At 59.3% G+C, this 57,458-nt stretch carries 51 protein-coding genes, 5 tRNA genes and 2 pseudogenes (1 of these 58 only partly in view); 27 read left to right on the top strand and 31 right to left on the bottom strand.

Annotation, left to right across the window (positions count from 1 at the left end):
• The 5 genes from E1958_RS02170 to E1958_RS02190 form a co-directional block, all read right to left on the bottom strand.
• A protein-coding gene (locus tag E1958_RS02170) for a DNA methyltransferase (protein ID WP_133510409.1) crosses the window boundary here: on the bottom strand, nt 1-291 show its start. Its footprint begins 885 nt before the window's first position; only the first 291 of its 1,176 coding nucleotides appear in the window; it begins with the start codon at nt 289-291; its stop codon lies beyond the left edge, outside the window.
• The gene (locus E1958_RS02175) at nt 285-605 is read right to left on the bottom strand and encodes a type II toxin-antitoxin system RelE/ParE family toxin (protein ID WP_133510410.1); all 321 of its coding nucleotides are present in this window, start codon (nt 603-605) and stop codon (nt 285-287) included. Before E1958_RS02175 ends, E1958_RS02170 begins: the two co-directional genes overlap by 7 nt.
• 3 nt (nt 606-608) lie before the next feature.
• Complete coding sequence (locus E1958_RS02180) at nt 609-878, bottom strand: type II toxin-antitoxin system Phd/YefM family antitoxin (protein ID WP_133510411.1); 270 nt, start codon at nt 876-878, stop codon at nt 609-611.
• Nucleotides 879-1,049: 171 nt separating this feature from the next.
• Complete coding sequence (locus E1958_RS02185) at nt 1,050-1,841, bottom strand: ABC transporter permease (RefSeq protein WP_133510412.1); 792 nt, start codon at nt 1,839-1,841, stop codon at nt 1,050-1,052.
• Entirely contained in the window at nt 1,832-2,464 is a 633-nt protein-coding gene (locus tag E1958_RS02190) for an ABC transporter ATP-binding protein (RefSeq protein WP_133510413.1), read from the bottom strand. Before E1958_RS02190 ends, E1958_RS02185 begins: the two co-directional genes overlap by 10 nt.
• Nucleotides 2,465-2,884: 420 nt before the next feature.
• Here E1958_RS02190 and E1958_RS21845 point away from each other — a divergent pair, with 420 nt between their 5' ends.
• Complete coding sequence (locus E1958_RS21845; RefSeq protein WP_369334475.1) at nt 2,885-3,076, top strand: histidine phosphatase family protein; 192 nt, start codon at nt 2,885-2,887, stop codon at nt 3,074-3,076.
• Nucleotides 3,069-3,830, top strand: coding sequence for an SIR2 family NAD-dependent protein deacylase (locus E1958_RS02200; protein ID WP_243725219.1), 762 nt, complete (start codon nt 3,069-3,071; stop codon nt 3,828-3,830). The genes E1958_RS21845 and E1958_RS02200 overlap by 8 nt, the downstream gene beginning before the upstream one ends.
• Before the next feature lie 443 nt (nt 3,831-4,273).
• On the opposite strand, the gene E1958_RS02205 is transcribed toward E1958_RS02200, so the two are convergent.
• The gene (locus E1958_RS02205) at nt 4,274-4,798 is read right to left on the bottom strand and encodes a ferritin (RefSeq protein ID WP_133510415.1); all 525 of its coding nucleotides are present in this window, start codon (nt 4,796-4,798) and stop codon (nt 4,274-4,276) included.
• 258 nt (nt 4,799-5,056) lie between these two features.
• Between E1958_RS02205 and E1958_RS02210 the strand changes: the two genes are divergently transcribed.
• Nucleotides 5,057-6,175 (top strand): PA0069 family radical SAM protein, encoded by a 1,119-nt coding sequence (locus tag E1958_RS02210; RefSeq protein ID WP_133510416.1) that lies wholly within the window; start codon nt 5,057-5,059, stop codon nt 6,173-6,175.
• Nucleotides 6,176-6,376: 201 nt separating this feature from the next.
• Here the strand turns inward: E1958_RS02210 and E1958_RS02215 are convergent, their stop codons facing one another.
• Complete coding sequence (locus E1958_RS02215) at nt 6,377-7,327, bottom strand: Nudix family hydrolase (RefSeq protein WP_133510417.1); 951 nt, start codon at nt 7,325-7,327, stop codon at nt 6,377-6,379.
• 224 nt (nt 7,328-7,551) lie between these two features.
• Entirely contained in the window at nt 7,552-8,763 is a 1,212-nt protein-coding gene (argJ, locus tag E1958_RS02220) for a bifunctional glutamate N-acetyltransferase/amino-acid acetyltransferase ArgJ (protein WP_133510418.1), read from the bottom strand.
• A gap of 619 nt (nt 8,764-9,382) precedes the next feature.
• Between argJ and E1958_RS02225 the strand changes: the two genes are divergently transcribed.
• Complete coding sequence (locus tag E1958_RS02225; RefSeq protein WP_133510419.1) at nt 9,383-9,748, top strand: hypothetical protein; 366 nt, start codon at nt 9,383-9,385, stop codon at nt 9,746-9,748.
• A gap of 72 nt (nt 9,749-9,820) precedes the next feature.
• Here E1958_RS02225 and E1958_RS02230 read toward each other — a convergent pair whose 3' ends face one another.
• Nucleotides 9,821-13,117: an efflux RND transporter permease subunit gene (locus tag E1958_RS02230; RefSeq protein WP_133510420.1), complete on the bottom strand. Its 3,297-nt coding sequence runs from the start codon at nt 13,115-13,117 to the stop codon at nt 9,821-9,823.
• Between the two features lie 115 nt (nt 13,118-13,232).
• Nucleotides 13,233-13,309, bottom strand: a tRNA-Met gene (locus tag E1958_RS02235).
• Between the two features lie 283 nt (nt 13,310-13,592).
• Here E1958_RS02235 and E1958_RS02240 point away from each other — a divergent pair.
• Nucleotides 13,593-14,114: an HPP family protein gene (locus E1958_RS02240; RefSeq protein WP_133510421.1), complete on the top strand. Its 522-nt coding sequence runs from the start codon at nt 13,593-13,595 to the stop codon at nt 14,112-14,114.
• A 196-nt stretch (nt 14,115-14,310) separates the two neighbouring features.
• Here E1958_RS02240 and E1958_RS02245 read toward each other — a convergent pair.
• The 3 genes and pseudogenes from E1958_RS02245 to E1958_RS02260 form a co-directional block, all read right to left on the bottom strand.
• Nucleotides 14,311-14,387: transfer RNA gene (locus E1958_RS02245), tRNA-Pro, on the bottom strand.
• A 165-nt stretch (nt 14,388-14,552) separates the two neighbouring features.
• Nucleotides 14,553-15,428 (bottom strand): annotated as a pseudogene (locus E1958_RS21850) (glycosyltransferase); the annotation flags it as partial.
• A 77-nt stretch (nt 15,429-15,505) separates the two neighbouring features.
• Entirely contained in the window at nt 15,506-16,546 is a 1,041-nt protein-coding gene (locus E1958_RS02260) for a glycosyltransferase family 9 protein (protein WP_133510422.1), read from the bottom strand.
• A gap of 172 nt (nt 16,547-16,718) precedes the next feature.
• Here E1958_RS02260 and E1958_RS02265 point away from each other — a divergent pair, with 172 nt between their 5' ends.
• Nucleotides 16,719-18,047 (top strand): capsular polysaccharide export protein, LipB/KpsS family, encoded by a 1,329-nt coding sequence (locus tag E1958_RS02265; RefSeq protein WP_133510423.1) that lies wholly within the window; start codon nt 16,719-16,721, stop codon nt 18,045-18,047.
• A gap of 184 nt (nt 18,048-18,231) precedes the next feature.
• Here E1958_RS02265 and E1958_RS21755 read toward each other — a convergent pair.
• The 5 genes and pseudogenes from E1958_RS21755 to E1958_RS02290 all read right to left on the bottom strand — a co-directional run.
• Nucleotides 18,232-19,302: pseudogene (locus E1958_RS21755) on the bottom strand (O-antigen ligase family protein); the annotation flags it as partial.
• 242 nt (nt 19,303-19,544) lie between these two features.
• Complete coding sequence (locus E1958_RS02275) at nt 19,545-20,669, bottom strand: glycosyltransferase (RefSeq protein WP_133510519.1); 1,125 nt, start codon at nt 20,667-20,669, stop codon at nt 19,545-19,547.
• Entirely contained in the window at nt 20,666-22,498 is a 1,833-nt protein-coding gene (gene asnB, locus E1958_RS02280) for an asparagine synthase (glutamine-hydrolyzing) (RefSeq protein WP_133510425.1), read from the bottom strand. The genes E1958_RS02275 and asnB overlap by 4 nt, the downstream gene beginning before the upstream one ends.
• A gap of 562 nt (nt 22,499-23,060) precedes the next feature.
• Nucleotides 23,061-23,136, bottom strand: a tRNA-Glu gene (locus E1958_RS02285).
• A 55-nt stretch (nt 23,137-23,191) separates the two neighbouring features.
• Nucleotides 23,192-23,267 (bottom strand) — tRNA-Ala (locus E1958_RS02290).
• A gap of 308 nt (nt 23,268-23,575) precedes the next feature.
• Between E1958_RS02290 and htpX the strand changes: the two genes are divergently transcribed.
• Together htpX and pabB are read left to right on the top strand one after the other, a co-directional pair.
• Entirely contained in the window at nt 23,576-24,463 is an 888-nt protein-coding gene (gene htpX / locus E1958_RS02295; protein ID WP_133510426.1) for a protease HtpX, read from the top strand.
• A gap of 51 nt (nt 24,464-24,514) precedes the next feature.
• Complete coding sequence (gene pabB / locus E1958_RS02300) at nt 24,515-25,909, top strand: aminodeoxychorismate synthase component I (RefSeq protein ID WP_133510427.1); 1,395 nt, start codon at nt 24,515-24,517, stop codon at nt 25,907-25,909.
• Nucleotides 25,910-26,228: 319 nt separating this feature from the next.
• On the opposite strand, the gene E1958_RS02305 is transcribed toward pabB, so the two are convergent.
• From E1958_RS02305 to soxX, 9 genes are all read right to left on the bottom strand, one after another.
• A complete protein-coding gene (locus E1958_RS02305; RefSeq protein WP_133510428.1) occupies nt 26,229-26,582 on the bottom strand; it encodes a DUF5615 family PIN-like protein in 354 nt (117 codons plus the stop codon).
• A complete protein-coding gene (locus E1958_RS02310; RefSeq protein WP_089727552.1) occupies nt 26,579-26,812 on the bottom strand; it encodes a DUF433 domain-containing protein in 234 nt (77 codons plus the stop codon). Before E1958_RS02310 ends, E1958_RS02305 begins: the two co-directional genes overlap by 4 nt.
• A gap of 251 nt (nt 26,813-27,063) precedes the next feature.
• On the bottom strand, nt 27,064-27,273 hold the full coding sequence (locus tag E1958_RS02315; protein ID WP_089727550.1) for a hypothetical protein: 210 nt from the start codon (nt 27,271-27,273) through the stop codon (nt 27,064-27,066).
• Between the two features lie 88 nt (nt 27,274-27,361).
• Entirely contained in the window at nt 27,362-27,763 is a 402-nt protein-coding gene (locus E1958_RS02320) for a PIN domain-containing protein (protein ID WP_089727548.1), read from the bottom strand.
• Nucleotides 27,751-28,032 carry a type II toxin-antitoxin system Phd/YefM family antitoxin gene (locus tag E1958_RS02325; protein ID WP_165741603.1) on the bottom strand — a complete coding sequence of 94 codons (282 nt, stop codon included), beginning with the start codon at nt 28,030-28,032 and terminating at the stop codon, nt 27,751-27,753. Before E1958_RS02325 ends, E1958_RS02320 begins: the two co-directional genes overlap by 13 nt.
• A 427-nt stretch (nt 28,033-28,459) precedes the next feature.
• Nucleotides 28,460-28,544 (bottom strand) — tRNA-Leu (locus E1958_RS02330).
• Nucleotides 28,545-28,596: 52 nt separating this feature from the next.
• A complete protein-coding gene (locus E1958_RS02335) occupies nt 28,597-28,929 on the bottom strand; it encodes a SoxXA-binding protein (RefSeq protein ID WP_133510429.1) in 333 nt (110 codons plus the stop codon).
• 92 nt (nt 28,930-29,021) lie between these two features.
• Complete coding sequence (gene soxA / locus E1958_RS02340; RefSeq protein WP_243448417.1) at nt 29,022-29,849, bottom strand: sulfur oxidation c-type cytochrome SoxA; 828 nt, start codon at nt 29,847-29,849, stop codon at nt 29,022-29,024.
• A 58-nt stretch (nt 29,850-29,907) separates the two neighbouring features.
• Nucleotides 29,908-30,285: a sulfur oxidation c-type cytochrome SoxX gene (gene soxX / locus E1958_RS02345; RefSeq protein ID WP_133510431.1), complete on the bottom strand. Its 378-nt coding sequence runs from the start codon at nt 30,283-30,285 to the stop codon at nt 29,908-29,910.
• A gap of 523 nt (nt 30,286-30,808) precedes the next feature.
• On the opposite strand from soxX, the gene soxB reads away from it, so the two are divergent.
• Entirely contained in the window at nt 30,809-32,590 is a 1,782-nt protein-coding gene (soxB, locus tag E1958_RS02350; protein WP_133510432.1) for a thiosulfohydrolase SoxB, read from the top strand.
• A 57-nt stretch (nt 32,591-32,647) separates the two neighbouring features.
• Here soxB and E1958_RS02355 read toward each other — a convergent pair whose 3' ends face one another.
• Genes E1958_RS02355 through E1958_RS02365 form a run of 3 tightly spaced genes read right to left on the bottom strand, consistent with a single transcriptional unit; the run spans nt 32,648 to nt 33,871 of the window.
• Nucleotides 32,648-33,208 (bottom strand): DUF1353 domain-containing protein, encoded by a 561-nt coding sequence (locus tag E1958_RS02355; RefSeq protein WP_089727536.1) that lies wholly within the window; start codon nt 33,206-33,208, stop codon nt 32,648-32,650.
• Between the two features lie 55 nt (nt 33,209-33,263).
• Nucleotides 33,264-33,626, bottom strand: coding sequence for a putative toxin-antitoxin system toxin component, PIN family (locus E1958_RS02360; protein ID WP_089727535.1), 363 nt, complete (start codon nt 33,624-33,626; stop codon nt 33,264-33,266).
• Between the two features lie 2 nt (nt 33,627-33,628).
• Nucleotides 33,629-33,871: a type II toxin-antitoxin system Phd/YefM family antitoxin gene (locus tag E1958_RS02365; RefSeq protein WP_243448415.1), complete on the bottom strand. Its 243-nt coding sequence runs from the start codon at nt 33,869-33,871 to the stop codon at nt 33,629-33,631.
• A gap of 54 nt (nt 33,872-33,925) precedes the next feature.
• Between E1958_RS02365 and E1958_RS02370 the strand changes: the two genes are divergently transcribed.
• The 9 genes from E1958_RS02370 to E1958_RS02410 all read left to right on the top strand — a co-directional run bounded on the left by E1958_RS02370 (nt 33,926) and on the right by E1958_RS02410 (nt 44,475).
• Nucleotides 33,926-34,219, top strand: coding sequence for a DUF3800 domain-containing protein (locus E1958_RS02370; RefSeq protein WP_089727533.1), 294 nt, complete (start codon nt 33,926-33,928; stop codon nt 34,217-34,219).
• Between the two features lie 277 nt (nt 34,220-34,496).
• Nucleotides 34,497-35,531 carry a tRNA (5-methylaminomethyl-2-thiouridylate)-methyltransferase gene (locus E1958_RS02375; protein WP_207787753.1) on the top strand — a complete coding sequence of 345 codons (1,035 nt, stop codon included), beginning with the start codon at nt 34,497-34,499 and terminating at the stop codon, nt 35,529-35,531.
• Complete coding sequence (locus E1958_RS02380) at nt 35,519-35,764, top strand: sulfurtransferase TusA family protein (RefSeq protein ID WP_243725220.1); 246 nt, start codon at nt 35,519-35,521, stop codon at nt 35,762-35,764. The genes E1958_RS02375 and E1958_RS02380 overlap by 13 nt, the downstream gene beginning before the upstream one ends.
• Before the next feature lie 22 nt (nt 35,765-35,786).
• Entirely contained in the window at nt 35,787-36,935 is a 1,149-nt protein-coding gene (locus E1958_RS02385) for a cation diffusion facilitator family transporter (protein WP_243448416.1), read from the top strand.
• A 621-nt stretch (nt 36,936-37,556) separates the two neighbouring features.
• Entirely contained in the window at nt 37,557-39,983 is a 2,427-nt protein-coding gene (locus E1958_RS02390) for a pentapeptide repeat-containing protein (RefSeq protein WP_133510435.1), read from the top strand.
• 737 nt (nt 39,984-40,720) lie between these two features.
• A complete protein-coding gene (glnA, locus tag E1958_RS02395) occupies nt 40,721-42,127 on the top strand; it encodes a glutamate--ammonia ligase (protein ID WP_133510436.1) in 1,407 nt (468 codons plus the stop codon).
• Nucleotides 42,128-42,201: 74 nt separating this feature from the next.
• A complete protein-coding gene (locus E1958_RS02400; RefSeq protein WP_208108563.1) occupies nt 42,202-42,900 on the top strand; it encodes a hypothetical protein in 699 nt (232 codons plus the stop codon).
• 3 nt (nt 42,901-42,903) lie between these two features.
• Entirely contained in the window at nt 42,904-43,917 is a 1,014-nt protein-coding gene (locus E1958_RS02405; protein ID WP_133510438.1) for a hypothetical protein, read from the top strand.
• Between the two features lie 12 nt (nt 43,918-43,929).
• Nucleotides 43,930-44,475: a hypothetical protein gene (locus E1958_RS02410; protein ID WP_133510439.1), complete on the top strand. Its 546-nt coding sequence runs from the start codon at nt 43,930-43,932 to the stop codon at nt 44,473-44,475.
• A gap of 113 nt (nt 44,476-44,588) precedes the next feature.
• On the opposite strand, the gene E1958_RS02415 is transcribed toward E1958_RS02410, so the two are convergent.
• Complete coding sequence (locus E1958_RS02415) at nt 44,589-45,152, bottom strand: RNA 2'-phosphotransferase (RefSeq protein WP_133510440.1); 564 nt, start codon at nt 45,150-45,152, stop codon at nt 44,589-44,591.
• A gap of 20 nt (nt 45,153-45,172) precedes the next feature.
• On the opposite strand from E1958_RS02415, the gene glnL reads away from it, so the two are divergent.
• The 9 genes from glnL to E1958_RS02460 all read left to right on the top strand — a co-directional run bounded on the left by glnL (nt 45,173) and on the right by E1958_RS02460 (nt 53,083).
• Nucleotides 45,173-46,255 carry a nitrogen regulation protein NR(II) gene (gene glnL / locus E1958_RS02420; RefSeq protein WP_133510441.1) on the top strand — a complete coding sequence of 361 codons (1,083 nt, stop codon included), beginning with the start codon at nt 45,173-45,175 and terminating at the stop codon, nt 46,253-46,255.
• On the top strand, nt 46,248-47,684 hold the full coding sequence (gene ntrC, locus E1958_RS02425; RefSeq protein ID WP_133510442.1) for a nitrogen regulation protein NR(I): 1,437 nt from the start codon (nt 46,248-46,250) through the stop codon (nt 47,682-47,684). The genes glnL and ntrC overlap by 8 nt, the downstream gene beginning before the upstream one ends.
• 166 nt (nt 47,685-47,850) lie before the next feature.
• Entirely contained in the window at nt 47,851-48,279 is a 429-nt protein-coding gene (locus E1958_RS02430) for a rhodanese-like domain-containing protein (RefSeq protein ID WP_089723793.1), read from the top strand.
• A 58-nt stretch (nt 48,280-48,337) separates the two neighbouring features.
• Nucleotides 48,338-48,814, top strand: a complete 477-nt coding sequence (gene secB, locus E1958_RS02435) for a protein-export chaperone SecB (RefSeq protein WP_133510443.1) — start codon at nt 48,338-48,340, stop codon at nt 48,812-48,814.
• Nucleotides 48,811-49,821 (top strand): NAD(P)H-dependent glycerol-3-phosphate dehydrogenase, encoded by a 1,011-nt coding sequence (locus tag E1958_RS02440; RefSeq protein ID WP_133510444.1) that lies wholly within the window; start codon nt 48,811-48,813, stop codon nt 49,819-49,821. Before secB ends, E1958_RS02440 begins: the two co-directional genes overlap by 4 nt.
• Nucleotides 49,822-50,054: 233 nt before the next feature.
• Nucleotides 50,055-51,074, top strand: coding sequence for a dihydroorotate dehydrogenase (locus E1958_RS02445; protein WP_133510445.1), 1,020 nt, complete (start codon nt 50,055-50,057; stop codon nt 51,072-51,074).
• A 147-nt stretch (nt 51,075-51,221) separates the two neighbouring features.
• The gene (locus tag E1958_RS02450) at nt 51,222-52,259 is read left to right on the top strand and encodes a type IV pilus twitching motility protein PilT (protein ID WP_133510446.1); all 1,038 of its coding nucleotides are present in this window, start codon (nt 51,222-51,224) and stop codon (nt 52,257-52,259) included.
• Between the two features lie 214 nt (nt 52,260-52,473).
• Nucleotides 52,474-52,662 (top strand): type II toxin-antitoxin system HicA family toxin, encoded by a 189-nt coding sequence (locus E1958_RS02455; protein ID WP_133510447.1) that lies wholly within the window; start codon nt 52,474-52,476, stop codon nt 52,660-52,662.
• A gap of 16 nt (nt 52,663-52,678) precedes the next feature.
• Entirely contained in the window at nt 52,679-53,083 is a 405-nt protein-coding gene (locus tag E1958_RS02460) for a type II toxin-antitoxin system HicB family antitoxin (RefSeq protein WP_133510448.1), read from the top strand.
• Nucleotides 53,084-57,458: the final 4,375 nt, after the last annotated feature.

Below are 57,458 nucleotides of genomic sequence, written 5' to 3' on the forward strand. Positions count from 1 at the left end.
GGCAATCACGCGCCTATCGAGTAAAACGGCTTCCAGTGGAATGGTTCCACTTCCTGCAAAAGGATCGATAATGATGTCACCGGGTCTGCTGTAACGCTGGATAAGGTCCCTTGCAATAGAGCTTTTCAGCTTACCGATATAGGGTGAAAGTTGATGGAAGGTGGACTCGGTGTGGGTACAGGCATTTACCCAATGCGGAGGCCGCCGCGTCGCATTGGTCAACAGATCCAAATAATTTTCAGGCGGTTTGATTTTTTCACCTGACATTCGATGTCCAGCGATCTCTAGCATTCATTCTCGGCCTCCCCAGACACCAGACGAAGCACCCGCTCACTACGCCAAACGCGGACGATCCGTATCTGATTCGCTTCCCGCCGATAGACGATACGAAACGGGGGGTGGATCAGCTCCCTCAGTGATTTCTGTCTGAATTCCGGGACAATCCGGCCTATGCCGGGAGGATCGGGGAGCACTTCTATCCGTTCGAAAATCTCCGCGATGAGTCGACTTCCCGTGTCGGGTACGCCTCGTTCGAGATACCAACGCTTGATGTCTGCGAGGTCCGCGAGCGCGGATTCCGCGCAGCGGATGCCGATGGCGGACATCGGCTACTTGAGTCCGAACCGTGCCTTCGCCTCGGCCAGAGAGACCTCCCGACCGGCCTCGAGATCGGCCAGCCCTGCCACAACGGCGCGCATAAAGGCACGTTCCTCCTCGGCCTGCTCGTAGTCGGAGACGGACTGCACTACCGCAACCCCACGTCCCCGGCTCGTCAGGAGTACCGGCCGGTGAGCCTCTGCCGCGTGTTTGACAACCTGGCCCGGATGGACCTTCAGGTCCGTGAGCGACACGATATCTTCGGAAAATTTTATTGCCATGGTCTTAAGTCTTCGGCATTTCGTTCGGTGGTCCGATTTTAGCACCGATGAAGAGCACCTTTATCCGGTGCGACGGTTCCAACCTTAGGGTTATCGGTATCACGGCGAGCTTTGCCGAGGCCGGCGTCGATGGGATCTTGTCCTGAAGAATTCCGCGATCCGCGACCCATTTCATCGCAATCGGTCCAGCCGCAGGCGTTGGCGTTCGTCGAACAGCCGCCGGGAGCCGATCCAGACCGCCGCGACGCTCCCCAGTCCCGTACCGGCACAGATCAGGAACATGATGAGTAGCTGGTACTTGGCCGCCTCCATGGGTGGACTGCCGGCAAGGATCTGACCGGTCATCATCCCCGGTAGGCTGACGATGCCGGCGGAAGCCATGGCGTTGATGATGGGGATGAGGCCGGAGCGCAGGGCGTCGCGGCGGATGTCGGCGATGGCGGTGTCCCAATCCGCGCCGAGCAGCAGTCGGGCCTCGATGCGGCCGCGGCCCTCCCAGGCGTGGCGGGTGAGGTTATCCAGGGCGATCGCGATGCCGCTCATGGTGTTACCGAGTAACATGCCGAGCAGGGGAATCAGGTACTGGGGCTGATACCAGGGCTCGACTCGGATAACGAGCAGCAGGGCGAGCAGGGTGACGCTGAAGGAGGAGAGGAACATGGACAGGGTGCCGATGCCCATCCCCCAAGGACCACGGTAGCGTCGTTGCTGGCGCGCCATCACCTCCCAGCCGGCCACCGTCAGCATGAACAGGGTCAGGGCACCGATCCAGGGCAGGCTGCGCAGCTCGAACAGGACGCTGAGCACCAACCCCAAGAGGACGAGCTGCACCGCGCTGCGGGCGGCGGCGATGAGTATCCGCTGCCCCACCCCTAAGCGCAGGCGCCAGGACATGAGGGCCAGCAGTAGAACCAGACCCGCGGCCAAGGTGAGATCCCAGGGGCTGAGCTCGATCAGATCCATGGCTCCGGCTCCAGCCGTGCGTTGCGGATGACCAGGCCCCGTCCGGCCAGGCGCCGGCGCTGCTCCGGGTCATGGCTGACCCAGAGCACCGCCGCGGCTCGATCCCGCCGATAGTCCCGGACCATGGCCTCTACCCGGTCCCGGTTCAGGGGATCCAGGTTGGCAGTGGCCTCATCCAGCAGCAGGGCCTCGGGTCGGTTGGCGATCAGGCGGGCCAGGGCTAGGCGCTGGCGCTCGCCGGTGGAGAGTCGGGAGACGGACCAGCCCAGCACTTCGGTGCCGAAGTCGAGCCGATTCAAGATACCGATAATCTCGGGGTTGTTTTCTCCGGTCCCGGCACCGGGATTGCGAAAGTGATCGCCGACCCGGTCTCCCCACCAATGGGATTCGGCCGGGAGCAGCCCGACCCGGCGACGCCACTCGGGGGTGGAGATGGCCGCACGGGGGACACCGTCGATCAAGACCTCGCCCGCGTGCGGATCTAGGTCGGCGATGGCGCGCAGAAGCAGGCTCTTCCCCGAGCCGGAAGGACCGGAGAGGAAGATCAGTTCGCCGGCCGCGACCTCCAGATCGACCGGCTCCAGGCCCTTGGGTCGCAGGCCTACAAGGCGCAGAGCGGCCACTATAATCGAGCGCCGTGCCGAAGACGCCACGTTAGTCCCCTTCTTACCCGGGGAGGACCGACGCGAGAGAGGTTCTGCATGACGGTAATCTTGTCCCGACGGCGTAATCGTTCAGCCCCCACCGCGTCATTCCGGCAGGGATTGCCTGCCTGTGCGTCCTGCACGCAGACAGGCCGGAATCCCAAGTACCATGGATTAGGCGCCATGGATGGCAAAAGTAGTCGGGGTCTGAACGGTTACCCGATGGCAGTGATGCATCGCTGTCGCGAGGAGTTAGCCCACAATCTCACGGGGATGGTTGATCGCAGCGCATTTTAGTGGTTGCATAGAAAAGCCTGATAAGGCGCTACACAAGGACTGCCAAACCCGCCACTTCAGTCTGAATTTTACAGCCGGTAAAGTCGAAATTATGGAAAACAACTGAAACAGCAGGGTATGCAACTGGATGAAGTTATCAGTAGTCCGGTTAAACGCTGTATACAAACAGCTGAAAGAATCGTCGAGGGGTTACAATCCGGAATTAGAGCAATAAATGAATCTGAAATAATCGATTACTTGGATGGATATGTGGTGGAAGTCGAATCAATCGAACGGGATATGACCTGTGCCTGAAGAAGTGCTACAAACGCAAACTGAGATGATCCGTGGATTCCTCCGTGAGACGGATGCCATTGCCGTCCTGACCGGTGCCGGGGTGTCGGCGGAGAGCGGTATCCCGACCTTCCGGGATGCGCAGACGGGTCTGTGGGCCAGGTACGATCCTATGGAGCTTGCCACGCCGCAGGCCTTTGCTCGGGATCCGGCCTTGGTGAGCCGATGGTACGATGAACGGCGCCGCAAGAGCGCCGACTGTGAGCCGAACCCTGGCCATCTGGCCCTGACGCGGCTACAGGAGGAGTTCGAGGCGGCGGGGAAGCATTTTACCCTCATTACTCAGAATGTAGACCGGCTCCATCAGCGGGCCGGCTCCCGGGGCTTGCTGGAGCTACACGGGACCTTCTGGGTCTGGCGCTGCACGTCCTGCGGCGAGGAGCGGGAGGAGTGGGAGGTTCCCTTCCCGGAGCATCCGCCCCGTTGCCAGTGCGGGGGCACGCGCCGGCCCAGCGTTGTCTGGTTTGGCGAGACCCTGCCGGAATCGGTCCTCGCCGCGGCCTGGCAGGCGGCAGAACACTGCGGGCTGTTCCTGTCCCTGGGCACCAGCAGCCTGGTCGAGCCGGCGGCAAGCCTGGGCCGGGTCGCGGCCGCCGCAGGAGCCAAAACGGTCGAGATCAACCCCCAGGAGACGCCGCTCTCGCCCTGGGTGGATGTCTCCGTCAGGGGAACGACTGGCAAGCTGCTGCCGACGATTCTGTCTGCCCGGGAGTAGGCAGTAAGGTCAGGTACAAGCCCGACATCTTCCACCAGGCGCTGCCCTGCTTCCGGGTATCGGCCATTGTCCTTTCGCAACCGCAGGGTGGGCTGCGCCCACAAGAATGAATTGGTTCGGCAGAGAGAGGTTAGCCCCTTACAAGCCCGAAGCGCGGTCTCGCCAGCTAAAACCATTGCTAACGTCGACCAGCGTCAGTATGCAGAAAAAACTACGAATCACGCGAATCCACACGAATCAATTTTCGCGTCGATTCGCATGATTCGCGGTTTTTCCACGTGGTTCGAGCATTCACAGTTTTTTTGCGCCCTTTGTGCCTTTGTGGCTCATCTTCTTCGGACAATGCTTACAGGCCTTTCCCTGCCGATATTTCCTGCAACACTTACCGGCCTTCTTACCCATTTCGGTATCACGCCTTTCAGCTGCATGGAAGGCGTTCGCGCCTATTGTGGCTGGGTGGCCAAGGTTTGTGACATCTGCTTCGCGATCCCCGCGAGCTCGTTGTCGATCATGAATAACCCCTCGCCACGTTCGCCCACCAGCTTGACCCGACCGATGATATTGCTCACCGTGGCCTCTTCCTCGATCTGCTCGGTGACGAACCACTGCAGAAAGATGCCCGTGGCGTGGTCCTTCTCCGCGAGGGCGGCTTCCACCAGATCGCTGAAGGATGCAGTCACCGCTTGCTCATGGACGAGGGTCTTCTCGAACATGTCGAGCACGCCCGCGTAGTCGGTCGGCGGCTTATCCACCGCCTCGAGCTCGACCCTGGCCCCCTGGTCATGGAGGTAACGGTAGATCTTCATGGCGTGGGCCATCTCCTCGTCGTACTTGGCCATGAACCAGGCGGCAGTGCCTTTGAGGTTTTCGCTCTCGCTGTGGGCAGACATGCTCATGTAGAAGTAGGCCGAGTAGAACTCCTTGTTGATCTGCCCGTTGAGTCTTTGCGCCATGGCATTCGAGATCATCTAAAGTCTCCGTGTCTGTCGAGGTGTCGTTATCTTAGAAGCTGTCTGATTAAAAGCAATCCTGAATGATTTGGAGCTGGTTGGGGGATCGGACGTGTTGCGCTACGATGCCCACAGGCGCGCTGATCTCCGGTGGCGCCGATGCCGGCATCTTAACGCAACCTACCCCAGGGTCGCCCAACCTGCTGCCTGCCCGCGCGGATCTCACTTTTTGCCGGCGGGAATAGTGCCATCGCAGAGGGTTCGGGGGAAAGCGACATGAGCCACCATCGTCTTACACCACAACGGGGCCGCGGCGCCGTTTCCAACCCGGACAACCGCTACGCGGATCATCGCCGCGAGGCGGTCGACGACGGTTGGTATCAAGAGGCATCGGAACCTTTGCGCACCGAGCTTAGGGTGGATACCAGCCGTACCATCATCAGCCGGAATCGATCTCCGGACGTTCCCTTCGAGCGTTCCATCAACCCTTACCGCGGCTGCGAACACGGCTGCATTTACTGCTACGCGCGGCCGACGCACGCCTGGCTCGGGCTGTCGCCGGGGCTGGATTTCGAGCGCCGGCTCTTCTACAAGCCCGACGCCGCCGAACAGCTGGAGCGGGAGCTGGCAAGGCCCGGCTATCGACCCGCGACCATCGTGCTCGGTGCCGTCACGGACCCGTACCAGCCGATCGAGCGCCGGCTCCTGATTACCCGGCAGGTGCTGGAGGTATTCCACGCCTGCCGCCATCCGGTGGCGGTGACCACTAAGTCCGCCCTGGTGCTGCGAGACCTGGATCTCCTCGGCGCAATGGCCGCGGACCGGTGCGCCGCGGTACAGATCTCCATCGCCACGCTGGATGCCGGTCTCGCCCGGCGCCTCGAGCCGCGCGCGGCAGCACCGCAGCGCAGACTGGAGACGATTCGCACGTTGGCGCAGGCCGGAATATCCACCGGCGTACTGGTCTCTCCCCTGATCCCCGGCCTTACGGACCAGGACCTGGAACGGGTGCTGGAAGCGGCAGCCCAAGCGGGGGCGTCTCGCGCCGACAGTCTGCTGATCCGCCTGCCCTTGGAGCTCAAAGACCTGTTCACGGACTGGTTGCGGGTCCATTTCCCCGAACGTGCCGGGAAGGTGTTGAGCCTGATCCGCCAGTGTCGCGGGGGCAAGCTCAACGACGCCCAATTCGGCACTCGCTTTACCGGCACGGGACCGATTGCCGAGCTGCTGCGGCAGCGCTTCGAGCTGGCCGCCGGACGCCTTGGTCTGTTGCGGCAGGATGCGAGCTGGGAGCTGGACCCCAAACACTTCCGGGCGCCCGGACCGGCGGGTGCCCAAGGCTCCTTGTTCGATCCCGAAAGTGGTTGCCCTCCCCTCACTGCCAGCCGCAAATAGGACAGGATGAACAGGACTTTTTGCTGTGGGTGTCGGGGGTCATAAGGACCCAAAAACCAAAGAGAAATCTTGTCAATCCTGAAAATCCTGTTAATCCTGTACCATTGGTGGTCCGCACGAGAAGCGTGCCCCACCTCCCGATTGGTTCATACCGTCCTGCCGCGATCAGGTCCTCCAGGTTGAGATGTATTCGAGCGAATTTCATCCTCGATGCCCCCAGAACCCGCGGATTGCCGCAATGCCTTGGGCACCGTGGACGAAGGCCACATCCAGATCGCCGGGCCCCAGGCCGCCGAGGGCATAGACGGGCAACCCGGCGCCCTCGACGAGCGCGGCGAAGCGCGTCCAGCCCAAGGGTCGGGCGTCCGGGTGGCTCCGGGTCGCCCGGACCGGCGAGAGCAGGGCATAGTCCAGGCCCAGGTGTGCGGCGTGGGCCAGGTCTTGGGCGGTGTGGCAGGATGCCCCTACCAGGCGCCGGTCGTCCAGAGGCCTGCGCGCGAGAGCGGCCAGGCGCCACCCGGTCAGGTGCAGCCCATGGCAGGGGAGATCACGGACCAGGTAGGGGTCCCGGTTGAGCAGCAAACGAGCGCCATGCCGCACGCAGAGTCGGAATGCGCCCTGGGCCAGGCCGGCATAGTCGTCATCACTCAGATCATGGGCCCGTAGCTGCACCAGGCGGATGCCTCGCGCCAGTGTGCGATCCAGGCGATCCATGAAACGATCGGGATCGCGTGGGTCCTCACCAGTGATCAGATAGCGATCGGGCAGACGTAGTGCCAAGATGATGGGTCTGTCCGCCGCCGGAAATGCGGTGGGATCCATGGCATCGGGATGGACCCAGGCGATTGGCTGGCCCTCTCGGCCGCAGGGATCGCCCGCATAGCCGCTCACACGATGGACGTCGAGCGAGACGCGGCGGTCACCGTAGTTGTGATGGACTCGAATCAGGGGGCGGGACGTCAAGACCCGGATCCCAAGCTCCTCCTTCAGCTCACGGGCCAAGGCCGCTGCCGGTGTCTCGCCGGGCTCTAGCTTGCCTCCAGGAAACTCCCATCGCCCCCCTTGATGGACCCGTTCCGGGCGTTTGGCGATCAGGACTCGCCCCTGGGGATCATGCAAGGCCGCCGCAGCGACGTGTATGCGCTCGTTCAAGCTGTCGCCTCACATCACCGGTACAAGCGGTAGAGCGATGAGGAACGAAGGAAAGCGTCCTTTGCTGTCCGGGTGCATGTGATAGTTAGGTGCTACCCGGAAGGATTTTTCCTGGTAGACCTTTTGCCAATGCGCTCGTCTGTCAAACATGATGGCCATGTTTCCTTCTGAAACCCAAGGTGTCAGTGGTTCACCCCCGGTGTTGGTGCTCGGTAGTACGGAGCTCAGGTCCGATACTCGGCATTGATGCGCACATAGTCGTAGGAGAGGTCGCAGGTAAGCACCTCGGTTGCGGCCTCGCCGCGGCCAAGGGCTACCCTGATCTCGATTTCTTCCTCTTTCATGATTGCCTGTCCCGCGGCTTCGGTGTAATCCGGGTCCCGCCCGCCCCGGCTTACGATGCACAGATCGCCGAGCCAGATGCGCACGGCCGCGATGTCGAGCCGGTCCACATCCGCGCGCCCGACGGCGGCCAGGATGCGTCCCCAGTTGGGGTCGGCAGCGAACAGGGCCGTCTTGACTAGCGGGGAATGGGCGATGGTATCGGCCACGCGGCGTGCCTCGGCAGCATTCCGGGCCGCTTCCACCCGTATCCTTACCAGCTTGGTAGCGCCCTCGCCATCGCGCACGATGGCGGTAGCCAGCTCCCGGCAGACCGCCTCCACCGCGTCACGAAAGGCCGCAAAATCCGGCGATCCCGGATCGTCCAACGGCTCGTTGCCCAGGGTGCCCGCGGCCCCCAGCACGCAGGCATCGTTGGTGGAGGTATCCCCGTCCACGGTGATGGCGTTGAAGGAAGTCTCCACCGCGTCGCGCAGGCAGTCCTGCAACAGGGCCTGATCCACCGCCAGGTCGGTGGCGAGGAAGGCGAGCATGGTAGCCATATCCGGGCGGATCATGCCCGCGCCCTTGGCCATACCCGAGACCACCGCGGTGCGCCCAGCCACGGTAAAGTGACGAGTAGCCAGCTTGGGTACGGTGTCGGTGGTCATGATGGCCTGCGCCGCATCGGGCCAGGCAGTCTCGCACATCCGGTCCAGCGCCGTGGGTAGCGCCGCCTCCAGCTTCGCCAGGGGCATGTTTTCGCCGATGACGCCGGTGGAGAAGGGCAACACCTCTTCGGTGTGGCAGCCGGTCAAAGCGGCGAGCGCGGCGCAGCTGGCTACGGCGTCCGCAAGCCCCTGTTCCCCGGTACCCGCGTTGGCATTACCCGAGTTGATGAGCAGATAACGGGGCGACGCGACCGCCAGGTGGCGCTTCGCCACCAGGACAGGGGCGGCACAGAAGGCATTGCGCGTGAAGACCGCCGCGCAGTGCGTACCTGCGGGCAGCGCCATGAGTGCCAGATCGTCCCGACCTCGATAGCGGATCCCCGCCGCTGCGGTGGACAAGAGCACGCCGGGGACGGGTCGATAGGAGCTTGGGTGGTTGGTCATCCGGGATCCCCACTTAAGTTGAAATAGATCGAAAATCCATGTGCCGCCAGCTGTCCGGGTGAAATATGCAGGTTAAGGACAGCAAAAGAAAGCAAGGGTATACTCGGTCGCGTATTCATTGCATCTGCCCACACCATGAATCTTGCCGCAGAAGACATCCGGTTCATCAAAGAGCACCTCGGGGAGTGGCTCGTCGAGCAGTCGTTAAACGCCCGTAAGATCGATCGCAGCTTGCCAGAAAGACCAGCGTGAGCTGGAGAGTGGATCGCAGGCTATGCTGTTCGAGGTAGCTTCGATGTCGTCATTTCGACGTCGCGCTTTGCGTATCATCATGGCGTGAATTGCTTTGGATCGCTACCACAGACCTTGCCGGTCCTTATTCGAATGGATAAACCCGGCTTCGAGTTGCTGTATGGAGAAGAGCTCACCGACAGATATGCGTTGAGGCCACGATTGACAAGCGTTTCGATGTCGTCGACAGACGCTTCGAGGCGCTGACCAGGCGTATCGACCGCTTCATGATCTGGTCATATGCTATTACCTTGACCGTGGGTGGTCTCGTCGTGACTATACTAAAACTATGACCTTGAGCCGAAAGGCCGAGGAGTAGAGAGATCGCATGTCTACCGCAGCTGCCGATACCACGAACCTTGCCACCGAAGACATCCAGTTCATCAAGGAGCACCTCGGGGAGTGGCTCGCCGAGCAGTCGTTGGGCAAGCCGCCGGCGGTCTATGAGATCGAGCTGCGCGAGCGGATGGTGCGGGTGGAGGAAGAGCTCAAGCACCAGCGTGAGCTGATCAAGACCATCCTGGAGCAGATGGATAAACGCTTCGATGCCGTTGACAAGCGCTTTGAAATCTTGCAGAACGAGATGAACAGGCGCTTCGAGGCACTGACCAGGCGTATCGACCGTTTCATGATCTGGTCATATGCCGTTACCTTGACCGTAGGCGGTCTCGTGGTGACCATCCTGAAGCTATGATCTTGAGCCGAAAACTCGAACACTACTCCCGAAATCAGCAGCAAGCCGACGCCTGGAAACTCGCCGTCGTCCCTACCCAAACTCCCGCCGCCGCCACACCAGATAGATGGCCGGGATTACGAACAGGGACAGGAGGGGAGCGGTAATCATGCCGCCCACCATGGGGGCGGCGATGCGACGCATGACCTCGGAGCCGGTGCCGTGGCCGATCATGATGGGGAGCAACCCGGCGATGATGACGGCCACCGTCATGGCCTTGGGGCGCACGCGCATGACCGCCCCTTCCATGATGGCCGCCTTGAGGTCGGCAGCGCCGTTCAATCCGCCCGCTTCCCGGAATCCCTTGAGGGCATTGTCCAGGTAGATCAGCATCACGACGCCGAACTCCGCCGCCACGCCGGCCAGGGCGATGAAGCCGACCGCTACCGCGACCGACAGGTTGTAGTCCAAGAGATATATGAACCAGAAGCCGCCGACCAGGGCGAAGGGCAACGAGAGCATGACCAACAGGGCCTCGCCGGTGCGGCGGAAGGTGAGATAGAGCAGGCTGAAGATGATGATCAGGGTGAAGGGAACTACTTGGGTGAGCCGCTCCTGGGCCCGCAGCATGTACTCGTACTGGCCGGACCAGGTGATGGAGTAACCGGGGGGAAGTCGCACCTGATCACGGACCGCGGCCCGGGCCCGGCGGACATAGGTGCCCACATCCACACCCCGGATGTCGACGAAGGTCCAGCCGTTCAGGCGCGCGTTCTCGCTCTTGAGCATGGGCGCCCCGTCGACGACCTTTATCCGGGCGATCTGTCCCAGGGGTATTTGGGCGCCGGTCGGTGTCACCAGGGGCAGTTCCCGCAGCTTGACCAGGTCGTTGCGCCGTTCCCTGGGGAAGCGGAGGTTGACCGGATAACGCTCCCGCCCCTCGATCGTCTGGGTAATATTGATTCCCCCCACGGCGGCGGCGACGACCTGGTTGATGTCCTCGATATTGAGCCCGACCCGGGCCGCCCGGATGCGGTCGGGGCGGATCTCCAGATAACGCCCGCCCGTGACCCGTTCCGAGAAGGCGGATGCGGTCCCGGGCACCCTGAGCACCACCCGCTCGATCTCCTTGCCGATCCGTTCGATTTCCTTAAGGTCCGGCCCTGCAACCTTGATGCCCACAGGGGTCTTGATCCCGGTAGCCAACATATCGATGCGGGTCTTGATCGGCATCACCCAGGCGTTGGTGACGCCGGGGAAATCGACGGTCCGATCCAGTTCGGCGATCAACTTGTCAATCGTCATCCCTGGCCGCCACTCGGACTCAGGTCTAAGCTGGATCAGGGTCTCGATCATGGTCAGGGGTGCCGGATCCGTGGCCGTGTCGGCCCGGCCGATCTTGCCGAAGACCCGCTCCACCTCCGGCAAGGTCGCGATCAACCGGTCGGTCTGCTGCAAGAGTTCCTGGGCCTTGCCGATGGAGAGGCCCGGCAGAGTGGTGGGCATGTACATAAGATCGCCCTCGTAGAGCTCGGGCATGAACTCCGAACCCAGGCCCGAGCCCAGGTCCTGCAACCGGGGAATGCCGCGGGTCACTTCCCGCCAGCGCCGCACCAGCCCCGTCTGCCAACCTTCGATGGCCGTGATAGCGCGCCGGTGGGGACCCTCCGGCGCTACCCGTCCCACGGCCTGGAAGGGCCACTTCAGCGGCTCCAGGTAGCCACCGATACCATAGATCGGAATCAGCAGGCTGCACAGGATCAACCCGGACAGCAGGATGGTGGCCCAGGGTGCCGCCAGCACGCCCCGGAGCAATGGTCGGTAGATCCGGATCAGCAGCCGGTTGAGGGGATTGGTCTCCTCCTTGGGGATACGGCCACGGATGAAGTAGCCCATGAGCACCGGCACCAGGGTCACCGCCAGCCCGGCGGCGGCGGCCATGGCATAGGTCTTGGTGTAGGCCAAGGGCGCGAACAGCCGCCCCTCCTGGGCCTCGAGCGCGAATACCGGCAGGAAGCTCAGGGTGATGATGAGCAGGGAGAAAAAGAGGGCCGGTCCCACCTCGGAGGCCGCCGTGGCGATCGCGCCCCAGTGTTCACTCCCCGCCGGTGCCTGCCCGTGGGACCGGCGAAAGCGTTCCAGGTGCTTGTGGGCGTTCTCGATCATGACGATGGCCGCATCCACCATGGCCCCGATAGCGATGGCGATACCGCCCAGGGACATAATATTGGCGTTGATGCCCTGATAGCGCATGACGATGAAGGCCGCCAGCACCCCCAGGGGAAGGGTGACGATGGCCACGAAGGCGGAGCGCAGATGGAACAGAAAGAGCAGGCACACCAGGGCCACTACCGCGAACTCCTCGAGCAGCTTCTCCTTGAGATTGTCCACGGCACTCAGGATCAGCTGGGAGCGATCGTAGGTCTCCAGGATCTCCACCCCCGCCGGTAGGCCCGCCCTGAGTTCATCGAGCTTGCGCTTGACCGCAAGAATGGTGCTCAGGGCGTTCTCCCCGTACCGCATGACGACAATGCCGCCAGTGATCTCGCCCTCGCCGTCCAGATCCGCCACCACCCGCCGCATCTCGGGACCGATTTGGACCGTCGCCAGATCCCGCAGCAGGATGGGCGTACCTCGGGCATCGACCTCGATGGGGATGGTCTTTATATCCTCCAGGCCGCGGAGATAACCGCGGGTGCGGATCATGTACTCGGCCTCCGCCAGCTCCACCACCGAGCCGCCGACCTCCCGGTTGGCGGCGCGGACGGCGGCGGTCAACCGTGCGAGCGGGATCCCATAGGCGCGCAGCTTCTCCGGGTCCGCGACGATCTGATACTGACGCACCATGCCACCGACGGTCGCGACCTCCGCCACGCCGGGGACGGTCTGGAGCTCCAATTTGAGAAACCAGTCCTGCAAGCTCCGCAGCTGGGCCAGGTCGTGGCGGCCGGTGGAATCGACCAGGGCATAGCTATAGACCCAGCCCACGCCGGTGGCGTCGGGTCCGAGCCGCGGTTGAACCCCGGCGGGCAGATCCTGCGCCGCCTGGTTTAGATACTCCAGGACTCGGGAACGCGCCCAGTACAGATCCGTGCCGTCCTCGAAAATGACGTACACATAGGAGTCCCCGAAGAAGGAGTAGCCGCGCACCGTCCGCGCCCCCGGCACCGCCAACATGGTGGTCGTGATGGGGTAGGTGATCTGCTCCTCCACCACCCGCGGGGACTGTCCCGGGAAGCCCGTGCGGATGATGACCTGCACATCCGACAGATCCGGGATGGCATCCAGGGGCGCCTGCCGGACGGAAACCAGGCCCCAACCGGTCAGCAGCAGGGTGCCCAGTAGGACCAGGAAGCGGTTCTTGATCGACCAGCGGATGACCTGTTCCATCGATTCAGGACGCGGTCATGGGCAGCGGTCTAGCTGTCAGGTCCCGCAAAATTCCCATATGTAGGACCCTAGAACGCAAAACGGCTTAGCCATTAGGAGCTAAGCCGTAAAAATCTGGTAGCGGGGGGAGGATTTGAACCTCCGACCTTCGGGTTATGAGCCCGACGAGCTGCCTGACTGCTCCACCCCGCAATAGTATAGAGTATTTTATGATTCGATGACTTCGGATGCAACCCTGGGTTTACTCTGGATTTTCCCCCCAGTTTTCCCCCTAGCGAACGGCGGAGTACCATTGGCGTTTCTATGCAATGACACAACCTCAGGACCGATGCATACGCCGCCTTCAGTAAAGTCGAGTGAATCCGGTACGGGAAGCACGACCGCTGGCCTGCCTGATGCGTCGCTGCCGGCACCATCGAGAACCATATCGAAACCCGCCCGGTCCACCGCAGGGCTGGGGCAGTATCTGCGCAAGATGCGAGCTACTCTGCGGGGTGGCCCGCCACGGGTGTCGGTAGCCGAGATTCTCTGGTCCTGGCTCGGGGCCTTCCTGGGCATCGGCACGGTAGGGCTGCTCGGACGATTCGTGCTCACGGGAACCGACAACCTCTTCATGATCGGCTCGTTCGGGGCCTCCGCCGTCCTCGTCTACGGCGCGCCCCACAGCCCCCTGGCCCAACCCCGCAACCTGGTCGGCGGGCATATACTCTCGGCGCTGGTCGGCGTCTTGTGCTATCAGGCGCTCCATCCCATCCCGGGGCTGGCGGAGGCCGTTGCCGTGGCAAGCGCCATCGCACTCATGCACCTGACTCGAACCCTGCATCCACCGGGCGGCGCGACGGCCTTGATCGCCGTCATCGGCTCCCAGGAACTCCACGCCCTCGGTTACTTCTTCGTCTTGGTACCGGTGGGTCTAGGTGCGGTCTTCCTGCTCATCGTCGGACTCCTGATAAACAACCTGAGCACACACCGCCGCTATCCGGAGTTTTGGCTATAGCGATCCTGAAGATTCAGCATTGTCCGGTGGAAAAAGATCCCTCCTGCGTCGGGATGACAACTGCGTGTCTTTTCGTGTTTTTCGTGGTAGACACCTTCTCGGATCATACCAATAACGCCGAACAAGTGACGGGTAGCCAATAAAAAAGCCGTCTCGGGCAGGGCCCGAAACGGCTTGGCATCCAACCATATTTCATTGGTCGGGGCGAGAGGATTTGAACCTCCGACCACCTGAACCCCATTCAGGTGCGCTACCAGGCTGCGCTACGCCCCGCGAATCGATAAAAATATTCCCGGAGCCGCGTTTTGTCAACTCGCGGTAGACCGCCAGGTTGCCCTCCACCATGGCGTCTATGGAAAACTCGCTGCGCATGAGCGCCTTCCCCGCAGCTCCCAGCTGCCGGGCGAGCCCTTTATCTCGCAGCAAGGTTGCCACCGCCGCCCCCAGGGCCTGGGGATCCCCCGGCGGTACCAGCAATCCGTTGTGTCTATGGCGGACCGCCTCCGGGATGCCGCCGACATTGCCGGCCACGATGGGCACACCGGCACTCGCCGCCTGGAGCAGGGATACCCCCAACCCCTCCCGGGTAGCGGGATGGACCAGCAGCTCCAGGCAGGGCAGCAGATCCGGCAGGTCCTCCCGGAACCCGGCGAATTGCACATGACCCTCGAGTCCCGCGCTCGCAACACGCCTACGCAGGTCCTGCTCCAGGGGACCCTTGCCGAAGATGAGTAGCCGTAGGTGCGGAAACGCTTCGACTAGGGGCGGTAGGGCCTCGATCAGAAAGCGGTGCCCCTTGCGTGGGATCAGCTGGGCGACGATGCCGATCGGTCGTGCCGGTACGGGGACCCCCAGCTCGGCGGTCAAGCGCTCCCGGTTGCAGGGACGGTCGAAGCGCCCTAGATCCACCGCACTGCGCACGAGACGCAGCTTTGCCGCGGGTAGTCCTGCGGCCAGCAACACCCGGCCGATGCCTTCCGAGATGGCGATCACCCGATCGTGAAGGCGGTACTTGAGGGCAACCATCCAGCGGGGCTCCGGGTTGTCCACACGGCGCGAATGGACGACCGGCACGCCTTCCAGGCGGCAGGCGATGCCGCCCATCACATCGGCGCCGATACGCCCGTGCAGGTGCACCAGATCCGGTCGGCAGCGCCGGAGGCAACGGCGTAACCTGGGGATGAGCCGCAGATCCAGGTCTCCGCCCATCGCCATGGGATGGACCTCGGCGCAGACCGATGCCGCCCGTGCCAGATCGCTGCCCGCGGGACAAACGAGGGCATTGCGGTGCCCGCGGTCCGCAAGCCCTTCCATCAGGTAGAGGACCTGCAGGGCGCCGCCGTAGAGGTTACGGCCCCCCTCCACATGCAGGATCTTCAAGCCCAGGATCTTCAAACCGTCTGTCCCAACAGCTTTTCGGCCGCGTTCAGGACCTCTTCCACCGCGATCGATTGCATACAGGTAAAGGCGCCGTTACAGGTAGGTTTGCGCTTGCAGGGGGAACAATCCAGGCGATGATACAGCACCCGGGCATTGGCATGGGTGGTGTCCAGGTAGGGGCAGGTGGACCCGAACAGCAACAGGCTCGGGCGGTCGAAGGCGATACCCATGTGGCTGAGGCCCGTGTCGACGCCTACCAGGAGGGTGCTCCTGGCAATTACAGCCGCCGCTTGCAGCAAGGTCGTCCTGCCCACAAGATCGACCGGTCCGCCGGCGGCCAGGCTGCGGATACTTCCTGCGGCCTCCCGGTCTCCGGGCCCCCCGAGCATGACCACCGGCAGGCCCAGCTCGGCCTGGAGCCGATCCGCGAGCTCGGCCCAACGCGGCTCGAACCAGTGCTTTGGGGGACGGGTCGTAAAGGGACAGATGACGGCGAATCCGTGGCTCAACCCCTCGCGCTCGATCAGCTCGCGAGCGAAATCGGCGGCCTGCGGTCCATAGGGTACGGCCATGGAGAAGTCGTGGGTCGGCAGCCCCAGGCTCTCGGCCAGAAAGCGATATTCCGAGCCGATACGCCTGCTGTCTCCACCCCGGGGGACGACCCGGCTCATGAGCCACCGGCTGCCCTCCCGGGACCCCAGACCGATGCGCTCGCGCGCACCGGAGAGGTGGGTCACCAGCCCGCTCTTGAGCAACCCCTGCAGATCCAGGGCCAGGTCGAACCGACGCGCGCGGAGATGTTTACAGGAGGCCCTGAACTCCCGGGCGAGCCTTCCAAAACGGCGTCGGCGCCAGAGCGCGCGCCACTCACGGATAGGCCAGACGATGACCTCGTCCAGGTCGGGATGGTGCTCCAGAAGGGACCGGTATTCCGACTGTACCAGCCAAGCGATATGGGCCTGCGGGTAGGCGCGACGGAGCGTCGCCACCAAGGGAGAGGCGAAGACGATATCGCCGATGGCAGAGAGCCGGACTAGAAGAATAGCCTTCATGCAGCAGATCGGACGCTAATGCTGTACCGGACGCGGATACACATCCGGCGGTGCTTGCCGACTAGGGGACTCTGGTTTACTTTTACGCTCCTTTGCACAGGAACAGCATCGCGGGGGATGCGGTGAATGATCCGGTCGAAGCCCGTTTTGCTCCACATCGAGGCGACTTGACATGGCTCGACCCATCGCCTTCATCGATCTTGGCCCGCGCATGATCCAGTATTTTTCCACGCTCGGCCAATATCTGGGTCCCGCGTATGTCCCGGTGTTCTTTTCGCTCCGCTACAAGAGCCGCGGCGTGCTGCAGCGGTTGCAGCATCCCCTGTACCCTGATCGCCACTGCGGGAGCGCAGAGCGGCTCCCTGAGGGGGCGGACATTGATCCCGAATATCTGATCCCGAAGCTTCGCACCGCAACCAACCGGGCAAGCGTCCTAAAGCAAGTACCCTACTATCGCTGGTTGGTTGGTGAGCTCCATCACTTCTTCGAACGTATCCGTCCTGCGGCCATTTTCCTTTGGAATGGCTCCGGCTTGGCCGCGACGATCGCCGAACAGTTGGCACGTCGTCGCGGCATCGCCGTTGTCTTCGGCGAAAACGGTTATCTTCCCAACACCCTCCAACTCGATGCAATGGGCGTCAATGCCTTCTCATCCTTTGCCCGTGCGTGGAGCCTGGATGAAATCCGGGCCCTCCAATGGACTGAGGGGCAAAGGCAGGAGCTTGCGAGACTCCTGGTCGCCTACCGGGATAATCAGCTGCCACATCCCCAAGGGCCAAGCAAAGGGCGTGTTCGTGCATCCTGGATCGCTTATCTCCGGCAGGCGGTCTATGACATCGGACACCGGAAGACGATCAAAGGGGGAAACCGGCTGATACCATCGAAAATATCCAGGCTTCCGCACGAATTTGCCTTCTTCCCGCTCCAGGTCAGGGATGACAGCCAGCTTACCGTACACTCGCCGTTATACGGCAATCGGCTTGAGGAGGCGATAGCGGATGTCCGTCGTGCCTTACAGGAAGTCGCTCCGGGATTACCCCTCGTCATCAAGCTGCATCCGGCTGACCGGAGAAAAAGCGACTATGATCCGATGGTGCGTGCCTATCCGGAAGTGATCTGGGTCGGCAGCGGCGACGTGCGCAAGATCTTGGCGCGGTCTAGGCTCGTGATTACCGTGAACTCGACCGTCGGCATAGAGGGCTTGATCTTTGGAAAGCCTGTGATCGTGCTCGGCAGGAGCTTCTATGGTTTCGATGGCCTGGTCTATCCCGTCCGCGATAGAGCGGAGCTGCCGGCGGTGTTGCGTACCGCGAGCGATAGCCCGCTCGATGCGCAGTTGGTCGAGCAGTATTTGCTGTTTCTCTACTTCATCGCCTTGACCCGGGGCCACTGGCGGGATTTTTCTCCGGCATCCCTGGAGCGGGTGGCAACGCGCATCCGCTCGCTGATCGAATCCGCGGATCTGCCACAAAAATTGCCAGCGTCCAACAGCACAAGATAACGAAAAAGCCGTTCGTTACGTTCATATGCAATACCGAATCGGTTAGCGAAAAGGTCATATAGGCCGATATGAGCATCACCCCGGAGTAGGCGCTCGCCCGGTACGCATCGTCGTTTGGCGAGCGTCTCGCCGCGCTGAACGATAACCCTAATGGCACACCATAAATCAGGGCCAATGACAGCAACCCCAAAAGCCCTCGGGTTGCCGCTGTATGGAAGTAATCGCTATGCGCATGCGTATGGGTATAACCGGACTGCTTGTAATCTACGATAGATTCGGACACCAAGCCGGCGGCATGTGCCGCTTCGAAGTACCCGCTCATTTGGCCGAGACCAATGCCCAGTAGGGGGCGTTCCGCAAATGCCGTCAGCGCCGCACGCCACATATCTCTGCGCTCAATGAGAGAAGTGGCATCAGGGGTGTCTGTCCCACTGGACAGCATGGCCGTGATCTCGCTCGAGGTGGCCTCGACCCGCTTGCCGATCAGATCGGTTTGTGACAAGGCAAACAGCAATACCGCACAGATCGCCAACGCGGCACCACTGATCCGAAGGCGATAACCGATGTGACGCTGAATCAGATAAACGACACAGACGGCAACTCCCACAGGAAAAAAAATCCACGCTCCTCGGCTCCCGGAGGCGATGCTGGCAAATATACCCAGTGCTGCGGCGCTGAAAAGCAAGAACGAGCGGCACCAATCCACTGAGGACCAATACACTCCCCCCAATATGCTGAGCATCGCAACCAGCATGGAAATCCCACCGAATGGAATGGCCTTTCCTTTGCTCCCGGCAGCTCGGTGCTCGAATCCAAACTCAGCCAATTCCCAGATCGCATAGAGCCCATTCGCGAAGGAAGCCATACCCACTGCGACCAAAAGACAGGCATAGGATGGACGCAAGCGAACCAAAAACGGCATCAAGAAAGCGCCGGCCAGGAAATGGGAGTAATTTTCCAGGCTATCGACCGCCTCGCGGGAAAAACCAACGATGGCGCTGGATACAGCCGCGCTAAACACGTAGAAAACAAATACAGCACTCAACAAGCGTACCGAAGGAGTGGTTTCCAGATGGCAACGACCGACGAGCAAGGCCACGAGCACCAACACCGAGAATACAAAAATGGCGTTGCGAAGAGGGGAATGAAGCTCGTAATACGCAATACCCGAAACAGCGATTGAAATCACCATCAGTATGGCGACGATTTGCCGTACCGCCTTGCGATCGAGGAAATCACACTGGAATAAGGACATCGATTACAATTTTTGAGCTGTGCCTGATTGGAGGCGGATCTTCACCCATGAAACCCAATGCCATTAAGTTAGCTGCTGACCGCTTGTCGTGGTAGATCAGGATGCGGAAGAGAAAACGACGAAGCGCACGAATCGACGCAAAAAAGATCCCTCCCTTCGGTTCGGGATGACAATTTCGCACGGATTCGCGTGATTCATAGTTTCTCCTAGGGCGCGCATCGTCTTCGTCATTGAAGGGGCCGCTACCCCACCGGACATCGACATGGCAAACCCATGGCCTCGAGATAGGCATCCGTGCTGACCTCGATCTCGTAGGGTAGGGCCGCCCGCTTGAGCTCCTCCCTCGGCAGGGGATCGGCAAGGGTCGCGGAAATGGCCGCGGCCAGGAGTGCGTCGTCGCCTACCGGGACCAGGGTTCCATAACGTCCGCCGGCGAGGATTTCGCGCGGTCCGCTCGGACAATCCGTGGAGACCACAGGCGTTCCCAGGGCCAGCGCTTCGATCAGTACGAATCCGAGCCCCTCCCAACGCGAGGTGAAGGCAAACAAGTCCGCGTGAGCCATATAGGCATAAGGCTCGGGTAGGAAGCCCGGCAGGCTGAAGTCCTCCGCAATACCCAACTCCCCGGCCAAGGACAATAGTCGCTCGCGGTAGTTGCCGCGTCCCAGGATCATGAGCCGGCAGGGGCGTTGGGCACGGACCCGGGCAAAGGCCCGAATCAGAGTCTCGAAGTCCTTACGCGCGCAGAGCTCCCCTGCGCTCAGAATGAGGGGGACGTTCGGGTCGCCGAACCAGGGATGATCCGGTCTCGGCAGGATGACCTCGAACAAGGATTGCGGGACCACCGGCGATGGCACCACCCGGATGTGCCCCCGCGCCAGGCCGGTGTAATCGGCCATGTCATCGGCGACTCCGGCGCTGGTAACGATCACCCGATCCGCATAAGGGTACAGCCGGCCCATGGAGCTTCTCTGGATCCAGCGTTCCAGCGGGCCACGGGTAGCCAAATCGATGGAGATGGTCGTTCCCGAGCTGAAGACCAACCGGGCCCGGACCCCGGCCAGGAACCGAGCGAAGAGGGCCGTGCGGTTGACCCGGTCCTTATCGGACAGTAAGACCTGCGGCCGTTTGCGGCGCAGATAGCCTACGATTCCAGGCACACAGCCATAAGTATGGCGTGAGCCCAGGTCAATGACCTCGACGCCTGCCGGGATCTCTTGCAGCTCGGGCCCGTGGCGGCGCACCTTGAGCAGGTCGACGCGATATCCGCGCCGGGCAAGTGCCGGTATCAGGTGCTTGGCGGCCCGGTCGACCCCGCTGTGCCCGGAGGTGGAGAAGAAGCAGGCGATCCGTCCGGGGTCGGTCATGGAGGGGACGCGATCCATTCCAGGGGGTCTTCCTCGTCCGGAGCCGGCTTGAGCCCCGGCTGCTCGATGAAGAGGCGGTGCCAGATGGCAAACTGCATCAGCCCCCAGAGCTCGCGGGAGACCCCGCGTCCGGCCCGACTGGCACCGATCAGCTCCCCCACGGCTTCTGCCTTGAACCAGTCGCGGATGCCGCGATTCCTCACCAACCGGTCGCCGAGTCGGAGCAGCCTCTCGCCCCGGAGCCAGTCACCCACGGGTACATGGAAGCCGCGCTTGGGCCGCTTCAGGTGCCCCGCGGGCAGGCGGGTCTCCGCCCATTGCTTCAGCAGCCACTTACCCTTGTGACCGCGCACCTTCAGCCCGTCCGGCAGTGACAGGCCGAACTCGACGAGCCGGTGATCCAGGAAGGGCACCCGCCCTTCCACGCCGAAGCCCATGAGCATCCGGTCCGTCTTGACCAACAGATTATCCGGCAGCGCCGTGCTCAGGTCCACGTACTGGCGGCGTTGGAGGTCGCTCCAGGCCGGGGGCGATTCCCGCCACGCCCGTAAGACGGGCTCCCGTTCCACCCGGCTCAGGGTGCTCAGCGCGGAGCCGAATAGACGCCGCCGCCAATGCCAGCTCCATTGCCCACGGGTCCGAAAGCCCCCGCTGCCGGGTCTGACTATACCCTTGAACCAGCGTTCAGGCAGACGCGGAGAATAGCGGCGATAACCCGCAAAGACCTCGTCTCCACCCTCCCCGGAAAAGACTACCTTGAGATGCTCGCCGGCCGTCTCGGCCAGGATAGACGTCGGCAGACAGGCGTAGTCGCGCATCAGCTCGTCCGCGGCCCAGATGGTATGCGGGATACGCCCGAAGACACGCCCTAAATCCAGCCGCAACGGGGTGTGATCGAGCCCGAAATGGGTGGCGATGCGGGCGGCCGCGTCCAGCTCGTCAGCCATGGTCGTGTCCCTGAAACCGACCGAGAAGCTGCGTACGGGACCGGCGCCCAACTCGTGGAGCATGGCCGCCAACACCGCGGAGTCGACCCCCCCGGACAGGAAGAGTCCGATCGGTACGTCGGAGCGCATATGCTCGCGCATGGCGGCATCCATGAGGAGACCCAGCGCCTCGCGGGCCTCCTCAGGACCTAGGTTCCGCGGTGCTACATGCGCCGCGGACCAATAGCGCCGGGGCGTGATCTTGAGTGCTCGGTCGATAATCAGCGCCTGTCCTGGCAAGACCCGTTTGATACCCTCAAAAAGGGTATCCTCGCCACTGCTGTATTGGTTCCGGAGAAACTGTCGCAGCGCCGCCGGTACCAACTCCGCGCGTTCGGGCAAGATCCTGAGGAGCGCCTTGATCTCGGAGGCGAAGGCGATTCTGTCCGGCAGGCACACGTAGAAGAGGGGTTTGATCCCCAGTCGGTCGCGCGCCAGTATCGTGTGGCCCTGCTTGCCGTCATCCAAGGCAAAGGCGTACATGCCGCGCAGCTCCGAGAGGAAGTCCATGCCGTGGATTGCATAGGCGTTGAGAATGGTTTCGGAGTCCGAGCCGGTGCGGGGGGGGCATCCCTCCTTGCGGAGCAGGGCGTTCAGCTCCAGGTAGTTGTAGACCTCGCCGTTTGCGACTAGGGCGAGCTGCCCGTTCTCCGCCACCATGGGCTGGTGCCCGGTCGCCAATCCGATGATGGATAGACGGACCTGGGCCAGCCCAACGGGTCCGCGCGTGTGGATACCGCGATCGTCCGGGCCGCGATGAGCGAGGGCATCGACCATGTGCCCCAACTCACGGGGATCCGGCCTGGCGCCGTCGCGCATGATATACCCGGCTATGCCGCACATGGCATGGAGCCCATCACATGAGAAATCGGGGTCATCATCGTCGACCCGTCCGGGATGCGCCTAGGTCCTGTTGACATTTGTCGTTCTCAGGTCCGATTGCGACCTTTTAAGAGAAAGCGAAGCCTGTCCAGCTCAAGCGGTCCGCACAGCGGACCCTACCCTAACCACTTGATTGATTGTAGGGTCCGCTGCGCGGACCTTCTAAATGTCAACACGCCCTAGTACCCCATTTCGCCTTATTTTTCATTCTCTTAAGCCCCCAAACGCGCCCAGGCAAGGCACAGCGCGCAGGGGAATAGCTCACGCTCTTGCCAAGCGCTGTAACGCCGCCTTGCCGTGTTTGGGGGGCTCCCTTCGGGCGCGGCGAGAAGCGACCATCTGCGTTGTTGCGCGAGCTTGAAAGAGGACGGGCTATTCCTGCGCTCGCGCGCCTCGCATCTGACCACTTCTCGCCTCGCTGAGGACGAAAAATAAGGCGAAATGGGGTACTAGCGTCCGCTTCACCGGACCACAGCCAACAAAAAAGGGCTGGCCGGGAGACGGCGCAACCCTTTGGTTTTTTTGGCGTCCCCAAGGGGAGTCGAACCCCTGTTGTCGCCGTGAAAGGGCGATGTCCTAGGCCTCTAGACGATGGGGACGAGGTTGGTTACCAGAAAAATCCGGTCATCGAATCAGACCGGATCTTCTTAGGATTGGTGGAGCCAGGCGGGATCGAACCGCCGACCTCAACACTGCCAGTGTTGCGCTCTCCCAGCTGAGCTATGGCCCCTCGATTCGGAATCAAAAATCATAACTTTTAAGCTCGTGGATCGTCCAGTGATTTTTCTGACCACCAGGACAGCCGTAAGTCAGACGAGCTCCTATTCTTAAAGGACAATCGATACGCCCTTCGGGCTTGCACCTGCGCCCTTGAGGAGGCATTTTATGGTCCTATGTATCCTGTGGGGAGCTGAGGATGCCCCCTCCAGCACATGGAAATGACGGCACTCGCAAACCGCGCTTTGTGAGTATCGGCTTGAGAAATCCCCAGGATAGGATTTTTCAAGATCCCCTTCAGTCAACTCGGAGCCTTAGGCAATGAAACGCATTCTGCTGTTCCTGGCGACTAACTTTGCCGTGCTGATGGTCATCAGCCTGGTCTTCAAGCTGCTCGGTTTCGATGGCCTGCTCGCGGCGAACAATATGGATCTCAACCTGAGCGCCGTGCTCGTCTATGCCGCGATCGCCGGGTTCGCCGGTTCTCTGATCTCACTGTTCATGTCCAAGGGCATGGCGAAACGCTCCATGGGGGTACAGATCATCGAACACCCCGGCACCCCCTTTGAGCACTGGTTGATGCAAACGGTGTCCCGACAGGCCCAATCCTCCGGCATCGAGATGCCGGAAGTAGGGATTTTCGACTCACCCGACCCCAACGCCTTCGCTACCGGCTGGAACCGCAACGCCGCCCTGGTGGCGGTCAGCACCGGACTCCTCCAGCACATGACGAAGGACGAAGTAGAGGCCGTGGTGGGTCATGAGATAAGCCATGTAGCCAATGGCGACATGGTGACCCTGACCTTGATTCAAGGGGTCGTGAACACCTTTGTGGTCTTCCTGTCGACGGTTATCGGACACCTGATCGACCGCGTGGTCTTCAAGACCGAGCAAGGCCATGGCCCCGCCTACTACATCGTGTCGATGATCGCCCAGGCCCTGCTCTCGATCCTGGCCACCATGATCGTGATGTGGTTCTCCCGCTACCGGGAGTTCAAGGCCGATGCCGGTGGCGCACGCCTTACCAGCAACCGGAAGATGGCCGACGCCCTGCGTCGCCTGCAGACCGCAACCGAGCCGAGGGATCTGCCGTCCGGCGAGTTCGCCGCCTTCGGCATCAGCGGCGGCGTCGGTGGTGGCCTCAGGCGCCTGTTCATGAGCCATCCCCCGTTGGAGGAACGCATCGCTGTCCTCCAAGGACGGGGCTGAGTCGGGCTTTGGTCCACTACCGCCGCGCTACCCCAGCCGGGATGCACGCCCTTGTTGAGCGAGATCCCTTATCGGGCCGACAGCACTGTCTATTTCGGGCCCTTGGCGGAAAGGGCCTGGGCCGTCTTCCTCGATAGCGGCCGTCCCCTGACCGGGGCCGGCCGCTATGACATCCTCGCCGCCGATCCCTACATCACCCTGACCACCCGTGGCGACGTCACCGAGATCCGCCACGCCGATCAGGTACAGCTATCCCCCCACGATCCCTTCGCCTTACTGCGCGGTCAGTTGGGCGAGCCGGTGCCCCCTGTGCCTGACCTGCCCTTCCGCGGAGGGGCCATCGGTTGGTTCGCCTACGACCTGGGCCGCCGTATCGAGCGGTTGCCGACGCTGGCCGAAAACGCCGAGCAGCTCCCGGACATGGCGGTGGGCATCTATGACTGGGCCCTGGTCGTGGATCACCTTGCCCACAAGGCCCGGCTGGTAAGTCTCGGGCGCGACCCTCGGACGCGGGAGCGGTGGGACACGCTGCTCTCCATGTTTCGGGACCCCCGACTCGCCCCTGCCCGCAGCCGGCTCCGGGTCCTGGGTCCGCCGCGCTCGAACCTGACCCGGGACGAATATGGCCTGGCCTTCGACCGTATCAAGTCCTATCTGCTCGAAGGTGACTGCTATCAGGTCAATCTGGCCCAGCGCTTTTCGGCCCCGGTCGCCGGCGACCCATTCGCCGGCAACCTATTTGCCGGCTATAGGGCGCTGCGACGGCTCAATCCGGCACCCTTCTCCGCCTACCTGAAAACCCCCTTCGCCCAGGTCCTAAGCTCCTCGCCGGAGCGCTTTCTCGCGGTTCGGGACGGGCAGGTCGAAACCCGGCCCGTCAAGGGCACCCGGCCGCGGGGACGCACCCCTGCGGCAGACTCCGCCTTGCAACGGGAGCTAGCCGCCAGCACCAAGGAGCGGGCCGAGAACCTGATGATCGTGGATCTGTTGCGCAACGACTTAGGAAGGGTCTGCAGCCCCGGCAGTGTGCGGGTCCCCAAGCTGTTCGAGGTGGAGAGCTACGCCACCGTGCACCACCTGGTCAGCACCGTCACCGGCCGGCTCGCCCCTGGCCAAGATGCCGTCTCGCTGCTGCGGGCCTGTTTCCCTGGTGGCTCCATCACCGGCGCCCCCAAGATCCGGGCCATGGAGATCATCGAGGAGTTGGAACCCCATCGCCGCGGGGTCTATTCCGGGGCCATCGGCTACCTGGGCTGCGACGGTGCCATGGACACCAACATCGCCATCCGTACCCTGATCCACAGCGCGAGCACCATCCGCTTCTGGGCCGGCGGCGGGATCGTGCACGACTCCCAGGTCGAGGAAGAATATCGAGAAACCCTCGACAAGACCACGGCCCTATTGCGGCTGCTGGAGCACGAGCAGCTGACCGGCGGCGGCGGGTAGGACCGGCGAATAGCGTGGGCAGCGGCGAGCGCCGATGAATCCGTAGGGTGGACTGTGCCCACCGCCGGCATCAGAAATTCGGTCGTGTTCGCGTTTTGAATCCGCAGATTACGCAGATTTTCACAGATTGTTTCGTTTTTTATCTGTGAAATCTGTGTAATTTGGCGGATACGGAGCGGAAGGCTCAGAGGCTGCCTGAAAACTAAGAAGCTGTTTGGTTAAAGTCCCCGCGGTCCGCACAGCGGACCCTACAGTCAATCGGGTGGCTAGCGTAGGGTCCGCTGCGCGGACCTTCTAAGCAGAATATTCAGCCAGCCTCTTAAGCATGAATGGAAAGGGTCGCCCTCCCCATCTCTACAAAATCGTGGCTATTCAATGCCCTGACCACGTCGGGAAGATACCTGAGCACCACCGTCTCCAAATCTCGGTTGCTGATGTTGCCCGTGGAGATCAGGAGGAGCTTTTTCGGGTGCCGGTGAAGTAAAAACGAGTTTACGAAATCTGCGTCTTTCGTCACCACGACGCGTTCTTCCTCATCCGCGATGGCCGTGATCACATGATCGGAGGTGCGATTTTTCTCAGGCAGGTCGAGTGTGTGTATGACATCGTGTCCTGTTTTAGTCAACGACCCGACAAGGCCGCGAGGTAACTGGGCATCGACGAGAAACCTCATGCGGCAAAGGCCTGGGTACGCTTGGTTCGGCTCAATTCGGCCGCGAACGCCAAGACGGCCAGCAGATCTTCACGTTCCAGGTCCGGGTAATCGTCGAGGATATCCTCGCAGCTCATACCGGCACTCATAAGCTCCAGCATCGTTTCCACGGGGTAGCGTAGCCCTCGGATAACGGGTTTGCCGTGGCAGATGTCGGGGTCGATGGTGATGCGACTCAGCAGGTTAGCCATATCTGATTTCGGATACATTTGTTCATAGCGACTGATAGCTGGCAGCGAGAGGCCACGATCAACCTACCGGCACCGCGTCCTTGAACAGGCGGAAGAAGTTATCGCGGGTGGGCTATGCCCACCGCCGGCATCAGAAATTCGGTCGTGTTCGCGTTTTGAATCCACAGATTACGCAGATTTTCACGGATTGCTCCGTTTTTCATCTGTGAAAATCCACGTAATCTACGGATACGGAGTGGAAGGCTCAAATTTCAAACCGTAGAGCAACGGTCCGTGTAGACCGCCATGATCTGTTTGAGCTCGCGCAGAAGCCAGCGGCACTCTTCCGCGCTGAGTCCCTGGGTTTCGGGCAGATCGCCACCCTGCTCTAAGACATCGATAGACTGCCATACCTGCCGGCAACCTTTCCCGCATAAGGCCTCGAGCCGGGCTTCCAATCTGTATCGATCAAAGGGACTCAAAACTACCGTCTCAGCGCTGACCTGCGGAGATTACATACTCCTCATACAAGGATCTTCCGTCACGATGCATTCGAAACTCAGCCACGTCTTAAGGCGAAAGCAGGCACAGCCCGGGGATTTTCTCGAAGTCCTTGGTGTTGTTGGTTAACACGGCATAGTCGTGTGTAATCGCTGTGGCCGCGATCTGAAGGTCATGCACGCTTAGGGACTGTCGTCGTGAGTTTCTCAACTGGTGCGCGTAGATTTCTGCGTAAGCCCGCGCCACCTCCAAATCAAAGGGCAACACAGGGAGAGTCTCGATAATCGCCTCTGACCAAGTGAGGCGGCGAATGCGAACTGATGCATTTTTGGCCAAAGCGACACCGGCCAATAATTCCGAAACGGTTACTGCTGCCATGTAGAACCGCTCGTTATTGTCAAAAAATAACGAGAGATCCCTTCTAGCATGCTCCGCATTGAGAAAGACGTTGGTATCGACTACGACTCCCATGGCGAGGGGGGTAAGCAGGCTTGTTTCCGGATCGTGCGTAGGTCATCGGCAAGAACCGTACGCTCGGCCGACGACCAGGGATTGTGTTCCAGCAGCGCCCGTAATTCGGAAGCCGAGGCGCCATCCTCGGAAGGTGGCACCAATCGTGCCACCTCGAGGTTCCCGCGGGTGATAACTAAGCGCTTGCCTGAAATGCACACGTAGTCGATCAGCGATGTCAGATTGCGAGCCAATTCCGTCGCGGTTACCTGGCCTTGGATCGTCGCCATGAGCGAATACCTCATCTTCGAAATCAGAGTTTAGAAGAGGGATCTGGACGGTTACTCATTTTTCAATTGTCTGAGTTAATTCGCCTTGTCAGGTGTTTTTTGTATAACCAGTTACCCAGGATACCACCAATCAATAATAGGGCCAGCCATTGGAATAAAATGAGAAAATTCCAACAACCTGTTTTGGCACATGGGCCGGGTGAAAGATTCATGAGTTTCAGAGGCTGTCTGGTTAAAATGGATCCGAGCGTTCTGTTGCGTTACGCTGCGTTCGGCGCCGTGCCGGTCCGGGCGCAGCCCTGGGTTGTTTGGCGTTGGTTGTGGGAAAAGATCCCTCCTGCGTCGGGACCAGTCCGGCGTGTTGGGTTCACTGTAAGTTGGACTTTTCATTTAGCTCACGGAACCAGGTATAATGTAATAGAATAACTGGTGCGCAGGGGGGGACTCGAACCCCCACAGGTTTCCCCACTAGAACCTAAATCTAGCGCGTCTACCAATTCCGCCACCTGCGCTGATAGCAGGAGAGATTCTATACGGCTTCGGCGTGCCCGTGGAGGCGACAGGTCACTTGCCGCTGCCGGCAATCATGTATGCGGGCAGGCCCACATCCTTCTGGCTCATGGCCTGCTCGTAGCCCAGCTCGCCTTGCCGCCTGGCCTTCTCGGCCAGCTGATTGGCCGTTGCGAAATCGCCTTTCGCCGCGGCCTGTTCAGCCTGCTTTAGGAACTTGCCGATATCGCGCCACTCGCCGCCTACTGTGGCGGCCTTCTTGCGAGCTTCGCGCGCCGCGGTCATCGCCTGTTCGAAGTCGGCCTGGTCGTCGGCCCAGCTACCCGTAGGGAGACCGGCGGCCAACGCGGCGACCAGGATCCCGGCGGAAAAATGATGGGTTCTCATGTTCGATGGACTCCTCTGTGCTCCAAAGCGAAAACCCACGCCCTAGGCGCAGGCCTCCGAGCGGTTATTTGCGTGCGACTATTCGCGTGTGACTATTTGCGCGCACCGGGCCCATTCAAAGACAGGCCGTTCTGCATGTAGGTCAGAAAGTATTCCAGATTGCGGTACTCCTCACCCTGGACCTTAAAGGGCTTGGCCCGCACCTGCTTGTTACAGCCCGAGAAACGCCGGTGCAGGGTACCTATCTCGCCCCACTTGGAACGGTAGACCGGAAAGTGGGTGGTATGACCGAGGGCCGGGCTCAGGATATCCGAGCGCAACAGGTTACCGGGATTTTGCACGTGACAATTGGCGCAGGAGAAATTGAGTTGACCGCGGCGGGCAAAGTAGAACTGCTTGCCCTTCTCGTAGGCCTCCAGTGCCTTGGGGTCGTCCTCCGGAATCTCCACCTTGGTGAGCTGTCCGCGGGACTGGTACCGGATGTAGGAAAGGATATCGGCGATAGGGCCTTTTTTGTATTTGAGGGGCCCCTCACCGTTGGCCTCGCGGCATTCATTGATGGCCAGCGGCAGGGTGACGACCATGCCGCGTTCCTTGTCCCAGTATGGGTACTTTCCGGCAATTGCGGGGCCGTTCGGGAAGCAATCCTGATAGGTCTTGCCGTTGGCGAAGGGCGTGTTCCACATTTCCTCGCCCTGGGAGATAGCCATCTCATAGGGCGGAAACTCCTCGATAGCCTCCCAGCTTTCGCGGCTGACGGGGTCGATCGCATAGACACCGTTTGTGAAGTCTTCCTTGGGAACGTCGGGGAAGCGTTTCTGGTAGTAGCTCTGCCAGATCGCTTGGTCCTCTTGGGGTGTAGCCGGCGCAACGCCGCCCCAGGTCAGGCCCAGTACCATAACCAGCGCCGCGGTCAGCATAATGATCTTGTTCATCCGGTTGATTTCCTCCGGGTGTTCAGCAAGTAGGTCCGACCGGTCAGAGCGACCGGATATATTCGAGCACGTCGTCGAGTTGCTGCTCGGTAAGGATGCCGTGCTTACCGAACGGCGGCATGCTGGAGTCGGGATTGGCAACGGTTGCATCCCAGATCTGGGCGCGTAGCTTCTCCTTGTCCGGGTAGCGGGCCTGCATTCCGATCAGGGGGGGACCGATGTTACCGGGGCTTTCGGCGTCCGGCATCATGTGGCAAGCGACGCAATTGCCCAGCTTACGGTCATTTGCGATCTCCTTGCCCGCCGCCGGATTGCCTTTCGGGGCATCCGCGGCGTTAAGGCCGGGCGCCAAGGCCAACACGCAGGCGGCGATTAGGGCCGTGCCTGCTGCTCCGGCCAAGGTCGTTTTCAACGCAATCATCTATTGCCTCCTTCGAGTTGCCCTCTATCAGGAAGGTCGGTCGGGTTAGGCGCGTACCGCCGCGTTGAGGGATGCAAACCGGCTTGAACGCGCCGCAACCCGACAAGAAACCTTATTTGATCCGCAAATTATGCAGATTTTCACAGATTGTTTCGTTTTTATATCTGTAAAAATCTGCGTAATCTGCGGATATAGAGATGTTATTACAAACTATCCCTCGCACCCAAGGGGAGAACGACGCGCTCGCCTTGACGGCATTGGCCGTCGAGGCGCGATCCAGGCATACTTAAGAGCCTGTCTGGCATACGGCTGTTCTGCTGCGGAATCGAGGTGGCCGGTCAGATTTCCTGCTCGCTTTCGTTAAATAGGCCTACTATTCGCCTCAATCGAGCAGAAAATCTGCCTCGACCCCTCGATCCCTCGCTACGAACGCGTAAGCCAGACAGGCTCTAACCCCGCGAGGAGGGACGATGAGGAAGGACACCTGGACCATACAGCCTCGACAGATTAGGAGGAGCCCCAGATGACGCTCGCGCGACGTGAATTCATCAAGCTCTTAAGTGTAGCCGGCGCGGCCGGCCTGTTGCCGGCGTCCGTGGTCGCCGCGATGCGGCAACCGTCGGACCTCTACGAGCTACCCGGATTCGGCAATGTCACCCTGTTGCATATCACCGATACCCACGCCCAGCTCAACCCCGTTTACTTTCGCGAGCCCAACGTGAATCTGGGCATCGGCCCGGCCTTGGGCAAGGCACCGCATGTGGTGGGTGACGCATTCCTGAGGCACTTCGGCATCGCGCCGGGCGGGATCGAGGCCCATGCCTTTACGTTTTTAGGCTTCGACGAGGCCGCCCGGCGATTCGGCAAGGTGGGCGGCTTTGCCCATCTCAAGACCCTGGTGGATCGCATCCGCGCCGAACGGGGCGACGGCAACAGCCTGTTGCTGGACGGCGGCGATACCTGGCAGGGCTCGGGTACCGCCTACTGGACCCGGGGTAAGGACATGGTCGGCGCCGGCAACCTGCTGGGGGTGGACGTCATGACCGGTCATTGGGAGTTCACCTATCGCGACAAGGAGGTAATCGAGAATATCGGCGCCTTCAAGGGCGATTTCGTGGCCCAAAACATCGCCGTGCGCGACGAGGCCCTGTTCGACTATCGATTCCCGGAATTCGCCGGCTTCGACGAAGATGCGGGTCTGGCCTTCAAGCCCTACACCATCAAGACAGTGGGTGGCTTCAAGGTCGCCGTCATCGGCCAGGCCTTTCCTTATACCCCCATCGCCAATCCGCAACGCTTCATCCCGGACTGGACATTCGGGATTCAGGAGGAGCGTATGCAGGAGCTGGTCGATAAGATTCGCACGGAGGAGAAACCCGCCGTTCTGGTGCTCCTCTCCCACAACGGCATGGACGTGGATCTCAAGCTGGCCTCCCGCGTCACCGGCATCGACGTCATCTTCGGCGGCCACACCCATGACGGCATACCGGCCCCCAGTATCGTGGCGAACGCGGGCGGCAAGACCCTGGTCACCAACGCCGGCTCCAACGGCAAGTTCTTAGGGCGGATGGACCTGGACGTCAAGGACGGCAAGGTGCGCGACTTCCGCTACCGGCTGTTACCGGTCTTCTCCAATCTGCTCCCACCCAATGCCGAGATGACCAAGTACATCGAAGAGATGCGCGCGCCCTATCGGGAAACGCTGAGGGAGAAGCTGGCGACCACCGAGGAGACACTCTACCGGCGCGGTAACTTCAACGGGACCTTCGACCAGCTCATCTGCGATGCCCTGCGCAAGGTCAAGGATGCCCAGATCAGCCTATCCCCCGGTTTCCGCTGGGGCACCAGCGTACTACCGGGCCAGACCATCACCATGGAGCATGTCATGGATCAGACCTGCATCACCTATCCGGAGACCTATCGCCGCGAGCTGAAAGGCAGCGAGCTCAAGGCCATCCTGGAAGATGTCTGTGACAACCTCTTCAACCCGGATCCCTATGTGCAGCAAGGCGGAGACATGGTGCGTGTCGGGGGGCTGGACTATGAGTGCGATCCTACCGCGTCCATGGGCAAACGCATCGGCGACATGGCCCTGGACGACGGCACCAAGATCGAGGCCGATAAATCCTATGTGGTCGCCGGCTGGGCCACCGTCGGGTCCCAGGCCCCCGGAGAACCCATCTGGGAAACGGTCGCCAAATACCTGCGCGACCTGAAGACGGTCAAGATCGAGAAGCTCAACACCCCGGTCTTGAAGAATGTGTCCGGTAATCCGGGGATTACCGACGATACCCGTCGCACGTGAAAGGTTATAGCCGCCGCGCAAACTGCGCGGGGGCTTCGAGAGCTAACGCTATCCCTTTCACTTGGAGATGAGTTTGTCTATGTCGATCTTTGCATGATTCAAATCCAACTCACCTTCTTCAACTCGCTCTAATATCTCATCAACAAGATTTACGTTGGATAGCAAAGATTCGTGGCTAGAAAGATCGTTGCCGTCTTCATCCCATCGTGGACCTCCAGCATAAACTGCAGCGTACATCACCTTTGCCTTATACGACGGAACTCCATCAGCTTGCATAGCTTCATAGAACATGCGATGAACATCTTCCCAAGATTCTGTACGCGTTCGACAGTAGTGGTCGTGAACCACTGACGCTCTACGATAATCGCCAACGAATGGAGGACCAAACGTCCAGAATGTTTGAGGAATAGATGCACCATTTACGACTTGTCCTTTAGGCACAGACCATACCTTTCCATTGTCGTCAATATATTTAAAATCTTCTAATAGCCGCATATCGCGGTCTTCTTTATCATTCTGTAACCACTCGGTTACCACTTGACCTTGAAACTCTCCCGTGGATACTGCGCGCGAAAAACACAACATTGCCAAACCTATTGTCACCATCTTTTTATTCATATTGAGCCCTCTTCAAAAGAGATTGGTCAGGTTATATCCAAACACTAGACTTCTGCTAATGCACTCTTAATGCATCACTGTCACCCGTAATCAGCACATCCGCGGAAGAGGCAATCAGCGTCGCCAGGATTGGCGCATCATTCGGATCGTTCGACACCGTTGCGGTCGTGTCTTCAATCTCCACCAGTTCGACCCGTAGCTCGAGCTGTCGGACGAAAGACTCGATGCGCTTGTCGTCCCAACCCAATAATTTGCGTATTTTCGGGTAACCGAAGACCCGGGAAATTTCGTTCAACTGGAAGTGCGACATCGAAAGCCGCAGGATGTGGGAATCCCAGGCGGCGACGATCCTTCCCGGATTAGTGTTCGGATAGGCAAGTCCAGAGACCAGGACGTTGGTGTCCAGAACAACCTTCATTCCTATCCACGGGCTGCGTGGACCGCCTCATCGATCATAACCATGCCCGCATCCGGCGGTAGGTTGGAAAATGCTTGCGCCAACTCGCCTCGGAGGCGCATGTACGCTTCGTCCAGCGAACACAAACGCTCGAAAAGCTCGATATCGACGAGTGCCGCAATCGGCTTTCCGCGCTTGGTGATGACGACCGAATCGCCTTCATACCGAATCTCGTCGAGCAGCTCACCTAGGTTTTGGCGAACCATCACTGCTGGAGCCTCGCGAATCATGTAGACTGCCTCAATTGATGTAGCTTCCCTATGTTGCCAGTAGAATCGCGGGGGTGCAAGGAAGATGGAGATCTGGAGCTGGTGTTTCGCCGTATCTGCGACGGGACGAATGCCTGCGGCCAACGGTTGCCGTTCGAGGTAGTGTTCGTGAACAAAAAGCAGAACCTGCGGGGCCTACAATTGGCCGATCTGGTTTGCCATCCGATAGGCCGCCGTCTGCTTAAACCCGACCAACCGAACCGGGCCTATGATGTGGTTGAGAAGAAGCTATACCGGAGCGGGGAAGGAAGGCTGGCTGGGCATGGACTGAAAACCCTGCCCTGAAAAGCCGAAGGGGCGCGGTTTCCACCGCACCCCTACGCCGATCGGGAACTCCCGATCCATTTGCATCAACAATAAGATCATTTTTAAATTTGTCAAACAATTTGGCAGTGGCTCAGTTCGCGAAAAAACGCAAGGACGCCAAGACGCAAAGAAAGAACAAAGAATCTTTGCGTCTTGGCGCCATTGCGTCTTGGCGTTAAATGGGCCGGAAAGTGAGCGGCCAAGCATAAATTTTTCAAACTGAGCCACTGCCAAACAATTTCGTCTTTTTGTCGTGATGATTGAACGAAAAGCAGTCGCTCTGGTCTCCGGGGGTCTCGACTCCATGCTCGCCGTGCGCGTCGTCCAGGACCAGGGCATTCAGGTGGAGGGCCTGAACTTCTTCACCGGCTTCTGTGTGGAGGGCCACACACATGCCATCCGTAAGAACACTAAGCCCAAACGCAACAATGCGCTCTGGGTGGCCGAGCGCCTGGGTGTGAAATTACATTTCGTCGACGTGGTCGAGGATTACCGTGATGTGGTCCTGAACCCGAAGTATGGGTACGGGGCCAATCTCAATCCGTGCCTCGACTGTAAGATCTTCATGGTACGGCGGGCCTATGAGTGGATGCGTGGGCATGGGTTCGACTTTATCGTTACCGGTGAGGTTGTGGGGCAACGGCCCAAATCTCAGCGCAAGGACACCCTGCCGATCGTGCAGGATGACTCGGGGGCCGGTGATTTACTGCTGCGGCCCTTATGTGCCAAGCGCCTGCCGCCGACCCGGCCGGAGCGGGGGGGCTGGGTGGAGCGTGAACGCCTGTTCGATTTCTCCGGGCGCAGCAGAAAGCCGCAGATGGCATTGGCGAAGGCATATGGGCTCGATGACTATGCTCAACCGGCCGGCGGTTGCTGCTTTCTGACCGATTCCCAGTACTCCGCGAAGCTGACGGACCTGTGGAACAGCCGTGGTGATCGGGCCTATGACCTGGACGATATCGTGCTCCTGAAGGTGGGGCGCCATATCCGACCGCGACCCGGTTTCAAGGTCATCATCGCACGCGAGGAAGGCGAAGGGCGTTTCCTGACCGGGTTCCGTAAGCGTTTTATCAGCATCAAGACGCTCAGTCACGGCGGACCCGAGGCCCTGATCGATGGTGTGGTGACGGAGAGTGACATCGAGTTGGCGGCGCGGCTGGTGGCACGCTACGGTCAGGGACGCAATTGCGAATCCGTCCGCGTCGAGGTCAGGGTCCTTTCAGGTTCTACGCGAGAACTCGCTGTCCGTCCCTTCACCCCGCAGGAGATCCCCGGGGAGTGGATACTCTAGACACGATGGTCGTGGATTGCCGGCGGCTCTTGTGTCCGCTCCCGGTCATCAGGGTCCAGGATCGGGTCGCAGACCTGGCTCCGGGGACCCAGGTAGAGGCGGTCTGCACGGATCCTGGGGCACTGCAGGATATACCTGCCTGGTGTCGCATCAACGGTCATACCGTCCTGCGTACCGACAGCAAGGATGGCGAGCATTTGGTGGTCATGCGCGTCGGCGGTGCATGCGAGTAGCAAATCCTGCCCGAGCCAGACCTTGTTTGGAGAACCACAAGGACAACGTGCCGAAGCCGTTGCGAAGACCGCGGTGGTCGGCGGCCTGGTCAACCTGGGCCTGGCGGTGATCAAAGTCGGCGCGGGGGTGCTGTGGCATTCCCAGGCCCTGGTTGCGGACGGTATCCATTCCCTCTCCGATCTGCTATCCGATGTGTTGGTCTGGTATGCAGGGCGTCACGCCGCCCGGGCCCCGGACCAAGAGCATCCTTACGGGCATGGACGCTATGAGACCCTGGCGACCCTGGTGCTGGGTGTCTTTTTACTGATGGTTGCCGTCGGCATCGGCTGGGACGCCGGTAATCGCCTGTTTGCTCCCGCCGAACTCTTGCGGCCACAGCCGTTGGCGCTGGCCGCAGTCCTGGTGTCTATCCTGGTCAAGGAGTGGCTCTACTGGTGGACGCTCGGTTACGCGCGCCGTGTTCGCTCGGATATGTTACGTGCCAATGCCTGGCATCACCGCTCCGATGCCGTTTCCTCGGTCGTGGTTCTGGTGGGCCTCGTTGGTACCCTGATGGGTTTACCTTACCTGGATGCCATTGCGGCGGTCGTCATCGCCGTGATGATCGCCCATATTGCCTGGGAGCTCGGCCACCGGTCGATCCGGGAGCTGGTGGATACCGGGTTGGAAGCGGAGCGCCTCGCCGCGATCGAGAAAACCATCGACTCTGTCGGCGGTGTAAGAAATATCCATATGCTGCGAACGAGAAGGCACGGCTGGCAGGCCTCGGTAGACGTCCATATCCTGGTCGATCCCCGGTTGAGCGTCTCAGAGGGCCACCTGATCGCGCTCTTGGTAGAGGACCGGCTCAAATCACAAATCGACGAGATTACCGATGTTACGGTCCATATCGATCCGGAGGACGACGCAACGGAGCCGCTCTCGGTGGTGTTGCCCACGCGCGCCGAAGCCCTGACCCGGCTTGAGCGGCTTTGGGAAGGAGTACCCGAGGCCACAAGCTGCCGGCGGACCATCCTGCACTATCTCAATGGACGCATCGACGTAGAAGTGTACTTTCCGCTTGCTGTCTGCGCCGGAGAATGCTCCCGTGCGGAGGCTGTCCGGGACCGGTTACAGTCGGCACTCGCGGCGGATCCGGTCTTCAATCAGGTCTTTGTCTACTTCGGATAACTGCACCGTTTCAGTGCGTCATCTATCCGGACGAGCTATGACAGTGCATTCTTTCCTGATTCCTTTTGAACCGCGAAGGGAAAACCACGAATCACACGAATCCACACGAATCGGATTTGTGCAACCGATAACCCTTCCTGTTTAATCCGCAGATTTCCACAGATTAAGCTGGTTTTTCCTATAGGAAAAGGCTCTTTATGGATTCCAGACTGATCTCTCCTCCACCCCTGGTATGGACCCGTAGGATGTGGTGAGCGCCGGGCGCGGGAGCGACCGGCGCGAACCGCATCTTTGGCTTCCGGCTCATTGATGCGGTTCGCCGCGGGCGTCCATTGATGCGGTTCGCGGTGGGGATTGATGTAATCCTGCTACGACATACCGCGCTCACCGCATCCTACACTCCCGGCAAGACCGCAGGGTAACGAAGGGGGTGGTGAAGGCAGCAAACGATTCGCCAGCGAAAAACGACATGATGCTGCGGCCAAGGCAAAGCAGTCCGGAATCCATAAAGAGCCTAGGAAAAAACGGCTCAAACTCAGGATTCCCTGCACCCGCGGTGGTGGACGTAGAAAAAAACCACGAATCACGCGAATCTTCGCGTATTGATTCGTGCGGATTCGCGTGATTCGTCGTTTTCCCTTCCGCATCCTGACCGACCACGACAAGCATTCGGAGATCGATGAAATGCCTCGCAACCGAGACCAAGCCGAAAATCCTTGGTCCCTCCAGGAAGGCAAGCTCCCGCTCCTGCGTACCGCGGCGGACGAATCCGCGCGCCATGTGCGCGGGCTCTATTTCAAATTCCTCCTGTTCGCCTTCTATGTGGCGGTCATCGTCTTCTCCACCGACGACGAGCAGCTCCTGAAGGGGACCGGCGCCGACCTGCCCCTGCTCGGTGTGGAGCTGCCCCTGGTGGGATTTTATGTGGTCGTTCCCTGGCTGGTACTGATCTTCCACGCCCATCTGCTCAGCCAGTTCTATCTGCTGTCCCGCAAGCTGTTCGACCTCGATCATGTACTCGGGTCCCTGCCGTCGGAGTCGGCGCGCATCCAGCGCGGGCTGCTCTTTCCGCTCATCTTCAGCCACCGGATCGTCGGTAGCCAGCATCCGCGACTGATCCGCTGGGTATTCGGAGTAGCGGTGGTCGTCACCATTCTGATGACCCCCATTCTCCTGCTGGCAGCTGTCCAATATAAGTTCCTGCCCTATCACAGCGCATGGATCACCTTCAATCACCAACTGGTACTCACCCTCGATCTGCTGCTGCTCTGGATCTTGTGGCCGCGCCTGTCCTCCCGTTCCGGGCGTTGGCGAGATTGGTGGTCCCAATCTCGATCCAGATGGGGAGTCTGGGTGTCCACGAGCTTGGGAGCCTTGGTGTCTGCGATCCTGACATTCGGCGCCTGGATTCTGTTGGTTCCGCACGTCGGCGACACCGAAGAATGGTTGGCCGAGAAATGGGGGGCCAAGGACAAGGAAGAAGAGTTGGCTGAGAACCAGCCGGGACTGCCCTGGATCCATCGCAATCTGGAGCTGCGCGAACGGACGCTGATGCGCAAAAATCCCCCGGTCGAGCTCTTAGCCAGTGCCCGTGAGTGTTTCGCCTGTGGGGAAGATACCAAAGCGGAAGAAGCGGAGGCGAAGGTCTGGATAAAGGACGGCGAGGCACTGGATCTACGCGAACGGGATCTGCGCTATGCCGATTTCTACAAGAGCAGACTGTGGGACGCCGACCTTCGGGGTGCAAATCTACAATACGCAAAGCTCCAGGGTACCCGGCTCCAAGGCGCGGACATGCGTCCGATTGATCGAGATAGCGTGAAAAAGCACACAGACCTCCGGCATGCCCAACTGGAGGACGCAAACCTTAAGGACGCGAAACTCCAGGAGGCGCAGCTTCAGGGCGCGGATCTCGAAGAGGCGCAGCTCCAGATCGCGGATCTCACAAGGGCGCAGCTCCAGGGCGCGGTTCTCTGGGAGGCGCAGCTCCAGGGCGCGGTTCTCTCCGGGGCGCAGCTCCAGATCGCGGATCTCTCCTGGGCGCAGCTCCAGAGCGCGGATCTCACAAGGGCGCAGCTCGAGGGCGCGGATCTCCGGTGGGCGCAGCTCCAGGGCGCGGTTCTCCAACATGCGGATCTACAGGGCGCGGATCTCACAAGGGCGCAGCTCCAGATCGCGTTTCTCCAGTGGGCAAAGCTCCAGGGCGCGGATCTCACAAGGGCGCAGCTCCAGATCGCGGATCTCCAGTATGCGGGCCTACAGGGCGCAAAGCTCTGGGAGGCCCAGCTCCAGGGCACGGATCTCTCCGGGGCGCAGCTCCAGGGCACGGATCTCTCCGGGGCGCAGCTCCAGGGCGCGGATCTCAGGGGGGCGCAGCTCCAGATCGCGGATCTCAGGGGGGCGCAGCTCCAGGGCGCGGTTCTCAGGGGGGCGCAGCTCCAGATCGCGGATCTCCAGTATGCGGACCTACAGGGCGCGAATCTCCGGGAGGCGGTGGTCTATGGAACCGAGTTCCAAGACGCGGAGCTCTCACTCGCCGACTTGCGGGATTTGAGTTTGCCGCGTGACGACTGGGAAGGGCTGTCCTCCGTGTTCTCGGAGATCGAGAAACTGGAGGCCAAGCTGGAGCAGGCAAGTGAACACTGGTCTCAGTGGAGGCGGGAAGGGGTCGAGCGGGCCATCGAGCGCTTCTGGTCCGTCGCCTTCGACCTGCCTGTGCAACCGACGACGATCTCACCGCCTGAGAAACCCGACGTCATGCACGATCAACAGGGTCCGTTCAAGTGCTGGCCAGCGCCGCCGGATAAGGCCGTGTTCGAGCGGGAACGCGCGGATTATCGTGCCGGACTCGCCTGCAACAACCGCTACATCGCTGAAAGGATGTGGCGGTATGCCAGAGGGGATGGTTGGGTGAACGAGCCTGTTATAGTATTTGGGTCGAAAGAGCCTGATCCAGTATTGGAACAGGCCCTCCGGGACAAGGCCGAATCCGGGGCTTGTCCCGTCCTGGCCGAGGTGCTCGAGAAGCTGTCTAAAACAGGGTCGTAGCCCACGTAGTGATGAATGATGAGTGATGAGTGATGAGTGATGAGGGCGGGAGTGTAGGATGTGGTGAGCGCGGTATGCCGCAGCAGGATTACACTAGGGCGTGTTGACATTTAATAAGGGGTGAGCCCTAATCCAATACCATTAAGTTAAGCCTCAAAGCCCCTCTCCCGGCGGGAGAGGGGGTATAGCGGCCAGTGCCGTTGGTCATGTTACAACTTAGATATTAACCACTACCGCTTAACTTAATGGCATTGAGCCCTAATCTCCGGGCTTGCCTCCTAATGGTACAGGATTAACAGGATGTTATAATTGCTTATTCACAAAATAATCCTGTTAATCCTGAGTCATCCTGTTAATCTTGTCCGATTAGCGGTCGGCACGACAATTATGTCAACAGCCCCTAATCCCGACCGCGAACCGCATGGATGAGCTGGAAGCCAAAGCCCGCGTAGGTTTCTCTTTTACCTCTACCACCGCGGGCGCAAGGAACACCGGGTTTGAGCTGTGTTTTCCTATGGGAAAATCCAGCTTGCGCATGCCCGGCGCGCCTCTGGGGGGTAAAAATTCCCCTGCCGGCACGGGCGTTCTGGCACGATCATTGCATACAGACACCCGACAAGGCGAGTGCTCGCACCTTTCAAGGGAATCTCGAACCGAATATGATGGGGGATTCTTACCCCAGGCGGGCACTTTAGAATCCGAGTGCCCCTGAAACAGCAACCAGCGGAGATAAGTGCATGTCATCCAGTGTGTTAGAGAAGATCAAACAAGAGGAAGTGAAGTTCGTCGATCTTCGCTTTACCGATACCCGCGGTAAGGAACAGCATGTTACCCTGCCGGCCGGCGTTATCGACGAGGATTTCTTCACGGACGGCAAGATGTTCGACGGCTCATCGATTGCCGGCTGGAAGGGTATTCAGGAGTCGGATATGGTGCTGATGCCGGAGGTCGGCACCGAGACCCTGGACCCCTTCTCCGAGGAAAGCCAGCTGATCATCCGCTGCGATATCCTCGAGCCTTCCACCATGCAGGGCTATGAGCGTGACCCGCGCTCCCTGGCTAAGCGCGCCGAGGCCTACCTCAAATCCACCGGGGTCGCCGACGCCGCCTATTTCGGCCCGGAGCCCGAATTCTTCGTACTGGATGACGTGCGTTGGGGCGCCGACATGAGCGGCGCCTTCTACAAGGTCGACTCCGAGGAGGCCGAGTGGAACTCGGAGCGGGTCTATGAGGATGGGAACATCGGTCACCGCCCGGGCACCAAGGGCGGCTATTTCCCCGTCCCGCCGGTGGATTCTCTGAATGACATACGCTCCGCCATGTGTCTGGCCATGGAAGAGATGGGCGTGACCACCGAGGTCCACCACCACGAGGTCGCCACCGCCGGTCAATGCGAGATCGGCACCAAATTCGCTACCCTGGTCAAACGTGCGGACTGGAATCAGATCTTAAAGTATGTGGTCTGGAACGTGGCCCATGCCTACGGCAAGACCGCTACTTTCATGCCCAAGCCCCTGGTGGGCGACAATGGTAATGGGATGCATGTGCACCAATCCCTGGGCAAGGACGGACAGAACATCTTCTCGGGCGACAAGTACGGTGGCCTCTCCGAGACGGCGCTCTACTACATCGGCGGCATCATCAAGCATGCCCGCACCCTCAATGCCTTCACCAACGCCTCGACCAACTCCTATAAGCGTCTGGTACCCGGCTTCGAGGCCCCGGTCATGTTGGCCTACTCGGCACGTAACCGCTCGGCCGCGGTCCGTATCCCCCATGTCGCCAACCCCAAGGCCCGGCGCATCGAGGTCCGGTTCCCGGATTCCACCGGCAACCCCTACCTCTCCTTCTCCGCCATGATGATGGCCGGTCTGGATGGGATTCTGAACAAGATCCACCCCGGCGATCCCATGGACAAGGACCTCTACGACCTACCGCCTGAGGAGGAGAAGGGCATCGCCCAGGTCTGCTATGCGTTGGACCAGGCCCTGGATGCGTTGGACCAGGATCGGGACTTCCTCACCGCCGGCGGGGTGTTCAGCGATGATCTCATCGATGGCTATATCGAGCTGAAGATGGAAGAGGTCACCACGCTGCGCATGACCACCCACCCGCTCGAGTTCGATATGTACTACAGTCTGTGATCGGGCTGCCTCCTCGAATCCCTTAGATACGCCCTGCAAAGGGCGTTTTTCGTTACCTGTTGGACAGGTGCCAAATGCTGATAATTCGTCGAGAGCAGCTTGAAACCTTAGATAAAAATGCCGAGAGGCGTTTTGTCGACGAATTGGCTGAATACCTTTGCCGCAGAAACCTTGCTGTCCTGCCGAGGTTTCCGGAAGCTCAGCGCCGGATGATCGTAGGCCACATGATCGCTCGGGGCCGCAAGTGGGGAGCTACCTGGAAAAACAGCCTCGCCCTGTTTGCCGATCTGTTGCAGACGGTGGCGCCCAACTTCGACCATAATCATTTCATCCGAGAGGCGCTGGAGCGGGGTGCCGACACGGCCGACAACCGCATCCTGAGCCTGGTGGATCGGGCTCCCCATATTGCCTGGCGCAAGGCGGAAGCGGCTCGTATCGAGCTCTTTCTCTATACGGCACCCGACATGGACCCGTTACCCCTGATCGAGCGCACAGCCGCGGCACTCCCTCTGGTTCTCTGGGACCAGGCCACACCCGAGGATGCGCGCCCAAAGGCCGAAGCCGCCTTTAACCTTGCCGGGTCACTCGGATTTGCCGAGCTGCAAGACGGTCCGCTCGTACTGGCGGTAGCCCGCGCCCTGTACGGACCGGAGCTGACCGTCGAGGCTCGGCATCCCTGGATCGCGGACGTCCTGGACCCCCGCTGCTCGCCGGACATGCGGCTGGAGCTGCTGCGTCTGCGCATCGCCCTGGATTTTGGAAGGAGGGTATGATCCATGGGATTCTGGAATGGCCTGGCGGACGGATTTACCGGTGCCGCCGCCGGCACCTGGGAAGGTCTCAAGTCGCTGGCACAGGGTGGCTATGCCCTGGCGACGGATCCTGCGGCGCGCGAACGGGCTTGGGAAGCAACCAAGTCGTCCGCCCAATGGGTACATGACTACGCGGATAAGGTAGTAAACGACCCGGTCAAGCTGGGCCGAGATGCCCGGGATGGGGCGCTGGCGGCCTACACCGCGGCCGAGAATTTTGTTACCACTGCCGACGCCGAGGATTGGGGGAAGCTGGCAGGTGGGGGCGGGTTCGAGATAGGTACCGCCTTGGTCCCGGTAGGGGCCCTTGCCAAGGCAGGGAAGCTGGGGAAGCTCGCCAAGGTCGGGAAAGGACTGGACAAGGTCGAGGATGTCGTAGACGCGGTAGAGGATACAGCCGATGCAGCCAAGAAGCTCGACTTGGTAACTACTAAAGGCATACACAAATGTTCGAAGAAGATTCCGCCCAAATCATGGGACAAATTCGATGCCAGACACAATGATGAGTTCATGGATGTCCTGGAAGAGTTTCGCGGTACTTCGGATCTTACCCCAACCCCTAAGCATAGTGGCCGTGAGGGACAATTGTTTACCTCTCCCAAGGAGCCAAATATGGCACTGAAACGCTGGTTCGAAAAGAGCCCAGTTGAAATGGAAAAGTCGGTTCAGGCGCTTGAAGATGTCAGAAAGGCCGTCGGCAACAACCCGAGGCTGGCGAAGGACATCGACGTGGTGAGGATTCATGAGCGCGGCTCGGACTGGATAAAACGGGATTATGATCCTGGGTCGGTTCCACTTAAAAAGGCAATGGAAAAGCCAGCCGTATTTGAAATGCGGAATCGGGTCATGGAAGAGCTCGGGCGTAGCCGAGATGAAAGTCTCGGCTCTCTGGCAAAAAAGCTGAGACGAGACCCTCCCTCCGTCAACCTTCACTGGTCTTACACCAGAAACAAAATCCTTGTTTTCGACCCGCAGTAGGAGTATTCCACCATGCGCACATTCCGGGAAATCGCCGAAGAGCTGGGGCTCATAGAATTTCTACCCAGTCGCTGTGGAACCCTCTATGCCGTTCCCATTGTGAAAGGGTCCCCACTTGTGATGGTGAGACACTTCGACAACGAGCTGCCCCCCGCGGCGGTCGTGCCCTATGTGGACTTGATAAGGGCCTGCAAGCGATGGATCGGGCAGTACCCGGAGCTGGTCCGCTTGGTACGCATCGAAGAGCCCTTCGAGGTGGGCCGGGATTTCTACGCGCGTACCTTTCACTCCTACTACACGAGCCTCAATTCTTACACCGACACCGACCCCGAGGAGGGAGTCGATCCACCGCCGGAGCTTACGGAGATGCGCCTGTATCTCCGGGGTGCCCTCGCGTCTCGCCCGGATCAGCAAGAGGGCGTGGTCGAGAAGATTCTACGCCGCAGCCTCCTGGAGCCGAGCTCTAAGACCGTTTTTTCGGAAGACATCGAGCAGTTCATTGTTGTCGAGCCGCGCATCGAGCCGGAGGATGTTCGGACTTGGGCCAAACAGTCGTAGCCATCAGGCTCTATTATATCTTGTAGAGGAAGCTGAGCGCCTTACCCACACATTTGGTTAACCGGAAGGGCAAATATTGCACACAAAATGATTGAGTATGAGCTTTGAGGCGATTATTCCAGTCTAGCCAAAAAGCCAGGCGGAACGATTTCCGTAAGCCAGACACCATTCTCGGATAAAAAAAACTCGTATCCCTGCCGATACATTTCACCGGAGGCAACTTGCAGGACAACCGGTTTTCCATAACGCTGACCGACGCTTGTTGCGGTTTTCATATCTAGCGAAAGGTGAACGTGGTGGCGTTGTCCAGGATGCAGCCCCTCTCTCAGGATCGAAGCTAGAAACCGCGTTGCGGTCCCATGGTAAAGGACCGGCGGAGGTTCCTTTGGCGTAAGACCGAGATCGATTTTAATCGAGTGGCCCTGGTTGGCACGTATTCGCTGCTCATCCTCGGAAAGTGAAAACCGCTGCTTGTCGTTGGTAATGACAACCTGTCTTATCAGGTCCGCCGTGAGCGACATTTCAGAAGGCGCCTTCTTGATCAGCTCCGATACCGACGCCCAACCTTGCGCATCCAAGGTGAGGCCAATAGCGTCCGGTTTGTGTCGTAGGACGAAGCTCAGGAATTTGCTGACTTTGACTAGCTGCCTGTGCGAGATTTTTTCTGTGGTTGCCATCAAGACTTGATCTCCCCAGTATGGTTTCCGATAGTCCTCGAATCGGCCCCCTCGAAAAGCAGATACTAGATCATCTGGTCACCGCAGTGCTGCTGTTCGACGGCGACCTGTGCCTTACCTACATCAATCCGGCCGGGGAAATGCTGCTCCAGGCCAGCGCTCACCATGTGTTGGGGCAAAGCATCGGGACCCTGATGCCGTGGCCCGAGTGTTCAATGGAGCAGCGATTACGCGACGCCTTGAGCACCCGGCGTCCCGTTACGGAAAGAGAGGTCACCATCCCGCTGTCCGGTGACCGTGCCGTCAGGGTCAACTGCACCGTCCTGCCGCTCCACCCGTTCGACGCATCATCGGAGGCCCTGGTTGAGCTGTGCCAAGTGGATCGCCATCTGCGTATCGTCCGCGAAGAGCACCTGATCTCTCAACACCAGGCAGCGCAGGCCCTGATCCGAGGTTTGGCCCACGAGATCAAAAACCCGTTGGGCGGCCTGCGTGGTGCCGCCCAACTATTGGAGCAGGAGCTTCCAGATGAGTCGTTCCGTGAGCACACGCGCGTCATCATCGACGAGGTGGACCGGCTGCGGAAGCTGATAGACGAGATGCTCGGCCCGAACCTCATCCCCAATAAGCAGTACGTCAATATTCATCAGGTGCTGGAACACGTATGTGGACTCCTGGCGGCGGAGTATCCCGGGGGACCGGTCATCATCCGCGACTATGACCCCAGCATCCCGGGTTTCAGAGCGGACCCCGACCGCTTGATCCAGGCCGTGCTCAATCTTGCCAGGAACGCGATTGCCGCAGCCGGACCGGACGGCCAGGTCGAGCTGCGGACCCGGGTGTTGCGCCGGTTCACGATCGGAAACAAAAGCCACCGCTTGGTCATGCAAGTGGAAGTTATCGATGACGGTGAGGGTATCGCCCCCGATTTATTGGATCGTATTTTCTTACCCATGGTATCCGAACGCCCGGGGGGAACCGGCCTGGGGTTGCCGATCGCTCAGGAATTGATCAACCAACACGGCGGGTTGATCGAATGCGAAAGTCGCCCCGGGAAGACGCGGTTCTTCATCTATTTACCGCTGGAGCCGTCCCATGACTAGAAGGTCGATGGTGTGGGTAATCGACGACGATCGATCCATCCGTTGGGTGTTGGAGCGGGCCCTGACCAAGGCAGGCATGGCGGTGACGAGCTTCTCAAACGGCGTCGGTATCATGGAATCCCTTCGCCGCAAGCGGCCGGATGTCATCGTCTCCGATATACGGATGCCCGGTATCGACGGTCTGGACCTGTTACGACAATTGACGTCCGAGCATCCCGACCTGCCGGTCATCATTATGACGGCGCACTCCGATCTCAACAGTGCCGTTTCCGCCTTTGACGGCGGGGCCTTCGAGTATCTGCCCAAACCCTTTGATCTTGACGAGGCGACGGATCAGATCCGACGTGCCTGTCGCCGCCACCCGGATGGCGATGACATAGCCGGTAAGCCCCTCGACCGGATGCCGGATATCATCGGTAAGGCACCGGCGATGCAGACGGTGTTTCGCGCCATCGGGCGACTGGCGCGCTCCCATATCACCGTGCTGATCAACGGCGAGTCCGGGACCGGGAAAGAGCTGGTTGCACGGGCCTTGCACCGCCATAGCCCCAGGTCCGATCAGCCCTGCATCGCATTGAATATGGCGGCGATTCCCCATGATCTCCTGGAATCCGAGCTGTTCGGCCATGAACGCGGCGCCTTCACCGGGGCCCAAGGCAAACGCCAGGGACGCTTCGAGCAGGCCCATGGTGGCACCCTGTTCTTGGATGAGATCGGCGATATGCCGGCGGAGCTGCAGACGAGATTACTGCGCGTCCTCGCGGACGGGGAATTCTACCGGGTCGGTGGTACCTCCCCGGTCAGGGTCGATGTGCGAATCATCGCTGCCACGCACCAGAATCTTGAGCAGCAGGTTCAAACCGGACGCTTTCGTGAGGATCTGTTTCACCGCCTGAACGTCATCCGTATCCGGCTGCCGGCGTTGCGCGAGCGCCGTGAGGATATCCCCTTGTTGATGCGACACTTCCTCGCCCGCGCTGCCGCTGAGCTGGATTGCGAGCCCAAGGTCTTACTACCGAGCGCTGAGGAGAGGCTTGGTGGCCTCAAATGGCAAGGCAATGTGCGTCAGCTCGAGAACACGGCGCGCTGGTTGACGGTGATGGCCTCCAGCAAAGAGATCCACGCGGAGGATCTGCCTCCCGAGCTGGTGGGTGTGGAAGCCGGGAAGACGGCAGACGATCCATGGCAGGTCTCCCTGCGCCGGTGGGCCCGCAATGGACTCCGGCAGGGCCAGACCGCCCTGTTGGACAAAGCACTCCCCGTATTCGAGCAGATCCTCATCGAGACGGCCTTGGAACACACCAGCGGTCGGCGCCAAGAGGCCGCGCGTCTGCTGGGTTGGGGCAGGAATACCCTGACCCGCAAGATCAAAGCGCTGCGGCTCGACCTGGATACCCCTGCGATCAAGAATCCGGAAGCCGGCGACTGATAACCGGAAGCCCTTGCTCCGTACCCACCTTGTCCTGACCGGGGAAAGATGACTCGCGTCCCGCAGGGCCTTATACTTAGCATCCCCGATTGGTCTTATCCGCCGCGGGTGGTTCATACCTGACGCTGGCGTGGCCCGGTCCCGGAAATTTCTCGTCGTATCCCACATGCAGCCGCAACAACTGATCGAGTTTATCGGTAACCACTGGGAGCTCTTCGCAGTACTGGCAGTGATTATCGCCTTGTTGATCCACAACCTACTCGTCAGTGGGCGGGGTTCGGTGGATCCGGCCGGGGCGACGGAGCTTATCAATCACAAGGACGCCTTGGTGGTAGACGTGCGGCCAGCGGCCGATTTCACCCAGGGGCACATCATCAATGCGCTCAACCTCCCCATGAACGGTTTCAAAAAACAGATCGGGACCCTGCAGAAGCACAAGGAGCGACCCATCCTGGTCGCTTGCCGCTCGGGCTCCCAGTCGGCGATGGCCTGCCAACAGCTGCGCAAGGAGGGCTTCGAGAATGTGCATAACCTGCGCGGGGGGGTCCTGGCCTGGCAGAATGCTAATCTGCCCTTGTCCAAGAAGAAGCACTGATGGCAAGGTCTTAAAAACCCAGCCGGGCTCCTTTTCAACCGCAACCGGATGATCGCCGATGACCGAGAACGAACAGCAAAACGAAAGGCAGTTCGTGGTGCACCGCATCTACACCAAAGACCTTTCCTACGAAGCGCCGAATGCCCCCCACATCTTCCGCCAGGAGTGGCAACCCAAGCTCGAGCTCAACATGAATACCCAGGCGAACAAGCTCGACGCAGACACCTTCGAGGTCATCCTGTCGGTCACCGCCACCACCAAGCTCGCCGACCAGACGGCCTCGATCGTGGAGGTCCATCTGGCGGGCCTGTTCGGGATTCAGGGGTTCCCGGACCCGGAGCTTGCCCATCTGCTCGGGGCCTATTGCCCCAATCTGCTGTTTCCCTACGTGCGTGAGGTCGTCTCCGATTTGGTCGCCAAGGGCAGCTTCCCGCAGCTGGTGCTACAGCCGGTCAATTTCGACGCCCTGTTCGCCCAGCATCAGCAACAGATGGCGGATCAGGCCAAGGGTAATCCCGCCCCGACTTCGCATTGAGTCAGACCTCCGCTCCCGCGCTCGCGGTCCTGGGCGCCGGCTCTTGGGGTACGGCGCTGGCATTGCTGCTGTGTCGCAACGGCCACCGCGTGCGGATCTGGGATTATGCGCCGGAGCAGATTCTGGCCTTGGATCGCGACGGCGAAAATCGCCGTTATCTGCCTGGGTTTCCGCTGCCGCCGACGCTGCAGCCCGTAGCGGAGCTCACTGATGCCTTGGAGGGGGTCAGCGAGCTCCTGGTCGTCATTCCCAGCCACGCCTTCGCCGCCGTGTTACGCCGACTCCCCGACCGACTGCCGGAGGGACTGGGCATTACCTGGGCCACCAAGGGATTCGAGCCCCACACCGGGCGGCTCCTGCATCAGGTCGCGGAAGAAATCCTGGGGTCCCGGGAGCTGGCTGTCGTCTCCGGCCCCAGCTTTGCGCAAGAGGTCGCCAAGGGGTTGCCCACGGCGGTCACCGTGGCCTCCCGGAGACCGGAACACGCGCAGCGCATAGCCGGCTATCTGCATAACGACCACTTTCGGGCCTACACCGGCGACGATTTGGTCGGCGTTCAGGTGGGTGGGGCGGCTAAGAATGTACTGGCAATCGCCGCGGGCATTGCCGACGGTCTCGGCTTCGGGGCCAACACCAGGGCCGCCCTGATCACGCGCGGACTGGTGGAGCTGATTCGGCTCGGCACCGGGCTGGGCGGCCGGCGGGACACCTTCATGGGCCTCGCCGGGCTCGGGGATTTGGTCCTTACCTGCACCGACGACCAGTCCCGAAACCGCCGCCTAGGCCTGGCCCTGGCGCAGGGACTGAGCGTCGAGGAGGCCAAGCGCGAGATCGGCCAAGAAGTGGAAGGCGTGATAACAACCCGTGCCGTCAATACCATCGCCCACCGGTTGGGGGTGGAGATGCCCATCTGTAGCCAGGTGTTCGGCGTGCTGTACGAGGGCCGCACGCCGGAGCAGGCAACCCGCAGCCTCCTCATGCGCAGCAGCAAGGCCGAGCTGACCTGATGCTAAAGAAGTCCCCGAGAAGTCGAATATCTAACCCCCTAGTACGGATGCTCTCAACGACCGATAACATTGAGCTGGCAGGAACTCCATGGAAAATTTAGCCGCAAATAAACGCAAACGGCGCAAATCAATGTTAATAGACCAAGTAGCGTCGATGATGGCGAGCTAATCTCGACCGATTTGCGTTCATTGGCGGCAAAAAAGAATTCTCATTTGTACACAGGTGTACTCGGGTGAATGATCCCCGGCTGGTGATCGATTTTTGCGGATTGCGCTTCGACACCCCCCTGGTATTGCTGTCCGGGTGTGTCGGTTTCGGTGCGGAGTATACGCGTGTCAAGGGATTTTCGAATCGGGATGCCGGGGCTCTGTGCCTCAAGGGAACCACGCTGGAGCCCCGGCTAGGGAACCCCCCGCACAGGATCTGCGAAACCGCGAGTGGCATGTTGAACGCCATCGGCTTGCAGAACCCCGGCGTCGATCATGTGGTGGAGCAGATCCTACCTACCCTCGACTTTACCGAAACACGGTTTATTGCCAACGTCTCAGGCACCACGGTCGAGGAATATTATGAGGTCACCCGCCGCTTCGATGACTCTCCCATCGACGCCATCGAGATCAACATCTCCTGTCCCAATGTCAAGGCGGGTGGTGTAGCCTTCGGTAATGACCGGAAGCTGTCGGCACAGGTGGTCGCCGCCTGCCGGGCTGCTACCACCAAGCCCCTGATCACCAAGCTCTCACCGAATCAGACCGACATCGCCGCGAACGCCAGGGCCTGCCTGGAGGCGGGCTCGGACGCCTTCGCCGTTATCAATACCCTGATGGGCATGGCGATCGACAGCGAAGCGCGAACTCCGGTCATCGGCAACAATCAGGGGGGGCTGTCCGGGCCGGCCATCAAGCCCATCGCCCTCTTAAAGGTGCACCAGGTCTATCAGGTCTGCCGCGAGCACGGGGTTCCCATCATCGGCCAGGGTGGCGTCGCCGGCGCCGAAGACGCCATCGAGTTTCTGATCGCCGGCGCCAGCGCGGTAGGCATCGGCACCGCCCTGTTCTACGATCCGTTGCTGCTCCCCGCCGTCAACCAAGGGATCTGCGCCTACCTGGACCGCCACGGGCTCACCAACGTAGGCCAGCTCACAGGCAGCTTGCGGCTACACCCATCACCTATGGATATACGTGCCCCGAACGCGCAAGACCTGGTACAGCCGTGCCGAAGCACTGATAACATCGGTTTGATTTGCGGCTAACGCTTCTGTTTTTTTATCCACAGATTACGCAGATTTTCGCAGATGAAAAACGAAATAATCGGCGTAATCTGCGGATAGATGATGAGTGCTTGAACCACAATCTCTTTGCGCCTTTGCGGTTCAAATGGGCCTTTTGAGGACTGCCGAGTGAATATCATCGAACTGCTCACCTTCAGCGTTGAGAACAAGGCTTCCGACCTGCATCTCTCCGCCGGACTACCGCCCATGATCCGGGGCGACGGAGACCTGCGCCCCATCGACCTGCCCCCTCTGAAGCACTCCATCGTCCACGCGTTGATCCAGAATAGTATGAACGACCGGCAGCGTCGGGATTACGAAGAGCTATTGGAGGTCGATTTCTCCTTCGAGATCGAGGGCCTTGCACGCTTCCGCGTCAACGCCTTCCACCAGCAGCGCGGGGCGGCAGCCGTCTTTCGCGTTATTCCTTTAAAAGTGCTGACGCTCGAGGAACTGGGCGCGCCCAAGGTGTTCGAGAAAATCATCGACGTGCCGCACGGCCTGGTATTGGTGACCGGCCCCACCGGCTCGGGCAAGTCGACCACCTTGGCCGCCATGATCGATCACCTCAACCACCGCCACTCCGCGCATATCCTGACCATCGAAGATCCCATCGAGTTTGTTCACAGCAGCAAAAAGTGTCTCGTCAACCAGCGCGAGGTCCATAAGGATACCCTGAGCTTCAGCGCGGCCCTGCGGTCGGCCCTGCGTGAGGACCCGGACATCATCCTGGTGGGCGAGATGCGGGATCTGGAGACCATTCGGCTGGCACTCACGGCGGCGGAGACCGGGCACCTAGTGTTTGCGACCCTACACACCAGCTCCGCTGCCAAGACCATCGACCGCATTATCGATGTCTTCCCCGCGGGGGAGAAGGACATGACGCGCTCCTTGCTCTCGGAATCCCTGCGCGCGGTGATTTCACAAACCCTGCTCAAGAAGATCGATGGTGGGCGTATCGCCGCCTACGAGATCATGATCGGCACCCCGGCCACCCGTAACCTGATCCGTGAGAACAAGGTGGCCCAGCTCTACTCGTCGATCCAGACCGGACAAGCCTTCGGTATGCAGACCCTGGACCAAGACCTTCAGGGCCTCCTGCGGGAGGGACTGATCACCACGCAAGAGGCCAGGTTTCGGGCTCAGAGCAAAGACAGTTTCCGCTGATCCGGCTGGCGTACTCCATTCTGCAGGCAGGTCAGGGCAGGCGCCAGACAGGCCGTCCAATCATGGTGCGGTTCGTTCCTCACCGCACCCTACGCACTGTTTTTTTAATCCACAGATTTCGCAGATTTTCACAGATGAAAATTTGCACTCCCGCTGTTATTGTTCATCAGAGGTTATCCTTGAATAGTGTGTATTATGTGTATATAATTACATTATGAAGAGCAGTGAGGTTATTACACGATTGAATAGAGATGGTTGGTTTTTACACCATGTAAAAGGTAGCCACCACCAATTCAAACACCCCAGTAAACCTGGACGAGTAACCGTTCCTCACCCAAAAAAAGATTTACCAACTGGAACTTTGCGGAGCATCTTCAAACAAGCGGGATGGGACTGGCCTTAGTTTACGGTGATTAAAAATGCGATATCCAGTTATTATACATAAAGACCCTAGTTCAGATTACGGAGTAACTGTACCTGATTTACCTGGTTGTTTTTCAGCAGGTGATACACTTGATGAAGCTTTGGAAAATGCACAGGAAGCTATTGAATGTCATTTAGAAGGGATGCTTCTAGATGGTGAAAATATTATTGTCGCTAAATCACTAGAGGAACATAAAAAAAATCCAAAATATGATGATGGTATTTGGGCTATAGTAAATGTTGATGTATCAAAATTATCTGGAAAAGCAAAACGAGTAAATGTAACGCTACCAGAAAGATTATTGACCCAAATGGATAATTATGCATCTTCTCATGGTGAGTCACGATCCGGATTATTAGCTCAAGCGGTAATTGAGTACATTAGTAATCATAGTGGGTGAAGAAATTAAACAGAAAACTGCACGACATTTACAGCATTTTTCAAACAGGTCAAGTTCAAACGCTTTGGTTGGAAAAATGGTCGACGGTTATGGAAAACTGCGAGCGAAAACTCAATACCAGCTTAAAATTCCGTGACCGGCCTTTTCTGGCTTTGGAGCCAATCTCAAAAGATCGTAAACAGGCTCTCTATGTTACGTGCTTCCTCTGACTCCCCACGTTCTACCTGCGTGAGGCGAGGTAGGCCGTTTCCGGCTCCCAGTCACCGCTAACAGTCGCCAGCCGCCGTTGCCGGTATTGATGAACTGGTGGATATTCCGTAATAGCACTTCAGGCTTACGCGGTGGTGGCACGCTGTCACCTCGCCGGGTGGCAGTCTTCGTCTGACTGCCGTTAGATAATACCCACCTCGGACGGAGGGTGCATGGCATCCGCGAATAGCGCGCTTCTTAGTCCGCCCCTGGTATTCCGCTCTATGTTCGCTGGATGAGGTATGGACGGCTATAATCGGTGTCGGCTCCGCCCTGAGGCTCTTCGAGCTCAGGCGTCGATTATTCTCGCCCGCTTGCCAAGACTGATGCCGTACCGGGCTCGCGTTCGTCCAACGGTATTCTTCGAGCGGCAACGGCCCCTTTAATGATACCGGTACCGCCAAACGCTGCGCCCGCCGCATCGCCGCTCTCTGAACCGGTGCTGGCGAACTCCAAAACCAAGAATCAACTTCATGCCAAGCTGTATTCCGTCTTTACGCCCGCGCTCAGCGGTTCACAGCATCGATCCCAATTCACGGTTTACTACTATCCGACACCCGCGGCTCCTTTCAGCGGCTATCCGCCGCCCTGTGCTGTCATCATGCGTGCCTTAGTTTCGCCATCCAGGCCATGCTCAAAAAATCGCGGCCTTTCGATATAAAAGCCGTACCTTATGCACTTTCAGTGCATAGTGGTTGAGAGGCACCCTCAATTTTTCCTCGCGAAATTAACTTCATTCCGCAAACCTCATTCAAAATCCTGAAGTTCGCCGAAGGCGGATAGAGGTTAAAACCTCCATCTTCGATGGACTTCTTCAGTCAGCGCTTTGAAGTCCGCCGAGCCGCTTTTTTAAGTGGTATCAATCTACCAGCTTCAGCTGGTAGTGTAGCTTTAACTCTTAATCCAGAATATCGACGGAAGCCTCAATTTTGAGAAACTGATCGCCCCGCAGGCGTTCCCAGGATACAAGCCATCAAATTCCAGACTGAAATCGAGATTTTTCCACCGTCCTTTAATCAACCGCTGATACAGTGGTGCATGTAACGTTCCCCACGTACAAGATTTCGTCTGCGAAGGAACCTGGATCATAGGTTTCAGCGTATCGCCCAGTAAACCAAATATAGACCTCTGAATGGAAGCATATTCGAGATGCGCTGCCAGCCAGCTCCTAACCTACCCATCCGTCATCGCCCAACCCACAAAGCTCCAATGATCACCTGGAACCTGGAAACAGGGCACCAGCCATCCGAAATCCGTTTAATTTCATCCGTTGGCTTAAGAGCTGTACCGGATTTGAATAAAAGTCGTAATATTATAGATCGCAACAGCAGCGGATCATCTTCGGTCGCCATAACTCGGATAATAACGGCATCTGTTGCCTCGCCCATCGAATACCATCGCTCAACATGGAAACTACCAGGCCCAGATATTCCTGCAGCGCTTCACTGACATAGTCGGCAGAATCATTTCACAGCCAAACACACAAAAAATTACTCCGACAGTAATCGCTCCAGCTTCCGCAAAAACCGGTCAGCGAGTATAGATCAACGCGGCTGCGCCCATGGGCTTACATCCTCGCATTTAAACCTTTATAACCGGTCTCTTATAAACGAGAGCCCCTGACCGGCCACCGTAATGACGTAATATTCAACCTCATAACCTCACTCCTGGCTCGTGCTTCGTGGATCTCTTCCTGGACATACGTAGTTGAATCGTCAATCGAACGGTACGGATCGTCAATAGCCTTTTTTTTTGCGAGCCAGGCCTTTCCTCTCAAACAAGAATTTCTATCAAGTTAAAACAACATCCCACTTACCGCCATTCTAACAAAATAGGAGCAAGTATGCTTAGTTAATCTGCCTCTATATCGTTGTCGCCATTCCGATAGTAAAACAGCGTACCATGGATATCCCGCCTGATATACCGCGCTGGCTATTGGGTTGATGAGTCGCCCCGCATATCGCATTCCCGCCGACGACATCACACAAAGCGCCACCGGACATCGAATTTAATGCTACGGCCCCTCTAAATCTTCACCAACCAGTTTTCAAATGTTCGACCTCATCGAGAATTTGTCTGGCCTCAACATGTAGCGCAAATCACCTTGTTTGGATAACCCGGCATGAAGTATTGAAGCGGAAACAGCAGTTCCCACAAGACGCATGATAGTACGATCGGCATCTGTAGGTCTTGATCCTTGCAGGAACAGAGACTTTAGAGCTGCATGATTAGTGTAAGCGGGAAGCCCAACAAACCATTGCATTCCGTGAAAAAAATCTAACACTATAAAGCCCACATTGATAAAACGTAATCTCCCCAAAACACAGCAAGATCTTGCAAAGACGGCAGCGGATGCGTCCAGATCTTGCTCCACTAATTACACTTTTGATCGATAAGCTTCCCAACAAAAATATCGAATCCTGCGATCGTAGAGTATACGGGAAGCAGGATCACCATGGCCTACCGCGAGATGCCGCAAAAGCCCTTCCTCATGTTTCTTTGTAATAAAAGTTTGAGATAAACGCCTTGAGCCGGACCTTAATATCCGCTAAACTCCCAGGACAATAATTGGTCGCCAGCTGATTGAGCCTTTGACCCCTCCGGCATGGTTAGGAGTTATCCTACACGCGCTTCCCAGCTTTTAACGAACAAAATCACGGGCTATTGTGGCAAGACTCGGCCCTTACTGCAGGTTTGTTCTTTGGTCGCTCGGATATAAAGAATAGCAACCGTTCAATGAAGGTCGCGAATGCGTATCACGCTCGAATGAGCTATGCGCACCCACTGTGCAGACGCGTCTGCAAGATAGTAGCGTAGCATCTTGTGGATGCACACCGTCCTATATTCGAAAGGTTGATCAGCTTCATGGGCGCATGCTTTCGGGCACCAAACCGTAGAACGAGTATTCCCAAGCATTTTTTCGCTTATCGCTGAAGCGCTTCGGCATAGTAATAGGAGTCAATCTTGGATTTCATTAAAGCGGCGTGTCGTCGCCGGACCGCATGTGCTGATAGGAAAGCCCGATTTTCCCGCTATCCGAGCGTTCGAACGAATGCACATCGCTGCTTCGCCAAGCCTTCGTTCCCAGGTGTGTATTGGCGCCGCCGCTAAATCTTAGCCACTGCTCGACAAGGCTATGTGCACGCGCGAAATTCACCAACAGCGGCTTCGCCAGATGACCCCGCAAAACCTCGGTTGCGGCGCGGTGACCAATCAGCCAGATGCCTGAAAATCCTACAAAACCGCCGCTATAACACGAGGCGCCGTATCTTCCTTAATTGGTTCAATCTCTGCTTCGCAGGCTGGATATCGATCGCAGATGGACCAGCCCCTCGGAGGTCTGGCGGGCAATGCTGCGCTGAAAATGGTCGTAACAGCAAAACGGCGTTTGAGTAATGTCGCCAGCGACGCTGCCCTACGAGACTGCAAACATCACTTTTAGGTAGTCTCACGATCGTCGCTATATAATCAGTAATTTTTTTCACTCGAGATCGTAACATCATTAAGCCTTTAAAATTTGGAGTACGACGGCAAGCAACAAATTCACAATCAAGGAAAAGTATTGCCAAAAAATGTAACTGGCGCCACCAAAGACTGCATAAAACCCCAAAATCGCCTGACCAGGTTACCAGATAGCTTGGTCGTAATACGGGCCGCAAAAAAAACAAGTCGCAACCAGTCAGGGCTTGTTTAGGGCAGCCAGGGTTGAATTAAACAATCGATAGCCAACATTTCACCGTCCATAATCACCGGAGTATGCGATGAATCCAGAAACCTACCTTCTAGTGGATTTCGGCCAATGTTCAGCTCGAGGAGGACCCCAGCATAAAGCGCAAAGAGTTATCAACTGGCGAGCAGAGTTATCGGTTAAAGGCTATGCCTTATCAGGATATAGACAAAAACTTTAGCAACCGCCAATATTCCAGCCCCATAAATACCGGAAGTAAAACGAAGAGCGTTTGAAGATATTTCATTGCGGGGCACTGGAAACTCCGCAACAGCTAAGAATAAACAGCGCGGTTTGACAAGAACGGTTCGAAGCGCCCGCCGTTCAGCCAGCTTTCGCCGCTTCGAAAACATGGAAAAAACGCCGTCAGACGCAGCATTTCACCAACTCGGTGGCTGA

Origin of the sequence: Candidatus Thiosymbion oneisti, assembly GCF_004359955.1 — a bacterium.
Taxonomy (GTDB): domain Bacteria; phylum Pseudomonadota; class Gammaproteobacteria; order Chromatiales; family Chromatiaceae; genus Thiosymbion; species Thiosymbion oneisti.

Bases quoted from the DNA above. Each gene is read 5' to 3' on its own strand.
- E1958_RS02175 (WP_133510410.1), bottom strand. From the start codon at position 605: ATGTCCGCCATCGGCATCCGCTGCGCGGAATCCGCGCTCGCGGACCTC.
- E1958_RS02180 (WP_133510411.1), bottom strand. From the start codon at position 878: ATGGCAATAAAATTTTCCGAAGATATCGTGTCGCTCACGGACCTGAAG.
- E1958_RS02185 (WP_133510412.1), bottom strand. From the start codon at position 1,841: ATGGATCTGATCGAGCTCAGCCCCTGGGATCTCACCTTGGCCGCGGGT.
- E1958_RS02205 (WP_133510415.1), bottom strand. From the start codon at position 4,798: ATGATCTCGAATGCCATGGCGCAAAGACTCAACGGGCAGATCAACAAG.
- E1958_RS02210 (WP_133510416.1), top strand. From the start codon at position 5,057: ATGAGCCACCATCGTCTTACACCACAACGGGGCCGCGGCGCCGTTTCC.
- argJ (WP_133510418.1), bottom strand. From the start codon at position 8,763: ATGACCAACCACCCAAGCTCCTATCGACCCGTCCCCGGCGTGCTCTTG.
- E1958_RS02225 (WP_133510419.1), top strand. From the start codon at position 9,383: ATGTCTACCGCAGCTGCCGATACCACGAACCTTGCCACCGAAGACATC.
- E1958_RS02230 (WP_133510420.1), bottom strand. From the start codon at position 13,117: ATGGAACAGGTCATCCGCTGGTCGATCAAGAACCGCTTCCTGGTCCTA.
- E1958_RS02240 (WP_133510421.1), top strand. From the start codon at position 13,593: ATGCGAGCTACTCTGCGGGGTGGCCCGCCACGGGTGTCGGTAGCCGAG.
- E1958_RS02260 (WP_133510422.1), bottom strand. From the start codon at position 16,546: ATGAAGGCTATTCTTCTAGTCCGGCTCTCTGCCATCGGCGATATCGTC.
- E1958_RS02265 (WP_133510423.1), top strand. From the start codon at position 16,719: ATGGCTCGACCCATCGCCTTCATCGATCTTGGCCCGCGCATGATCCAG.
- E1958_RS02275 (WP_133510519.1), bottom strand. From the start codon at position 20,669: ATGACCGACCCCGGACGGATCGCCTGCTTCTTCTCCACCTCCGGGCAC.
- asnB (WP_133510425.1), bottom strand. From the start codon at position 22,498: ATGTGCGGCATAGCCGGGTATATCATGCGCGACGGCGCCAGGCCGGAT.
- htpX (WP_133510426.1), top strand. From the start codon at position 23,576: ATGAAACGCATTCTGCTGTTCCTGGCGACTAACTTTGCCGTGCTGATG.
- E1958_RS02305 (WP_133510428.1), bottom strand. From the start codon at position 26,582: ATGAGGTTTCTCGTCGATGCCCAGTTACCTCGCGGCCTTGTCGGGTCG.
- E1958_RS02310 (WP_089727552.1), bottom strand. From the start codon at position 26,812: ATGGCTAACCTGCTGAGTCGCATCACCATCGACCCCGACATCTGCCAC.
- E1958_RS02320 (WP_089727548.1), bottom strand. From the start codon at position 27,763: ATGGGAGTCGTAGTCGATACCAACGTCTTTCTCAATGCGGAGCATGCT.
- E1958_RS02325 (WP_165741603.1), bottom strand. From the start codon at position 28,032: ATGGCGACGATCCAAGGCCAGGTAACCGCGACGGAATTGGCTCGCAAT.
- E1958_RS02335 (WP_133510429.1), bottom strand. From the start codon at position 28,929: ATGAGAACCCATCATTTTTCCGCCGGGATCCTGGTCGCCGCGTTGGCC.
- soxA (WP_243448417.1), bottom strand. From the start codon at position 29,849: ATGCTGACCGCGGCGCTGGTTATGGTACTGGGCCTGACCTGGGGCGGC.
- soxX (WP_133510431.1), bottom strand. From the start codon at position 30,285: ATGATTGCGTTGAAAACGACCTTGGCCGGAGCAGCAGGCACGGCCCTA.
- soxB (WP_133510432.1), top strand. From the start codon at position 30,809: ATGACGCTCGCGCGACGTGAATTCATCAAGCTCTTAAGTGTAGCCGGC.
- E1958_RS02355 (WP_089727536.1), bottom strand. From the start codon at position 33,208: ATGAATAAAAAGATGGTGACAATAGGTTTGGCAATGTTGTGTTTTTCG.
- E1958_RS02360 (WP_089727535.1), bottom strand. From the start codon at position 33,626: ATGAAGGTTGTTCTGGACACCAACGTCCTGGTCTCTGGACTTGCCTAT.
- E1958_RS02365 (WP_243448415.1), bottom strand. From the start codon at position 33,871: ATGGTTCGCCAAAACCTAGGTGAGCTGCTCGACGAGATTCGGTATGAA.
- E1958_RS02370 (WP_089727533.1), top strand. From the start codon at position 33,926: ATGTTGCCAGTAGAATCGCGGGGGTGCAAGGAAGATGGAGATCTGGAG.
- E1958_RS02375 (WP_207787753.1), top strand. From the start codon at position 34,497: ATGATTGAACGAAAAGCAGTCGCTCTGGTCTCCGGGGGTCTCGACTCC.
- glnA (WP_133510436.1), top strand. From the start codon at position 40,721: ATGTCATCCAGTGTGTTAGAGAAGATCAAACAAGAGGAAGTGAAGTTC.
- E1958_RS02400 (WP_208108563.1), top strand. From the start codon at position 42,202: ATGCTGATAATTCGTCGAGAGCAGCTTGAAACCTTAGATAAAAATGCC.
- E1958_RS02405 (WP_133510438.1), top strand. From the start codon at position 42,904: ATGGGATTCTGGAATGGCCTGGCGGACGGATTTACCGGTGCCGCCGCC.
- E1958_RS02410 (WP_133510439.1), top strand. From the start codon at position 43,930: ATGCGCACATTCCGGGAAATCGCCGAAGAGCTGGGGCTCATAGAATTT.
- E1958_RS02415 (WP_133510440.1), bottom strand. From the start codon at position 45,152: ATGGCAACCACAGAAAAAATCTCGCACAGGCAGCTAGTCAAAGTCAGC.
- glnL (WP_133510441.1), top strand. From the start codon at position 45,173: ATGGTTTCCGATAGTCCTCGAATCGGCCCCCTCGAAAAGCAGATACTA.
- ntrC (WP_133510442.1), top strand. From the start codon at position 46,248: ATGACTAGAAGGTCGATGGTGTGGGTAATCGACGACGATCGATCCATC.
- E1958_RS02430 (WP_089723793.1), top strand. From the start codon at position 47,851: ATGCAGCCGCAACAACTGATCGAGTTTATCGGTAACCACTGGGAGCTC.
- secB (WP_133510443.1), top strand. From the start codon at position 48,338: ATGACCGAGAACGAACAGCAAAACGAAAGGCAGTTCGTGGTGCACCGC.
- E1958_RS02455 (WP_133510447.1), top strand. From the start codon at position 52,474: ATGAAGAGCAGTGAGGTTATTACACGATTGAATAGAGATGGTTGGTTT.
- E1958_RS02460 (WP_133510448.1), top strand. From the start codon at position 52,679: ATGCGATATCCAGTTATTATACATAAAGACCCTAGTTCAGATTACGGA.